Source organism: Mycobacteroides sp. H003, from assembly GCF_001440135.1.
Taxonomy (GTDB): Bacteria; Actinomycetota; Actinomycetes; order Mycobacteriales; family Mycobacteriaceae; genus Mycobacterium; species Mycobacterium gwanakae.
This window is the reverse complement of record NZ_LJYL01000024.1, coordinates 1-57,671: the sequence shown is the minus strand read 5'-3', so window position 1 is coordinate 57,671 and position 57,671 is coordinate 1. Positions and strand designations below refer to the sequence as shown.

Annotated in this window: 54 protein-coding genes and 1 pseudogene (1 of these 55 running past the window's edge); 35 read left to right on the top strand and 20 right to left on the bottom strand. The window is 63.0% G+C overall.

The window, feature by feature from the left end:
- Positions 1-781, bottom strand: partial view of an MFS transporter gene (locus tag AOT87_RS17135; protein ID WP_057968376.1) — the 5' portion only. It extends 668 nt beyond the left edge of the window; only the first 781 of its 1,449 coding nucleotides appear in the window; it begins with the start codon at positions 779-781; the stop codon falls past the left edge of the window.
- A gap of 46 nt (positions 782-827) precedes the next feature.
- Between AOT87_RS17135 and soxR the strand changes: the two genes are divergently transcribed.
- Positions 828-1,280 (top strand): redox-sensitive transcriptional activator SoxR, encoded by a 453-nt coding sequence (soxR, locus tag AOT87_RS17130; RefSeq protein WP_057968375.1) that lies wholly within the window; start codon positions 828-830, stop codon positions 1,278-1,280.
- On the opposite strand, the gene uvrB is transcribed toward soxR, so the two are convergent.
- Positions 1,281-3,440, bottom strand: a complete 2,160-nt coding sequence (gene uvrB / locus AOT87_RS17125) for an excinuclease ABC subunit UvrB (protein ID WP_057963966.1) — start codon at positions 3,438-3,440, stop codon at positions 1,281-1,283. It lies immediately after the preceding gene.
- 65 nt (positions 3,441-3,505) lie between these two features.
- Between uvrB and AOT87_RS17120 the strand changes: the two genes are divergently transcribed.
- The 4 genes from AOT87_RS17120 (at position 3,506) to AOT87_RS17105 (ending at position 6,013) form a co-directional block, all read left to right on the top strand.
- Positions 3,506-4,030, top strand: coding sequence for a DUF402 domain-containing protein (locus tag AOT87_RS17120; RefSeq protein ID WP_057968374.1), 525 nt, complete (start codon positions 3,506-3,508; stop codon positions 4,028-4,030).
- Positions 4,023-5,021: a Gfo/Idh/MocA family oxidoreductase gene (locus tag AOT87_RS17115; protein WP_057968373.1), complete on the top strand. Its 999-nt coding sequence runs from the start codon at positions 4,023-4,025 to the stop codon at positions 5,019-5,021. Before AOT87_RS17120 ends, AOT87_RS17115 begins: the two co-directional genes overlap by 8 nt.
- Positions 5,022-5,063: 42 nt before the next feature.
- Positions 5,064-5,474, top strand: coding sequence for a hypothetical protein (locus tag AOT87_RS17110; RefSeq protein ID WP_030098075.1), 411 nt, complete (start codon positions 5,064-5,066; stop codon positions 5,472-5,474).
- A gap of 62 nt (positions 5,475-5,536) precedes the next feature.
- Complete coding sequence (locus AOT87_RS17105; RefSeq protein WP_030098076.1) at positions 5,537-6,013, top strand: DUF5078 domain-containing protein; 477 nt, start codon at positions 5,537-5,539, stop codon at positions 6,011-6,013.
- Between the two features lie 134 nt (positions 6,014-6,147).
- On the opposite strand, the gene AOT87_RS17100 is transcribed toward AOT87_RS17105, so the two are convergent.
- From AOT87_RS17100 to AOT87_RS17085, 4 genes are all read right to left on the bottom strand, one after another.
- Positions 6,148-9,135 (bottom strand): MMPL family transporter, encoded by a 2,988-nt coding sequence (locus tag AOT87_RS17100; protein WP_057968372.1) that lies wholly within the window; start codon positions 9,133-9,135, stop codon positions 6,148-6,150.
- The gene (locus AOT87_RS17095) at positions 9,132-9,548 is read right to left on the bottom strand and encodes an MmpS family transport accessory protein (protein WP_075874239.1); all 417 of its coding nucleotides are present in this window, start codon (positions 9,546-9,548) and stop codon (positions 9,132-9,134) included. Before AOT87_RS17095 ends, AOT87_RS17100 begins: the two co-directional genes overlap by 4 nt.
- An 839-nt stretch (positions 9,549-10,387) precedes the next feature.
- Positions 10,388-13,312 (bottom strand): RND family transporter, encoded by a 2,925-nt coding sequence (locus tag AOT87_RS17090; protein ID WP_044105720.1) that lies wholly within the window; start codon positions 13,310-13,312, stop codon positions 10,388-10,390.
- Positions 13,309-13,704, bottom strand: a complete 396-nt coding sequence (locus tag AOT87_RS17085; RefSeq protein ID WP_232783323.1) for an MmpS family transport accessory protein — start codon at positions 13,702-13,704, stop codon at positions 13,309-13,311. The genes AOT87_RS17090 and AOT87_RS17085 overlap by 4 nt, the downstream gene beginning before the upstream one ends.
- A gap of 358 nt (positions 13,705-14,062) precedes the next feature.
- Between AOT87_RS17085 and AOT87_RS17080 the strand changes: the two genes are divergently transcribed.
- Positions 14,063-14,728, top strand: coding sequence for a TetR family transcriptional regulator (locus tag AOT87_RS17080; protein WP_057968371.1), 666 nt, complete (start codon positions 14,063-14,065; stop codon positions 14,726-14,728).
- Position 14,729: 1 nt separating this feature from the next.
- On the opposite strand, the gene coaE is transcribed toward AOT87_RS17080, so the two are convergent.
- Together coaE and rpsA are read right to left on the bottom strand one after the other, a co-directional pair.
- Entirely contained in the window at positions 14,730-15,926 is a 1,197-nt protein-coding gene (gene coaE / locus AOT87_RS17075; protein ID WP_057968370.1) for a dephospho-CoA kinase, read from the bottom strand.
- 145 nt (positions 15,927-16,071) lie between these two features.
- Positions 16,072-17,517, bottom strand: coding sequence for a 30S ribosomal protein S1 (gene rpsA / locus AOT87_RS17070; RefSeq protein ID WP_030098083.1), 1,446 nt, complete (start codon positions 17,515-17,517; stop codon positions 16,072-16,074).
- 208 nt (positions 17,518-17,725) lie between these two features.
- Here rpsA and AOT87_RS17065 point away from each other — a divergent pair, with 208 nt between their 5' ends.
- Both AOT87_RS17065 and AOT87_RS17060 read left to right on the top strand, forming a co-directional pair.
- Positions 17,726-18,889, top strand: coding sequence for a PrsW family intramembrane metalloprotease (locus AOT87_RS17065; RefSeq protein WP_057968369.1), 1,164 nt, complete (start codon positions 17,726-17,728; stop codon positions 18,887-18,889).
- A 43-nt stretch (positions 18,890-18,932) separates the two neighbouring features.
- On the top strand, positions 18,933-20,414 hold the full coding sequence (locus tag AOT87_RS17060) for an NAD(P)/FAD-dependent oxidoreductase (RefSeq protein WP_030098085.1): 1,482 nt from the start codon (positions 18,933-18,935) through the stop codon (positions 20,412-20,414).
- Here the strand turns inward: AOT87_RS17060 and AOT87_RS17055 are convergent.
- Positions 20,411-20,866 carry a MarR family winged helix-turn-helix transcriptional regulator gene (locus tag AOT87_RS17055; protein ID WP_057968408.1) on the bottom strand — a complete coding sequence of 152 codons (456 nt, stop codon included), beginning with the start codon at positions 20,864-20,866 and terminating at the stop codon, positions 20,411-20,413. The two genes, AOT87_RS17060 and AOT87_RS17055, sit on opposite strands and share 4 nt — an antisense overlap.
- Positions 20,867-20,989: 123 nt before the next feature.
- Between AOT87_RS17055 and AOT87_RS17050 the strand changes: the two genes are divergently transcribed.
- On the top strand, positions 20,990-22,192 hold the full coding sequence (locus tag AOT87_RS17050; RefSeq protein WP_057968368.1) for an FAD-dependent oxidoreductase: 1,203 nt from the start codon (positions 20,990-20,992) through the stop codon (positions 22,190-22,192).
- 9 nt (positions 22,193-22,201) lie between these two features.
- On the opposite strand, the gene AOT87_RS17045 is transcribed toward AOT87_RS17050, so the two are convergent.
- Positions 22,202-22,975 (bottom strand): DUF2127 domain-containing protein, encoded by a 774-nt coding sequence (locus tag AOT87_RS17045; protein ID WP_057968367.1) that lies wholly within the window; start codon positions 22,973-22,975, stop codon positions 22,202-22,204.
- 70 nt (positions 22,976-23,045) lie between these two features.
- Between AOT87_RS17045 and AOT87_RS17040 the strand changes: the two genes are divergently transcribed.
- The gene (locus AOT87_RS17040) at positions 23,046-23,810 is read left to right on the top strand and encodes a polysaccharide deacetylase family protein (protein WP_030098089.1); all 765 of its coding nucleotides are present in this window, start codon (positions 23,046-23,048) and stop codon (positions 23,808-23,810) included.
- On the opposite strand, the gene AOT87_RS17035 is transcribed toward AOT87_RS17040, so the two are convergent.
- Complete coding sequence (locus tag AOT87_RS17035) at positions 23,807-24,661, bottom strand: phytanoyl-CoA dioxygenase family protein (protein WP_057968366.1); 855 nt, start codon at positions 24,659-24,661, stop codon at positions 23,807-23,809. The two genes, AOT87_RS17040 and AOT87_RS17035, sit on opposite strands and share 4 nt — an antisense overlap.
- A 45-nt stretch (positions 24,662-24,706) precedes the next feature.
- Between AOT87_RS17035 and AOT87_RS17030 the strand changes: the two genes are divergently transcribed.
- The gene (locus AOT87_RS17030) at positions 24,707-25,285 is read left to right on the top strand and encodes a TetR/AcrR family transcriptional regulator (RefSeq protein WP_057968365.1); all 579 of its coding nucleotides are present in this window, start codon (positions 24,707-24,709) and stop codon (positions 25,283-25,285) included.
- A gap of 56 nt (positions 25,286-25,341) precedes the next feature.
- Positions 25,342-25,776 carry a hypothetical protein gene (locus AOT87_RS17025; protein ID WP_046253579.1) on the top strand — a complete coding sequence of 145 codons (435 nt, stop codon included), beginning with the start codon at positions 25,342-25,344 and terminating at the stop codon, positions 25,774-25,776.
- 16 nt (positions 25,777-25,792) lie between these two features.
- On the opposite strand, the gene AOT87_RS17020 is transcribed toward AOT87_RS17025, so the two are convergent.
- The gene (locus AOT87_RS17020; protein ID WP_057968364.1) at positions 25,793-26,578 is read right to left on the bottom strand and encodes an MBL fold metallo-hydrolase; all 786 of its coding nucleotides are present in this window, start codon (positions 26,576-26,578) and stop codon (positions 25,793-25,795) included.
- Positions 26,579-26,699: 121 nt separating this feature from the next.
- Between AOT87_RS17020 and AOT87_RS17015 the strand changes: the two genes are divergently transcribed.
- Positions 26,700-27,134 (top strand): PPOX class F420-dependent oxidoreductase, encoded by a 435-nt coding sequence (locus tag AOT87_RS17015; RefSeq protein WP_057968407.1) that lies wholly within the window; start codon positions 26,700-26,702, stop codon positions 27,132-27,134.
- Between the two features lie 3 nt (positions 27,135-27,137).
- Here the strand turns inward: AOT87_RS17015 and AOT87_RS17010 are convergent, their stop codons facing one another.
- A complete protein-coding gene (locus AOT87_RS17010; protein WP_057968363.1) occupies positions 27,138-27,581 on the bottom strand; it encodes a nuclear transport factor 2 family protein in 444 nt (147 codons plus the stop codon).
- Between the two features lie 94 nt (positions 27,582-27,675).
- On the opposite strand from AOT87_RS17010, the gene AOT87_RS17005 reads away from it, so the two are divergent.
- Together AOT87_RS17005 and AOT87_RS17000 are read left to right on the top strand one after the other, a co-directional pair.
- Positions 27,676-28,011: a YnfA family protein gene (locus tag AOT87_RS17005; protein ID WP_057968362.1), complete on the top strand. Its 336-nt coding sequence runs from the start codon at positions 27,676-27,678 to the stop codon at positions 28,009-28,011.
- A complete protein-coding gene (locus AOT87_RS17000) occupies positions 28,008-29,267 on the top strand; it encodes an amino acid permease (RefSeq protein ID WP_057968361.1) in 1,260 nt (419 codons plus the stop codon). The genes AOT87_RS17005 and AOT87_RS17000 overlap by 4 nt, the downstream gene beginning before the upstream one ends.
- Here AOT87_RS17000 and AOT87_RS16995 read toward each other — a convergent pair.
- The 6 genes from AOT87_RS16995 to AOT87_RS16970 are packed head-to-tail and all read right to left on the bottom strand — an operon-like array spanning position 29,242 to position 34,170.
- Complete coding sequence (locus AOT87_RS16995) at positions 29,242-30,240, bottom strand: cation diffusion facilitator family transporter (RefSeq protein WP_057968360.1); 999 nt, start codon at positions 30,238-30,240, stop codon at positions 29,242-29,244. The genes AOT87_RS17000 and AOT87_RS16995 overlap by 26 nt on opposite strands.
- Positions 30,237-30,623, bottom strand: coding sequence for a metalloregulator ArsR/SmtB family transcription factor (locus AOT87_RS16990; protein WP_046253572.1), 387 nt, complete (start codon positions 30,621-30,623; stop codon positions 30,237-30,239). The genes AOT87_RS16995 and AOT87_RS16990 overlap by 4 nt, the downstream gene beginning before the upstream one ends.
- 56 nt (positions 30,624-30,679) lie before the next feature.
- A complete protein-coding gene (locus AOT87_RS16985) occupies positions 30,680-31,348 on the bottom strand; it encodes a cation transporter (protein ID WP_057968359.1) in 669 nt (222 codons plus the stop codon).
- Positions 31,348-31,671, bottom strand: coding sequence for a winged helix-turn-helix domain-containing protein (locus AOT87_RS16980; RefSeq protein WP_057968358.1), 324 nt, complete (start codon positions 31,669-31,671; stop codon positions 31,348-31,350). The genes AOT87_RS16985 and AOT87_RS16980 overlap by 1 nt, the downstream gene beginning before the upstream one ends.
- A 43-nt stretch (positions 31,672-31,714) precedes the next feature.
- On the bottom strand, positions 31,715-33,517 hold the full coding sequence (locus AOT87_RS16975; protein ID WP_057968357.1) for an amidohydrolase family protein: 1,803 nt from the start codon (positions 33,515-33,517) through the stop codon (positions 31,715-31,717).
- Between the two features lie 23 nt (positions 33,518-33,540).
- Complete coding sequence (locus AOT87_RS16970) at positions 33,541-34,170, bottom strand: TetR/AcrR family transcriptional regulator (protein ID WP_057968356.1); 630 nt, start codon at positions 34,168-34,170, stop codon at positions 33,541-33,543.
- Positions 34,171-34,288: 118 nt separating this feature from the next.
- Between AOT87_RS16970 and AOT87_RS16965 the strand changes: the two genes are divergently transcribed.
- From AOT87_RS16965 to AOT87_RS16935, 8 genes are all read left to right on the top strand, one after another.
- A complete protein-coding gene (locus AOT87_RS16965; RefSeq protein WP_057968355.1) occupies positions 34,289-35,611 on the top strand; it encodes an NAD(P)-binding domain-containing protein in 1,323 nt (440 codons plus the stop codon).
- Entirely contained in the window at positions 35,608-36,522 is a 915-nt protein-coding gene (locus AOT87_RS16960; RefSeq protein WP_057968354.1) for an alpha/beta fold hydrolase, read from the top strand. Before AOT87_RS16965 ends, AOT87_RS16960 begins: the two co-directional genes overlap by 4 nt.
- A complete protein-coding gene (gene fadD1, locus AOT87_RS16955; RefSeq protein ID WP_057968353.1) occupies positions 36,515-38,113 on the top strand; it encodes a fatty-acid--CoA ligase FadD1 in 1,599 nt (532 codons plus the stop codon). Before AOT87_RS16960 ends, fadD1 begins: the two co-directional genes overlap by 8 nt.
- 58 nt (positions 38,114-38,171) lie before the next feature.
- Complete coding sequence (locus AOT87_RS16950; RefSeq protein WP_057968352.1) at positions 38,172-39,518, top strand: HNH endonuclease signature motif containing protein; 1,347 nt, start codon at positions 38,172-38,174, stop codon at positions 39,516-39,518.
- A 76-nt stretch (positions 39,519-39,594) separates the two neighbouring features.
- On the top strand, positions 39,595-39,822 hold the full coding sequence (locus AOT87_RS29095) for a hypothetical protein (protein ID WP_109398809.1): 228 nt from the start codon (positions 39,595-39,597) through the stop codon (positions 39,820-39,822).
- Positions 39,819-40,037 (top strand): hypothetical protein, encoded by a 219-nt coding sequence (locus AOT87_RS29090; RefSeq protein ID WP_109398808.1) that lies wholly within the window; start codon positions 39,819-39,821, stop codon positions 40,035-40,037. The genes AOT87_RS29095 and AOT87_RS29090 overlap by 4 nt, the downstream gene beginning before the upstream one ends.
- 104 nt (positions 40,038-40,141) lie before the next feature.
- Complete coding sequence (locus AOT87_RS16940) at positions 40,142-41,626, top strand: amino acid permease (protein ID WP_057968258.1); 1,485 nt, start codon at positions 40,142-40,144, stop codon at positions 41,624-41,626.
- Positions 41,627-41,694: 68 nt separating this feature from the next.
- On the top strand, positions 41,695-43,803 hold the full coding sequence (locus AOT87_RS16935; RefSeq protein ID WP_057968257.1) for a DEAD/DEAH box helicase: 2,109 nt from the start codon (positions 41,695-41,697) through the stop codon (positions 43,801-43,803).
- A gap of 11 nt (positions 43,804-43,814) precedes the next feature.
- Here the strand turns inward: AOT87_RS16935 and AOT87_RS16930 are convergent, their stop codons facing one another.
- On the bottom strand, positions 43,815-45,032 hold the full coding sequence (locus AOT87_RS16930) for an MFS transporter (protein ID WP_057968256.1): 1,218 nt from the start codon (positions 45,030-45,032) through the stop codon (positions 43,815-43,817).
- A gap of 135 nt (positions 45,033-45,167) precedes the next feature.
- Here AOT87_RS16930 and AOT87_RS16925 point away from each other — a divergent pair, with 135 nt between their 5' ends.
- From AOT87_RS16925 to AOT87_RS16870, 12 genes and pseudogenes are all read left to right on the top strand, one after another.
- Entirely contained in the window at positions 45,168-45,872 is a 705-nt protein-coding gene (locus AOT87_RS16925; protein ID WP_057968255.1) for a FadR/GntR family transcriptional regulator, read from the top strand.
- A gap of 6 nt (positions 45,873-45,878) precedes the next feature.
- Entirely contained in the window at positions 45,879-46,352 is a 474-nt protein-coding gene (locus AOT87_RS16920) for a copper chaperone PCu(A)C (RefSeq protein WP_057968254.1), read from the top strand.
- Positions 46,353-46,354: 2 nt separating this feature from the next.
- The gene (locus tag AOT87_RS16915; RefSeq protein WP_057968253.1) at positions 46,355-47,560 is read left to right on the top strand and encodes a Dyp-type peroxidase; all 1,206 of its coding nucleotides are present in this window, start codon (positions 46,355-46,357) and stop codon (positions 47,558-47,560) included.
- 62 nt (positions 47,561-47,622) lie between these two features.
- A complete protein-coding gene (locus AOT87_RS16910) occupies positions 47,623-48,246 on the top strand; it encodes a MerR family transcriptional regulator (RefSeq protein WP_046253557.1) in 624 nt (207 codons plus the stop codon).
- Between the two features lie 3 nt (positions 48,247-48,249).
- Positions 48,250-49,893 (top strand): FUSC family protein, encoded by a 1,644-nt coding sequence (locus tag AOT87_RS16905; RefSeq protein ID WP_057968252.1) that lies wholly within the window; start codon positions 48,250-48,252, stop codon positions 49,891-49,893.
- A gap of 309 nt (positions 49,894-50,202) precedes the next feature.
- Positions 50,203-50,664, top strand: coding sequence for a diaminobutyrate acetyltransferase (ectA, locus tag AOT87_RS16900; protein ID WP_057964003.1), 462 nt, complete (start codon positions 50,203-50,205; stop codon positions 50,662-50,664).
- Between the two features lie 28 nt (positions 50,665-50,692).
- Positions 50,693-51,970, top strand: coding sequence for a diaminobutyrate--2-oxoglutarate transaminase (gene ectB, locus AOT87_RS16895; protein ID WP_030098118.1), 1,278 nt, complete (start codon positions 50,693-50,695; stop codon positions 51,968-51,970).
- 39 nt (positions 51,971-52,009) lie between these two features.
- A complete protein-coding gene (locus AOT87_RS16890) occupies positions 52,010-52,402 on the top strand; it encodes an ectoine synthase (protein WP_030098119.1) in 393 nt (130 codons plus the stop codon).
- A complete protein-coding gene (thpD, locus tag AOT87_RS16885; RefSeq protein WP_030098120.1) occupies positions 52,399-53,307 on the top strand; it encodes an ectoine hydroxylase in 909 nt (302 codons plus the stop codon). The genes AOT87_RS16890 and thpD overlap by 4 nt, the downstream gene beginning before the upstream one ends.
- Before the next feature lie 74 nt (positions 53,308-53,381).
- Positions 53,382-54,677 carry an MFS transporter gene (locus AOT87_RS16880; protein ID WP_044105790.1) on the top strand — a complete coding sequence of 432 codons (1,296 nt, stop codon included), beginning with the start codon at positions 53,382-53,384 and terminating at the stop codon, positions 54,675-54,677.
- Between the two features lie 94 nt (positions 54,678-54,771).
- The gene (locus AOT87_RS16875; RefSeq protein ID WP_057968259.1) at positions 54,772-57,354 is read left to right on the top strand and encodes an ABC transporter ATP-binding protein/permease; all 2,583 of its coding nucleotides are present in this window, start codon (positions 54,772-54,774) and stop codon (positions 57,352-57,354) included.
- Positions 57,354-57,671, top strand: a pseudogene (locus AOT87_RS16870) (iron ABC transporter permease); the annotation flags it as partial. The gene AOT87_RS16875 and the pseudogene AOT87_RS16870, both read left to right, overlap by 1 nt.

Genomic DNA, 57,671 nt, shown 5'->3' with positions numbered 1-57,671 from the left:
CCGATGCGGTGGCACGACGGTCAAGTACGACGAATAGGATCACCAGAGCAGCTGCTGCGGCGATCAACCCCACCATGGCGGGCATCGAGGACTGGAGCCCGGCCACGGCCACCAAAGCGGCCGCCGCCGTGAGGATGAGCAGCGACCGCAGCGGAGCACCGCGCCCGGTAGCCGCGACATTCGCACTATCCGTCCGGGGCAATACCGAGGGCACCATCGCAGCGATGCCCAGGGTGACCAGCGTCAACGATACGAATGCCCACCGCCACAGCCCGAACTGCGCGAACAGCCCGCCGGCCGCGGGACCCACGAAGGTCCCAACACCCCACATTGCCGATGTGAGCGCCGAGGCACGCGTCCATAACCGTTGTGGCAGAGAAAGATTGATGACCGCATAGGCCAACCCTGCAAGCAGTCCGCCGGCCGCCCCCTGGATCACGCGCCCGGCGAGCATGACCTGCATTGCCGGTGCCACCGCACACACGAGGGTGCCGACCGCGAACGCGCCGAACGCCAGAAGGTACGCGCCCCGGGGGCCGGCCCGGCCAAGAAGCGGACTCACCACAGTCGCGGCACTGACCGAAGCGATCAAATACAGCGTTGTCACCCATGCGTAGAAACGTTCCCCACCGATGTCAGCGACGGCGCTCGGCAACAGACTGGTGGTGAGATACACGTTGGTGGCGTACAGCGCCACCCCACCGGCCAGCACCGTGACGATGCCGAGTTGCCGCCCGCACAACAGATCCCGCCAGCTGCCGGTCGCCTGATCGTGAGTCATGACGACACGCTATGAGCTAAAGTGCACTTGAGATCAAGGAGAGGTGATGAAGGACAAGGCCGAGCTGTTGCCGATAGGCGAGGTGGCCAGGCGCTCCGGAATCGCGGTATCCGCCGTGCGGTACTACGCCGATATCGGCCTGATTCCCGCCGAACGCACATCCGGCAACGCACGGGTGTTCCGGCGTCACGCGTTGCGCCGAATCTCGCTGATCCGGGTCGCAACCGGATTCGGCATCCCCCTATCGGAAGTCGCCGAGGTGCTGTCGAGCCTGCCTGACGACCGGGCGCCGAGTACTCGTGATTGGCAACGAATCTCGCGCCAGTGGCATTCGCATCTGGAAGAGCGCAAGAACGCCATCGCGGACATGCAGGAGAAGCTCACCGGATGCATCGGCTGCGGATGCCTGTCCATGACCAAATGCACGCTGTTCAATCCTGCCGACGTCCTCGCCGAGGACGGCTCGACCGGCGCGCTCCTGCTCGCCGATCCGGGCTGATTACTTCAGGCCCGCGGCGTCCATACCGCGTAATTCCTTCTTCAGATCGGCGATCTCGTCACGGAATCGCGCCGCCAACTCGAACTGCAGATCGCGTGCCGCCGCCATCATCTGCTCGGTCATGTCCTTGATCAGATCGGCCAACTCGGCCCGAGGCATGCTCTTGGTATCGCGCCCCTCGAACACTCCGGCACTGACCGCGCGTCCCGGCTCACCCTGCGCCCGCCTGCCGCGACTCGCGTTGCGGCCCGATCCACCTACCGCCACTTCCTCGGTGTCTTCGGCTTCGCGGTACACCTGGTCCAGGATGTCAGCGATCTTCTTGCGCAGCGGTTGTGGGTCTATCCCGTTCGCCTCGTTGTATGCGATCTGCTTGGCGCGTCGGCGATCGGTCTCATCGATGGCCTCTTTCATCGAGTCCGTCATGGTGTCCGCGTACATGTGCACCTCGCCGGATACGTTGCGCGCGGCCCGGCCGATGGTCTGAATCAGACTCCTGCTGGACCGCAGAAATCCTTCCTTGTCGGCGTCGAGAATGGCGACCAGCGACACCTCGGGCAGGTCCAGACCTTCCCGTAAGAGGTTGATACCGACGAGGACGTCATACTCGCCGAGCCGGAGCTGACGCAGCAGTTCGACGCGCCGCAGGGTGTCCACCTCCGAATGCAGGTAACGCACCCGAATACCCATCTCCAACAGATAGTCGGTGAGATCCTCGGCCATTTTCTTCGTCAACGTCGTCACGAGCACCCGCTCATCGGCTTCAGTGCGTTGACGGATTGAGGCGATCAGATCATCGATCTGGCCTTTGGTGGGTTTGACGACCACCTTCGGATCCACCAGGCCGGTCGGCCGGATCACCTGCTCCACGAACTCGCCGCCGGCGGCATTGCGCTCATAGTTCCCGGGCGTCGCAGACAGATACACGGTCTGCCCGATTCGCTCGGCAAACTCTTCCCAGGTGAGTGGCCTGTTGTCGGTAGCCGACGGCAACCGGAAGCCGAAATCCACCAAATTCCTCTTACGCGACATATCCCCCTCGTACATGGCGCCGATTTGGGGAACCGTCACATGCGACTCGTCGATGACCAGCAGGAAATCGTCGGGGAAGTAGTCGAGCAGCGTCGATGGCGGGGTGCCGGCCCCGCGCCCGTCGATATGCCGCGAGTAGTTCTCGATCCCCGAGCAGAAGCCCACGTTGCGCATCATCTCGATGTCGTAATTGGTCCGCATCCTCAGGCGCTGGGCTTCCAGCAGCTTGCCCTGGCCCTCCAACTCGGCAAGTCTTTCCTCGAGCTCCTGCTCGACACCCTCAAGGGCCTTCGTCATCCGATCCGGCCCCGCCACGTAATGCGTCGCCGGAAAGATTCTTAATGAATTAGCTTGCCGTACAACATCTCCGGTGAGCGGATGCAGATAGTAGAGCGCCTCGACCTCGTCGCCGAAGAATTCGATGCGCACCGCCAGCTCCTCATACGAGGGAATGATCTCGACAGTGTCGCCGCGGACCCGGAAGGTGCCACGGGTGAATGCCATGTCGTTGCGGTTGTACTGCATGTCGACCAGCAGTCGCAGCAGCGCGTCCCGGGGCACTTCGAGCCCCACATCCAGTTGCACAGAACGGTCCAGATACGACTGCGGGGTGCCCAGACCGTAGATGCACGACACCGAGGCCACCACCACGACGTCGCGCCGGGACAGCAGGTTGGAGGTCGCGGAGTGCCGCAGGCGCTCCACGTCGTCATTGATAGAGCTGTCCTTCTCGATGTACGTATCGGTCTGCGCGATATAGGCTTCCGGCTGGTAGTAGTCGTAGTACGAGACGAAGTACTCGACAGCGTTGTGCGGCAACATTTCCCGAAGCTCGTTGGCCAGCTGCGCGGCGAGCGTCTTGTTGGGTGCCATCACCAGCGTCGGCCGTTGCAGCCGTTCGATGAGCCAGGCGGTGGTCGCCGACTTGCCGGTACCCGTGGCACCCAGCAGCACCACGTCCTTCTCCCCCGCCCGAACTCTGCGCTCGAGCTCGGCGATGGCACCCGGCTGATCGCCCGCGGGCTCATACTGACTGACGACCTCGAATCGCCCATCGGTACGCAAGACGTCAGTGACCGGGCGGTACTCGGAATGCGCAACGATGGGGTGTTCTGTTGCGAAAGCCATGTGCCCAGAGTAAGCCGACGGTCTGACATTCACCCGAGACGACAGGAAGGCAGCAGGAAACCAGCGTGCACCCGCCCAAACGCGAGATATTCGACCTCGATGCCATGACGAACACCGATCCCAAGGGAATCGTGCGGTCGGTGGATGAGTACCGGGTGGAGCCCTGGGGATTGTTCATGGCGCGCCCAACGCCCGGTCGGGCGCAGTTCCACTACTTGGAGTCCTGGCTGCTCCCGGCGTTGGGACTGCGGGCGAACATCTTCCATTTCAATCCGGGATACGAGCGCGATCAGGATTTCTACCTCGACGTCGGCGACTTTGTCCCCGGGCCGTCGCAGTGGCTGGCCGTCGACCACTATCTTGACCTCGTGGTGCGCTGCGGACGCGAGACCGAACTAGCCGATGTGGACGAGTTGCTCGAGGCGCACAGAGCAGGGTTGCTATCTGCTGCCGCATCCGAGCTCGCGATCCGCCGGGCAGCCACTGCCATCGATGCCCTCGCCGGGCACGGTCATGATCTGAACGCGTGGTTGAGCGCCACGGGAATGCCGCTAACCTGGCACGATCCGAACGGAGACACGCATGCCTGACACCATTCGCTGGGGAATCATCGGACCGGGCCGCATCGCGGGAAACGTGGCCCGCGATTTCCCACTCACACCGGGAGCAGAGCTGATAGCCGTTGCCTCGCGGTCGGCCGAACGTGCCCGCGACTTCGCGGAGACACATCGCATTCCGCGAGCCTTCGGCTCGTACCGGGAGTTGCTCGCCGATCCCGATGTGGACGCCGTGTACATCGCCACCCCACATCCCCAACATAGACAGGCCGCCATCGCCGCACTCACCGCGGGCAAGGCAATCTTGGTCGAGAAGGCCTTCACCGCGACGGCGGCCGGAGCGCAGGAGATCATCGATATCGCAAGGGCGCGTGGCGTTTTTGCCATGGAGGCGATGTGGACCCGGTTTCAGCCGGCGATCGTTGCGGCCAAGAATCTTGTCGACGACGGGGCCATCGGCGAGGTCCGCCAGGTCCAGGCAGACCTGGGAGTGGACCGCCCGTTCGATCCCGACGACAGGCTGTTCAGTCCGACGCTGGGCGGCGGCGCGCTGTTGGATCTCGGTGTCTACGTGGTCTCGCTGGCCCAGTACTTCCTCGGCGATCCGGCCGCGGTGGTGGCACATGGTTCGTTGTTCCCCACCGGGGTTGACGCCGAGGCCGGCCTGCTCCTGCGCTATGACGACGGACGCACCGCGACGCTGCTGTGTTCACTGCTACATCACACTCCCGGCCAGGCGCGCATATTCGGCACCGAGGGCTGGATCGATATCCTCCCCCGATTCCATCACCCTCGCGAAATCGTGTTGCACCGCAAGGGATCTGACCCTGAGTCGATAGTGAAGCCGCCCGTCGGTGGCGGATACAGTCACGAGCTGGCCGAGGTCACCGGATGCCTGCTCGAGGGCAGCGCGCAGAGCACCGTGATGCCCCTCGCCGACACCTTGGCCGTACAGCGGGTGCTCAACACGGCGTGCGAACAGCTCGGGGTGCATCACCGCGAAGACCCTGCTGACCTGGACTGATCACGTTGTCGTCGCCATTCGGACGCCGGTAAGATGCCCGGTATGCGCCCCCTCCTCCGTGGGCTGTGCGTTGCCGGGGCAGCGGCGATCACCTTCGCCCTGCCGGCAGCGCCAGCCTCCGCCGCCGAGTTGCACAACATCAGTTACATCGCTCGCGTCGATGGGATAGGCCGTGGCATCTCCGTGACGTTCAAGACCGATCCGGTGGAACGTCGTACCGAGCAACCGCGTCTGGGCCCCGGCGAGAGCTGGGAAGTGAATCTCGTCATGGATGATCCCCAACAGGCGGGCATGGCCGTACGGGTGCTGCCGCCCTATGGGGTCGGACTGCACTGCGAAGTGCAGGTCGACGATGTCGTGGTCGACTCCCAGGACCTCACGGTGCCGCCCGCGCTCGGGATCTTCAACGGGCCCGTTAACGACACGGTCACCTGCGGACACTTCAACCCGTAACCACCAGTCGAATTAGTCACTTTCGTACCCCGGACCTGCACAAAAACCGCTACAATGGCGCCATGCGCCTGAACTCTATTCGTAGCAATATTCGCGGTTCTTTCCGCGCTGCCGGAATTGCGATAGTCACCGCGGGAATTGCCGCGAGCACAGTGCCCGCGATTGCCTCCGCAGACTCCACCGATGACTACCCAGTTCCCCGCCGGATGCTGAAAACCACGTGTACAGCCGAACAATATCTGGCTGCGGTTCGCGATTACGACCCGATTTACTACACGCGGTACATGATCGATAAGAACAACAAGCCCGACTATGTGCAGCAGGCGACGATCGATCGGATTCATGAGTTCTTCGCCAAGGACTACGCGGGCCGTCGTGCCGAGTCCGAGGTTTTCGCGGTGAACTACCCGCCCGAGGCCTTGACATCGCAATGGCCCAACTGGGGCAAGATCTTCTTCAATAACAAGGGTGTCGTCGCGAAGGGCACCGAGAACTGCAGCAAGTACCCATCCGATATGTCGGTGTGGGACGGCCCCTAAACAAGCGCACGGAAAACGCCCCGCGGTGATCTACACCGGCGGGGCGTTTTTCTGTCTGTACAGCCGGACTGTGCAGACACCTGGAAAGAGTTCGGCCCCCATGCCGTGAGCATGGGGGCCGAACTCTTCAACCGTTAGATCGCAGGTCGCGGGAATTCCGTGGTGACTGGCTCGTCGTGCACGGGACCCGAACCGACCGGAACAGGAGCCGGCGGCGGTGGCGCCTGCTGCTCGACCGGCACCGGAGGCGGTGGCGGATCGGTGGCGTACTTGCTCACCTTCATGGGCCACCAGAACCATCGACCCATGAGCGCGGCAATTGCCGGCGTCATGAACGCCCGGATGATGAAGGTGTCGAAGAGCAGACCAAGGCAGATGGCCGACCCTGACTGGCCGATCGCGATCAGGTCGCTGGTGATCATCGACCCCATGGTGAACGCGAACACCAGACCAGCCTGGGTTGCCACACTTCCAGATCCGCCGACGCCTCGGAGAATCGCGGTGTTCAGACCACCGTGTAGCTCTTCCTTGAATCTGGACACCAAGAGCAGGTTGTAGTCCGATCCGACCGCCAACAAGATGATGACGGTGAACGGGAGCACGAACCAGTGCAGCTGCAGACCAAGGATGTGCTCCCACAACAACACTGACAGACCGAAGGACGCACCCAGCGATATCGCGATGGTTCCGACGATCGTGAATGCCGCCACGATGCTTCGCGTGATCACCAGCATGATCACGAAGATCAGGCACAGCGATGCGATGACCGCGATCATCAGGTCGTACTTCACCATCTCGCCGATGTCGTGGTACGTCGGTGCGGTACCACCCAGATAGAGCTTGGCTTCGTCCAGCGGCGTGCCCTTGATCGCGTTCTTCGCGGCCTTGAGCTCGACCTCGGTGTTGGCCAGTGACTCATTGCTGGCGTAGTCACCCTCATGGGTGATGATGAACTGCGCGGCCTTGCCGTCCGGCGACATCATCAGCTTGACACCCTTCTTGAAGTCCTCGTTGTCGAAGGCTTCCGGCGGCAAGTAGAAGAAGTCGTCGTTCTTGGCCTCATCGAACGCTTGACCCATCACCGTTGCGGTGTCGGTCATGCGATCCATCTGGCCGATCATGCCGTTCATGGTGCTGTACATGGTCAGCATGGTGTTCCGCATGTTTTTCGTAATGGCGATCATGGGCGGAAGCTGCTCAACCATCTGCGGCATGAGCCGGTCCATATTGGTTATGTCTTTGAGCAACCCCTGCATGCTCTCGGCTAGTTTGTCGATCCCATCAATGGTGTCGAATAGCGAGCGCATGGACCAGCACATCGGAATATCGAAGCAGTGCTTATCCCAATAGAAATAGTTACGCAGCGGCCGGAATTGATCGTCGAAATTGGCGATATTGTCCCGCATCTGATTGGTGACACTGATCATATCGGGGGTGGTCACCGTCGCCATATTGTGCGTGACGCCGACCAGCTCTTTCATGATGCTGTACATGCGTTCCATGATCGCGATCATGGAACCCATATCGTCGGCCATCTTCAACATGTCCGACATGCTGTTCTTCAGATAGTTCATGTTCTCGGTCATCGATACCGATTGCATACTCACCTGGAAGGGCACCGAACTGTGGTCGATGGGGGCACCCATCGGGCGCGTCATGCTCTGCACCTTGTTGATGCCCTCCACCCGGAAGACGTTCTTGGCGATTCGGTCCAGCACCAACATGTTGGCCGGGGTCCGCAGATCCTTGTCCGCTTCGACGATCAAGATGTCCGGGTTCATTCTCGCCTTCGAGAAGTGCCGGTCGGATGCCTGGAAGCCCTGGATCGACGGCAGACTGCCCGGGATGTAGTAGCGGTCGTTGTAGTTGACCGTGTACGAGGGCAGGATCCCCAGTCCCAGCAGCGCGATGATCATCGTGACTGCCAGGATCGGCCCGGGCCAGCGCACGATGGCGGTACCGATCTTGCGCCAGGTCCGATTCTTGATGGTGCGCTTGGACTCCAACAGCCCGAACTTCGTCGCGATCAGCAGTACCGCCGGCCCGATGGTCAGCGATGCGGCCACCACGACGAGCATGCCGATCGCACATGGCACACCGAGCGACTCGAAGTACGGCAGTCGTGTGAATTTCAGGCAGAAGGTGGCACCGGCGATCGTCAGACCGGAACCCAGAATCACGTGCGAGACACTGTGATACGTCAGATAGAAGGACTCGAGTCTCTCCTTACCCTCCGCTCTCAGTTCTTGATATCGCCCGATCAGGAAGATCGCGTAGTCGGTACCGGCCGCGATGGCCAATGAGGTCAGCAGGTTGACCGCGAATGTCGATAGTCCGATGATCTCGGCGTTGCCGAGAATCGCGACGACGCCGCGGGCGGCGCCCAGTTCGACGAACACCATGAACAGGATGAGCAGCACCGTCGTAATGGATCGGTAGATGAACAACAGCATGATGGTGATGACGATGAAGGTGATGCCCGTCATCTTGAGCATGCTCTTGTCGCCGGCGTCGTTCATATCCATCGTCAGCGCGGCCTGACCGGTGACGAAGACCTTGAGGCCGTCTGGATATGTGCCGTTCTTCTTGCTCTCGTCTATGAGCTTCGCGACGAGATCCTGTACGGCCGTTACGGATTCCTTGCCTTCGGTCGTGCCCTGATCTCCTCGGAGATTCAGCTGAACGTAGGCGGCTTTCTCGTCGACACTCTGCGCACCACCGGCGGTGATGCGGTCACCCCAGAAGTCCTGGGCGTATTCCACGTGGTTGGTGTCGGCCCGTAGCCGCTTCACCATCTCGCGGTAGAAGGTGTGCGCCTTGTCATTCATGTCCGTCGAGAACTTGGTGTCGTTCTCCAACAGGACCATGACCATGCTGTCGTCTTTGAACTGCTGGAACAGCTCACCTTGGCGCTTGATGGCCTGATATGACGGAGCGTCCTTGGACGCCAACGACACCGAGTGCTCTTTGCCGACCTCTTCGAGCTGCGGCACGACCACGTTGACGATGACAGTCAAGACCAGCCAGGCCAGAATGATCGGCACCGAGAAGGTGTGGATGAACCGCGCTATGCGCGAAGGCTTTTGGGTTGCGCCGTGAGTAGGAGCGCTATGTGTGCTCATGCGGATTTCACCATGCAGAAGACTTGGGCGTTGTGGTTGGACACGGTCTGCTCGTCCTTGACCTCGCCGTTGGACAGGATGCGGCAGCCGATTTCGTCGCTATCGCCCATCGCGACGACATTGGCGAAGACGGATGTCATGGTCGTCGTGATGGTGAGCGTCCACGGCAGGGTGGTGAACTGGGCGCGCTGCGGCTGCGCCCTGTCATCGAGATAGTTGACCTCGCCCTTTGTCCCTGCGGGACCGAAGATTTCGTAGACGATGTCTTTCGGGATGATGTTCTTGGAGTCGTCCTTGATACCGGCCGCCGAATTGATGCTGGTCGAGCCGAACACTCCGTGAAGCCGGTAGACGCCGAAGCTAGCGGCCGCGAGTGCCACTATCACGACGAGCGGGATCCATACCCGCGCCAATAACTTGAAAATCGTCCGATCCCCTTCACCCGTGTGGCCCGGGGGCCAACAACTCGACTCTGCCTATCGCGTCGGGCTATGCGTATCCGCCATTCGCGCGCAAATAGTTACCAGCCAGTACGACACCGTGTTGTTTGTGCGGAGTCAGCGAGCACACGGGCTGTCCGGTCACATCGTCCGTTCATCCCACCTGGCTCCGCTCATGCCCGTTTTCTCAGTAATTCGTAAGGGATACTACATACGTTTGTCAGGGAACTGTACATGTGCCGTCGGTCACAACTCGCACATTTACGCCCCGAGACGCTCGCAATAGCCTAGTTAGCTACAAGCGGATGTCAACAACCGATGACACTGTTCTATTCCCGGCTTCTTTTCGTTGATGTTACGAAAGAGCCTGCTCGCACATCGAAGTTAGTGACTGACTTCGGGATCACACCAGCTAATGGACCTGGGCGGTGTTTGCCACTGCTATCTTTCGGCTCGCCGCCCAAGTCAACCGTGGACACCGCCGACACGCCACGCCCCCGCTGGCGTCGCGGCGGGTGAAAGTGATCAAATCCAAGCCGATCGAACGGGCGTGTCCTTCGCCACATTGAGAGACATTTGTCCATTAGCAACGCGCAGCCACGCGCTCCAAGCCGTCGGTCAGCGTGATTTCAGCAAACGATCTGGCGCATCATTCAACGCTCGAGATACGACGAATGCGATGACTCACGAGAAGATCCGGCCATTCGCAAAAGCGAATTGCCCAAGCGGCGGCACCAGCTCTGGTAACACCTGTCTACACGCGCGCGCCGGTAGACGGGTGTCGGCCGAACTGCCAGCGAACGGCCGAAGACTCAGACAGATGGCCTCGGGAACTCGGTCGTCACCGGGTCATCGCCGTGCCCGGTACCGACAGACGCCGGTTGAGGAGGTGTCTTCGGCGGTGGCAGTGGCCGGGTGCGCACATTCAGCGGCCACCAGAACCAGCGGCCGAGGATCGTCGCGATAGCCGGGGTCATGAAGGAGCGCACGATGAGCGTGTCGAACAACAGGCCCAGTGCAATGGTCGTCCCGACCTGCCCGATGATCCGCAGATCGCTGACCACCATGACGGCCATGGTGAAGGCGAAGACCAGACCGGCAGATGTCACCACGCTGCCGGTGCCACCCATTGAGCGGATGATGCCGGTCTTCAGGCCGCCGTGTAGCTCCTCCTTGAGTCGGGAGACCAAGAGCAGGTTGTAGTCCGAACCCACCGCGAGGAGCACGATGATGGCCATTTGCATGACAAGCCAATGCAATTCGATGCCAAAGATGTACTGCCAGATGATGACCGACAAACCGAACGAAGCACCGAGAGACAGCGCGACCGTACCCACGATGACCAGCGCTGCCACGAAGCTTCGCGTGATGAGCAACATGATCAGGAAGATCAGGCACAGCGCGGAGATGCCGGCGATCATCAGGTCGTAGCGCGCGCCATCGGACATGTCCTTGAACACGGCCGCGGTACCGCCCAGCTCGATCTTGGCGTCCTCGAGGGGTGTGCCCTTGACGGCCTCGATCGCGGCCTGCTTGATCGGCTCCACATGCGCGAGGCCTTCGGGCGTAGCGGGATCTCCTCGGTGCGAGATGATCATCCGGACCGCCTTGCCGTCCGGCGACAGGAACGACTTCAGACCGCGTTTGAAGTCGGCGTTGTCGAAGATTTCCGGTGGCAGGTAGAAGGAGTCGTCATTCTTGGCGGCGTCGAACGCCTTACCCATGGCGGTCGAGTTCTGACTCATCTCGTCCATTTGGTTATAGAAGCCAGACATGGTGCTGTGCTGCGTCAGCATCATCTTCTGCATGTCTTCCATGATGGGGACCATTGCCGACATGTCCGACACCATCTTGGGCATCAGCTGGTCCATCCGCTCCATGTTGACCACCATGCCGTCCATGGTTTCGGTCATTTCATCGATCTTGTCGAGGGTGTCGAAGATCGAACGCATGGCCCAGCACATGGGTATGTCGAAGCAGTGCTTCTCCCAGTACAAGTAGTTGCGAATGGGGCGGAACCAGTCATCGAAGTTCGAGATGCTGTCTCGCATCTCGTGGATGGTGCCCTGCAAGGTGTGCATGTCGCCGACGAGCGAGTGGGTGATGCCCGCCATCGTTGTCATATTGGCGAGCGTCCGCTTCATGATGACGACGTTCTCGCCCATCTTGTCGGCCTGGACCTTCATATCGGCCATGCGGTCCTTCATCAGCTTCATGTTCTGTAGCTGACCCACGCTCTGCATGCTGATGAGGAACGGGATGGAGGTGTGTTCGATCGGCGTGCCCTGTGGGCGCGTAATCGCTTGCACACGAGCGATTCCCGGAACGCGGAAGACAGCCTTGGCCACCTTGTCGATGACCAGGAAGTCCGCCGAGTTACGCATGTCGTGATCGGACTCGATCAGGAGCATTTCCGGGCTCATCCGAGCCTGCGAGAAATGCCGCCCCGCCGCTTCGAATCCAGCGTTGGCGGGGATGTCCTTGGGGATGTACTTCTTGTCGTCGTAACTGGTCCGGTATCCGGGCAGCGCCGCCAGGCCGATGATGGCAATCGCCAACGCGGCCGCGAGCACCGGCCCGGGCCAGCGCACGATCGTGGTTCCGATCTTGCGCCAGGTACGAATACGCATGGCGCGCTTGGGCTCGAACAGTCCGAAGCGGCTTCCGATGGTGATCAGCGCCGGCCCCATTGTCAGCGAGACCAAGACACCCGTGAGCAGACCCACCGAGCACGGCACGCCGAGGCTTTGGAAGTAAGGCATGCGCGTGAAGCTCAGGCAGTACATGGCGCCGGCGATCGTGAGGCCTGAGCCCAGAATGACGTGCGCCGTGCCATGGAACATCTCGTAGTAGGCAGCCTCTTTGTCGGACCCCATGGCCCGGGCTTCCTGGTAACGGCCGATCAAGAAGATGGCGTAGTCGGTACCGGCCGCGATGGAGAGCATCACCAGCAGGTTCACCGCGAATGTCGACAACCCGATGATCTGATGGTCGCCCAGGAACGCGATCACACCTCGGGCCACGCTCAACTGAACGCCCACGAACAGGAACACCATGATCACGGTGAAGATCGATCGATAGAAGAACAGCAGCATCACCACGATGACCAGGAACGTGAGCGCGGTGATGAGCTTGAGGCTGCCGTCACCCGCGTGGTTCATATCGGTCTGCAGCGCGCCGGGGCCGGTGACGTACACCGTGAGCCCGTCGGGCAGCTTGGCGCCGTCCTTGGTCCAGTTCGCCTCGACCTTTTTGACGATTTCGCGGACCGCTTCGGTGGACTCGTTGGACAGCGTCTCGCCCATGTTTCCGGCGAGGTTCACCTGTACGTAGGTGGCCTTGCCGTCGGTGCTCTGGGCTCCCGCCTCGGTGAGTGGATCACCCCAGAAGTCCTGCACGTGCTGAACGTGTTTGGCGTCAGCGCGCAGCTGCGCCACCATTTCGTCGTAGAACTTGTGCGCTCCGGGGCCCAGGCGTTCTTGCCCCTCTAGCACGATCATCGCCACGCTGTCGGAGTCAGACTCCTTGAACATCTGGCCCATGTGCTTCATCGCCTGCATGGACGGCGCACTTTGTGGGCTCAGTGAGACGGTCTGTTCTTTACCGACCGTGTCGAGCGATTTCTGCGTCCCGAAGACGACGACCAACAGCACCCAGAAGATAAGGATGGGAATCGACAGGCGCCGAATCCATTTGGCCAGGAAGGTAGGCTCCCCGCCGCCGTGTGCCCCGCTCATGCAGACTTCACAAAGCAGTAGACGTAGGCGCTCACCTCGTTGGTATACCTTTCATCTTTTTTCTCGTCATTGGCCGTGATACGGCAGCCCAACCCGTCGGCATTACGCGTCTGCGCCAGGATGTTTCCCGTCATCGACGGTGCCGTCGTGATGATCTCGATCGACCACGGCAAGACCGCGCCATTGATCTGATGCGGCTCGCCCTCTTTGTCGATGTAGTTGATGTCGGCGACGGTTCCGGGCGGGCCGAAGATCTCGTAGACCACGTGCTTGGGCTTGGAGTTGTTTTTGTCGTCGGTCATGCTGCCCGCGTAAGTGGGCAACTGATAAGAACCGAAAATGCCGCGAATGCGCCACACCGCAAAACCCGCGATGGCCAGGACCAACACCATCACCAGCGGGATCCACGCCCGCTTCAATGCGCTGAGAATCGTAAAACCCCTTCACCCGTTGGCGTTACGCAAGCCGACGCCACTCGCCCGAACCTGGCTCAACTACTGATCGGATATCCGCACCCGACCGCCCCATCGGAAGGCGGCGCAGCTATCGCCACGTGATGGTCGCTTCGAGCCTGCGGTACCCGGGCGCATCCGCCCGGACGTTTCTCGAAGTAAACCATGCCTAAGTGCGGAACAGTTGGCTCCCTTCCAGCGCGTTCATCAGGATCTTTAACGCATATCACGTGCGTAACGCACGCTACCGGGTGGTTCGCTACGTCGCAAATCACACGCCGTGCGTTATCCTCGGCACGTGGCGCAACTGACATTCCAACGCGCCCGCACGGACGAAAAGAAGCGTCAGCGGGCCGCAGCGATCGTGGAAGCCGCACGATCCCTGGCCGTGGAATCCGGTGTCACCTCGGTAACGCTGACCGCCGTCGCCAACCGCGCCGGAGTGCACTATTCCGCAGTTCGGCGCTATTTCAGCTCCCACAAGGAAGTGCTGCTGCACCTGGCTGCCGAAGGCTGGACTCGCTGGTCGGACACGGTGTGTTCGGCGCTGGCCGAGCCCGGCACCGGCTCCCCTGCCCGCGTGGCCGAGGCCCTCGTGCACGGGCTCGCGGCGGATCCCCTGTTCTGCGACCTACTCGCGAACCAGCACCTGCATCTCGAACACGAGGTCGATGTGGAGCGCGTCGCGGAAGTCAAGCAGATCAGCAATGTGGCGGTGATGGCGATCGCCGAATCAATCGAGCGAGCGCTCCCCCAGGTCGGTCGCAAGAGTTCATTGGACATCCTGGTGGCGGCCTTCTCACTGGCCGCGATGCTGTGGCAGGTCGCCCATCCACCGGAGGGCCTCGACCACGACTACAAGAACGAGCCAGGCGTTCCGCCGGACTGGAATCTTGACTTCGAGCCGGCGCTGACGAGGCTGTTGACGGCGACCTGCGTCGGCATCGTCACGCAGGCGCGCTGACTCAGCTTGTCGCTGGCGTCCAGCCGGTCTCGTCGGCCCATGCCAGTGCCCGGGGATACGCCTGCGCGAACCAGGGTTCCTTGGCCTCCACGTAGGCGGCCGTGTCCTGCGGGCTCTCCTGCGCCGTCTGCTCGGCAAGACGCTTGACTTCCAGATACTCCCCACGTACCTGCGGGTCCGCGCGCAACCAGTCCCGGAAGATCAATGCGTAACGCTGACCCGGCCAGCCGTCGACCCGCAGGTGCACATGCGCGAGTCGGCCCGGATCCGCGGACGCGTGGAAACGCTTACCCCAGCGCGCGCCATCGCCCGCGTGCGGGTTATCGCCCGTGATCCGGTCCAGCCTCGGCAGCCCGATATCGGCCAGAGATCCCGCCAAAGCGTCTGCTACTTCCAGAGATTCAACCGTCACCTGGATGTCGATGACGTCCTTGGCCTCGAGTCCCGGTACCGCGGTGGAACCGATGTGGTCGATCCGCAGAGCCTTGGACCCGCACGCCACGGCGAGACGATTGATGATGCGTTGCGCCTGCGCGGGCCAGGTGGGATCGGCGGGAGCCAACACCGGGTCGGCGCGCACGTGCTGACGAGTCCGCAGATTGATCTCATAGGGCAGCAACCGGACGGCCCACAGATCACGGACTGTTTGAGCAAGCGCATCGGTATCACCTGAATTATCAAGCCACACATCGGCGATGGCGCGACGTTGCTCGTCGCTCGCCTGCGCGGCCACCCGGGAACGGGCGTCCTGTTCATCCATGCCGCGATGCGTGATGAGCCGCGTCACGCGCGTCTCGATCTCCGCATGCACCACCAGCACCAGGTGATAGAAGGGTGCCAATGAGTTCTCGGTGAGCAACGGAATGTCTTCCACCACAATGGCATCCTCACCGGCGGCGGCCATCAGTTCAGCTCGGCGGGATCCGACCAACGGGTGCACGATCCCGTTGAGCGTGGCACGGTGCGTGTCGTCCTGGAACGCGATTGCGGCCAATGCGGGTCGATCCAACGCCCCATCGGGCCGCAGGATCGATTCACCGAAGGCCTCCACGAGCGCTGTCAGACCCGGAGTTCCCGGTTCGACCACTTCGCGCGCGATGACATCGCTGTCCACGATGAACGCACCGCATTCCGCGAGCGTCCGGGACACCGTGGACTTCCCCGCGCCAATTCCTCCGGTCAGGCCGATCCTCAACATGCCCGCAGTCTGTCACTCCCGGCGCGTTCACTATGCGTTGGGGGCGTTGCCCTCTCGGATTGCCCAGATATCGCCGCCCTGAGCTCACCGTCAACAAAAGAAGGCCCCGGTCGTGATGACCGGGGCCCTCCTTCAGAACACGTGCTTAGGCGTTACCAGCCAGCTTCTCGCGCAGTGCGGCGAGCTGCTCGTCGTTGGCGAGCGAGCCACCCTGCGAAGCCGAATCATCGGACCGCGAGGAGCCGTTCGAGGACGCGGCAGCAGCCTCCGCCTCGGCGGCAGCGGCGGACTTCTCCATCTGAATGGTGTGCATCTTGTGACGACGCTCGGCCTCGGCGTACCGGGCCTCCCACTCTTCACGCTGCTTGTCGAAGCCTTCGAGCCACTCGTTCGTCTCGGAGTCGAAACCCTCCGGGAAGATGTAGTTGCCGGCCTCGTCGTAGCTGTCCGCCATGCCGTACTTCGAGGGGTCGAACTCCTCGGTGTAGTCCTCGTTGGCCTGCTTGAGGCTCAGCGAGATGCGGCGACGCTCCAGGTCGATGTCGATGACCTTGACCATCGCGTCGTCACCGACACCCACAACCTGATCCGGCACCTCGACGTGGCGCTCGGACAGCTCGGAGATGTGCACCAGCCCCTCGATGCCCTCTTCCACGCGGACGAACGCACCGAACGGCACCAGCTTGGTGACCTTGCCGGGCACGATCTGGCCGATGGCGTGGGTACGAGCGAAGTGACGCCACGGGTCTTCCTGGGTTGCCTTGAGCGACAACGAAACCCGCTCGCGGTCCATATCGACGTCGAGCACCTCGACGGTGACCTCGTCGCCCACCTGAACCACCTCGGACGGGTGGTCGATGTGCTTCCAGGACAGCTCGGACACGTGAACCAGGCCGTCAACCCCTCCGAGATCGACGAACGCGCCGAAGTTGACGATCGAGGACACGACACCCTTGCGGATGGCACCCTTGGTGAGCTGGTTGAGGAACTCGCTGCGCACCTCGGACTGGGTCTGCTCCAGCCAGGCACGACGGCTCAGCACCACGTTGTTGCGGTTGCGGTCGAGCTCGATGATCTTGGCCTCGATCTCCTTGCCGATGTACGGCTGCAGATCGCGGACACGACGCATCTCGACCAGCGACGCGGGCAGGAAGCCGCGCAGGCCGATGTCGAGGATCAGGCCGCCCTTGACGACCTCGATGACGGTGCCCTTGACGGCCTCGTCCTTCTCCTTAAGCTCTTCGATCGTGCCCCAGGCCCGCTCGTACTGAGCGCGCTTCTTGGACAGGATCAGACGGCCTTCCTTGTCCTCCTTGGTGAGGACCAGGGCCTCGACCTCGTCGCCCACGGAAACGACCTCGTTGGGGTCGACATCGTGCTTAATCGACAGTTCGCGGGACGGGATGACACCTTCGGTCTTGTAACCGATGTCAAGAAGAACTTCGTCGCGGTCAACCTTGACGATGGTCCCCTCGACGATGTCGCCATCGTTGAAGTACTTGATCGTCTTGTCGATAGCGGCGAGAAAATCCTCGGCCGAGCCGATGTCGTTGACGGCTACTTGCGGCGAGGTCACGGTGGGACTTGGCATGTGTTGGGTTGCTCCGGACAGGTTGTGTAGTAGGGACAGTTCTGCCACAGCTAGCTTCAGCTGCGGGCGTGCTTCGACCTCCGCACGTGCGGCAGAGATGGACTTCACCTTACTCGACTGCCCTCCACCAGGACAAACCCGGTCTCCTTGGCGACCGGAGCCCCCGGGCGGATACCGCACCCGCGAGTAAGCGCGCAGCTACTCTTCGGTGGTGTCCTACGCGCCCGCTCCCGCACCTATGCCACCCATCCCGGGATTTCCCCAGCGGATCAAAAAAGTCGGCGCGCCGATCGGGGTCATCATCGCCCTGGCGCTGGTGACGGGATTGATTCTGGCCGGCCTGCTTCTCTCCAACCCGGTCGGCGCGATGATCGGATTGGTCCTGTCGAGCATCGCGATCGGGGTCGTCGTCCTCTGCTACCTCTGGCTGGACCGATGGGAACCGGAACCCTCGAGGCTCCTTGTACTGGCCTTCACCTGGGGCGCGTCCCTATCCGTCGTCGTCTCGATCATCCTCGAACTGGCCTTTGGGTCCGTTTTCGATCCCGAGGGCGGCACGACCTTCGCGGCGATAGCGATCCGTGCGCCCTTCATCGAAGAAGCTGCCAAGGGCGCCTTTCTGCTTCTGATGTTGACCGGCCGGCGCCGCCACGAACTCAACTCGCTCACCGATTGCCTCGTCTACGCGGGCATCACCGCCGCCGGATTCGCATGGCTCGAAGACATCGCCTACATCGGTAGTGGCAACACTGTTGGCGAGTCAGTAATTACCGCGATCCTGCGGCTGGGACTGGGCCCCTTCGCCCACTCCTTGTTCACCACCATGACGGGTATCGGCATCTACTACTCGCTGCGGCAACGCAGTGCCCTCGCCAAATTCCTGTGCATAGGTGCGGGGTACCTCGCGGCGGTCCTCATGCACGGCCTGTGGAATGGCTCGTCATTTCTCGGATTCCAGGGCTACCTCACGGTGTACGTGCTGTGGATGGTCCCCATTTTTGTGCTGATGATCGTGGTGGGAGTGCGCAGCCGGCGCAAGGAACAGCATGTCGTCGCCGAGAAACTGCCGGGGATGGTGGCCGCCGGGCTGGTCACCCCCAACGAGGCCACCTGGCTGGGTTCGATCAAGGATCGCAAGCACGCCATCGCCGAAGCCAGACGAATCGGCGGTGCCCCCAGTGGCGCCGCGGTGAAGAACTTCGCGGCACAGGTCGTCGAGCTGGCGTTCGTACGCGACCGCATAGAACGAGGCTCTCGCGACCCGCGCGATATCGCCCTGCAGACCGAAGAGGCGTACGCGGTCATGGCCGCCCGGGCCGCCGCTCCGGTCTTGCAAGCACTCTCGGGGTATCGCGCACCTGCCACGGGGTAGCGTGAGGATGGGTGTTGTCTAGTCAAAGGCGATCAGGAGCATCATGGCCGAGATCTCGGAGCACGACCTGCTTGACGTTCTCATTGTGGGAGCCGGAATATCCGGCATCAATGCCGCTGTCCGATTGAGCGCGGCGGGCCGCAGCTTTCATATCGTCGAGCGCCGGGAACGCATCGGCGGGACCTGGGACCTGTTCCGGTACCCCGGAATCCGATCCGACAGCGATATCTACACACTGAGCTTCGGGTACCACCCCTGGCACGAACGCAATACCATCGCCGACGGCGCCGATATCCGTGACTACCTGGAGAACGCCGCCCGCGATTACGGCATCGACGGCCAGATCACGTTCTCCGCCAAGGTTACTGGGGCCGACTTCCGTACCGATACCGACACCTGGGCGGTGCGGGTGGACACGCCGGAAGGACCGACGACCTACCGGTCCCGATTCCTCTACCTGTGCACCGGTTACTACAACTACGACGACGGCTACACCCCCCAGTTCCCGGGTATCGCCGATTTCGCAGGAAAGCTGATCCACCCCCAGCACTGGCCTGAAGACCTGGATTGCTCGGGCAAGGAGGTAACGGTTATCGGCAGCGGCGCCACGGCGGTCACGCTGGTGCCGTCATTGGCACGTGCCGGAGCAAAGGTGAGTATGTTGCAACGCTCCCCGAGCTACGTCTACCCCATCGACCGGGCAGATCGCGTCGTCGGCCTGGTTCGGAAAGTACTTCCGCCCAATCTTGTTCAGCATTTCGCCCGGATCTGGCTGGGCGGGTTCAGCTGGATCATGTACCACGTCTGCCGTAGGGCTCCGGGATTCGCCAAATGGTTCATCAGGCGCCGGATCTCCAAGCGGCTACCCGCCGACTATCCGGTCGACGTTCACTTCAAGCCGCGGTACAACCCGTGGGATCAGCGCGTATGCGCCGACACCGATGGAGATCTCTTCGAGGCCATCAGCGCTGGTGGTGTTCGCATGGTCACTGACACCATCGAGTCCTTCACGCCGTCGGGCATCCGGCTGGGATCAGGTGAGGAATTGCGTGCCGACGTCATCATCACGGCAACCGGCCTCAACCTTCAGATTTTCGGGGGCATCGCATTGAGCGTGGACGGCTCCCCCATCGATTCTCCAAATCGCTTCATCTACAAGGGATACCTGATCGAAGGGGTACCGAACGCCGCATGGAGCGTCGGTTACACCAATGCGTCATGGACGCTGCGCGCCGATTTGAGTGCGCGGGCGGTGGTACGACTTCTCGACTACATGGACCGCCGCGGTTACACCCACGCCTATCCGGACCGGCACGGCGAGGAGCTCGAAGCCCGACCGTTCTTCAACCTGTCATCGGGCTATGTAAGCCGCGGCGGTGACCACATGCCACGTTCCGGAGTGAAGGGCCCCTGGGCCATCCGGCACAACTATGTGCTGGATCTTCTTGCGTTCCATCGTGATCGAATGGACGAGAACATGCGCTTCGGTACCGCGAAGTCAAAGGCCGTGTCCTCGGCCGCCTAGCGACTGGGGCCGATCTCCGAATCATCAAGCCCCGCCAGGTGCGAGAGCACTCGAAAAAACACAACGCGATCTGCCGGGGAGACACCGGCCAGGATTCGCCTCTCGTTCTCCCGAATCGCTTTCTGCACTGCGGTAACGGTTTTACGGCCACCTGCCGTCAATGACAGCAGATTACTGCGCCGATCACTGGGATCGGGCTGCCGGTTGATCAGCTTCCGATCCTGCAGATCGTCAAGCACGGCGATGATCCGGGTGCGGTCCGCCCCTATGGAACTGGCCAGACTGGCCTGACTACTCGCTTCGTTGTCCTTGAGCGCGGTCAGCACGGCGTACGCCCACATCGACAGACCATGGGCTTCCAGCAGCGGCAGCTCCGCCCGTATCAATGATCGCCCGAGCGGAACCATCAGCGCCGCAAGGTCAGGCCGGGCATCTGGATTCTGTTGCGCCACGAACATCAGGATAGACGACGTCACAAGATCGTATACTTTGTAAAATCATAAGCATGCGTATATCAGCTACGGCATTGCACGAGTGACCCCCGCCGCAACCGGTTCGGGCGTAGCGTCCCGGGTATGACGCAAGTTCTGCAGACTCAGGTGTGCGTTGCCGGCGGCGGCCCCGCCGGACTGGTGCATGCACTCCTGCTGGCGAGGGCGGGGATCAACGTCGTCGTCCTGGAAAAGCACGCCGACTTTCTGCGTGATTTCCGCGGGGATACCGTGCACCCCACCACCATGCGCATCATCGATGATCTCGGGTTCATCGATGATTTTCTGCGGCTGCCACACCAGAAGGTCGATCACATCGCCTTCGATGGCGACGGCAGACTGCGCACCTTCGGTGACTTCCGCGCGCTCAAGTGGTTGGGATACAAACAGCCCTACATCGCATTCATGCCCCAGTGGGACTTCCTGGACTTCCTGGCCGAAAAAGCCGAGCACTACCCGGAATTCACCCTTATCCGTAACGCGGAAGTCACCGGCTTGATCATCGAGCGTGACCGCGTGGCCGGGGTACGTACACCGGAGCTGGAGGTGCACGCAGAACTGGTCATTGCCGCCGACGGACGCACCTCAGCGGTACGCGCCGCGTCGGGACTGGACACTGCCAACGAGAGTTCGCCGATGGATGTGCTGTGGTTCCGGCTGAACCGGCGACCGGGCGATCCCGATGAGACCTTCGCGGTACTACGTCGAGGCCTGTTGTTGGCCATGATCCATCGCGGTGACTACTGGCAGGTCGCCCATCTCATGCCCAAGGGGGCGGGACCGCAGAACGGCTCTCTCGACGCATTCAAGGAGCGCTTGATCACCGCACGCCCGCAGCTGCGTGAGCACGTGAACGATCTTCATTCCTGGGAGGACACCAGCCATCTGGATGTCCGGGTTGATCGACTCAAGACCTGGTGGCGTCCGGGTCTGCTGTGCATAGGCGATGCCGCGCATGCCATGTCGCCTGCCGGCGGTGTCGGCATCAATCTGGCGGTCGCCGACGCCGTGGCTGCCGCGAACATCTTTGCGGGGCCGCTACGCCGGGGGCGCGTCACCGATGAGGAACTCGCCACGGTGCAACGCCGACGTGAGCTTCCGACCAAAGCGGTGCAAGCGTTCCAGGTGTTCGTCCAGGACAACGTGATCGAACCGGTTCTCACCGGCGATCTGTCCCCGATCAAACTGCCGTTCTTCGTCGGACGGGGCCCGCTCAAGTTCATACCCCCGATCGCGGTGGGCAGGGGTTTGCGTCCGGAACGGGTGCACACCCCAGACGTGCACTAGGGGCGCGGCTCAATGCTCGTGCAGGTTCTCCGCCAGCGTGGCCCGTTCGACACTCAGCAGACTCTCGGCGCGATGTTCTTCCTCGTACGCCTTGCCGCCACCGTTGAGCCCGAATAGCCGCTTGCTCCACAGCAGCCACACCACGGCCACGATGTTGACCAATAGCGCCAAAACCCGGAGAACAGTTTGCTTTTCAATCAGCTCGTAGATCTCCAGCGGCAAGAAGATGCTTGTCGCGATGACGGCGAAATATTCGCCCCAGCGCTTCATCAGCCACAGACCGAATGCCTCGATGAACTCGATCGCGGCGTAGGCCCCCAAACCCACCGCCACCCACATCAACGTCGACGACGACAGCGCGAATGCCTCGCCGATATGACGAATGATCTTGGAATTGTCCGGGTTCCAGCCGATCTGGTTGGCCAGCGGCCGGATCAGCGGAAGGTCTCGCTCGAAAACCTGTTGAAGATGTTCGCGCGATCCGCGGACCTTCACCACACCCACCGCCAGCAAGACGAACACCAGCCCGCGGAACACACGCTCGACCGCGAGTATCCGCATCAAGGTCCGGTCGCGCAGCAGCCGTCCGCGCGGAATCTCCGGTGCGGTATCGGCCGGTCCGCGGTAGCGCGGCGCGCCCACCACAAAGGTCTCGCAGCGCAGACACCGCCACGCCTCCCCGACCGGTGTCTCGACCCGCAGCCGGTCCCGCAGCGGCTGCTCGTCCGGAGCGAATGTCGCGTGTCCTCGCAGACCGCACGAGCGCAGAGCAAAGTTGATCACGGAAGAAACGGTAGCCCGACACCATCTGCCACGCCGCACGATATACAGGTTCCGGCGCTACCCTGTCGTCGTGTTCGACCGTCGCCGGTTTCTCACACTGTTGGCCGGAGCGGCCGCAGTGGGTGCCGCTGTTCTCGAGTCCGTCTCCGCGGCTGCCGACCCCGGCACCTCAGCGGGAGCCGGCAGCGGAGGACTGACGCGGGTGCCGTTGCCCGGGGGCGGTGCCTTGACCGCACTGCCATCGCGCACCGACGGTCAGCGATTGCTCGCCTTGACCCTTGACGACGGCACCGATGCGAATGTGATCGCCGCCTATACCCAACTGGCGCGTGACACCGGAATCCGCTTGACCTACTTCGTCAATGGGGTGAACGCGGGATGGACGCAGAATGCCCAGCTGCTGCGTCCACTCGTCGACAGCGGGCAGATTCAGCTGGGCAATCACACCTGGTCTCACCCGGACCTCACGACACTGACCGCCGCGCAGATCGATGACCAGTTGACGCGCAACACCAAGTTCCTGACCAACACCTACGGGGTCAACCCGGCGCCGTTCTTCCGGCCTCCATACGGAAAGCACAACACCGCAACCGATTCGGTCACTCAGGGGCTCGGCTACGGGCCGCCGGTGCTGTGGTACGGCTCCTTGTCGGACTCTGGCGTCGTCACGCCGCAGTACATCGTGGACATGGCCCGCAAGTACTTCAACCCGCAGGCCATCGTCATCGGTCACCTCAACCACCCCCCGGTGACCACCGTTTACCACCAGTTGCTCGACGTCATCGGGGAACGGCAGCTGCGCACCGTGACACTCAACGACGTCTATCAGCACTAGAGCAAGGGGGCGCCCGGCTCCAGCAGCCGCTTGGGATGCATACCGTCGACCTGACCGATAAACGGCGGATGAATGCTGTATCCCAGCATCCGGCGAATGTCCTCCGATACGGCGCGAACGGTGTCGCGTGTCATCGACAAGGTGAACGCCTCCTGCGGGCGCAGCCACGGCTCGCAGTATTGAGCGGTCAGGGCCAGCCGTGCGGCGCCGGTTCGGTTCGCACCACCGCCATGCCAGAGCGTGCCGGGAAAGAACACGCAGGAACCCGCCTTCATCACCACGGGTTCACGCTCGGCTTCTTGTGGTCGGCGATCACCCCAAAGATGGCTGCCCGCAACAATATCGGTGGCGCCGTTGTCGGCGGTGAAATCATCGATCGCCCAGATCGTCGCGGCGCCCAAACCGGCGCGGGGACGCGGAATGGGATAGAAGCCGTCGTCGGTGTGCAGCATCTGAGCCTGCTCGCCGGGCAAGATGTTGATGACCTGCAACATCGAGAGCAGATAGTTCGGCAGGAAAAGCCGATCCAGCAGGGCCAAGACGCGCGGGTGATCCGCAATCCGGTCACACGCACGTGTCTTGTTCAGGACGCTGTACACCCGCTGAGTGGTATGTCCTTCAAAACCGTTCCGGCCATGCAGATTCAGCAGGGGCGCAACGGCATCCCGAATCTGGTCCAACTCGTCAGCGGTCAGCAGATCCGGCAAGATCACGTAGCCGTCGCGGCGCATCGCCGCCAAGTCCGCCTCCGCGACAGCAGGATCGATGCCCTGGCCGCTACTGGCGGTCCGCCGATGAGTCCCGGCCAGGTCGCCGTTCAAATCCACCAACGACGACACGTCCGCGCCCATCGCCACTCCTAAACATAAGATAATTATGTTTTGTACGATGACATAGTGGCACGCCCCTCAATCGGACGTCAACAGCTCATCGACGCCGCCCGTGACGAACTTGTCCGCGGCTACGGAGTGATGGATCTGAGCGGATTGACCCGACGAGCCGGGCTCACCACCGGCGCTCTCTACCATCACTTCGGATCAAAAAGCGGCCTGCTCGCCGTCATTTACGACGAGTTCTACGAGGGCCTCGTCCACGCGATTGCCGACGCGCATCTGGCCATGGACACCGACTGGCATGTTCATGAACTGGAGCGCACCCGTCGCTTCGTCGACTATCACGTCGCAGATCCACTGGCGCCGATCCTGCTCAACCGCGCCGCACTGGATCCCCAGCTGGCCGAGCTGGAAGCGACCTACCTGCAACGCATTAGCCACAACGCCGCCAAGAACATCCGTCGCGGTCAGAAACTGGGTCAGTTGCCCGCAGACATCGAACCCGACAGCGCGGGAGCCTTCATCATCGGCGGAATTCGGTACGGGATCGCGCAACAACTCCGCCTGACCCCACTCCCCGCACCCGGGCAGATCACCGACCGACTGTGGCGCCTCATCTCCGCAGCCCTGGGAGCCGACTGAACCGCCGCGTCGGGAAACTTCGGCCAGATCGATGACACATGGGCGATACTCCCTGCATGCGTTCGATACCTGTGGGCCGCACGGCCGCTCTCACCCTCGCCGTTCTCGGCGCGGGACTCGTCTCCTGCCCGACGGCAATGGCGGCGCCCTCCGGCGAGGTTGCCCTCTGCTTCGACGGCGACGTCCGTGTCAGCGCCTGGCAGGCGAGCCAAGCCGATGCACGTCGCGACCTGATCCCCGGCACGCTCAACATGAACGCCACGGACGGCCTGGCCGGACCCAAGCAGGCGTACTTCCAGTGGCGCAACCTGACCACTGGCGCTGTCGGCGAAGCGCACGGCGACGGGTCGGGCACCGCAGGAGCATCGATCTACAACGTCGTCACCGGCCCCGGCCAGGTAGAGATCACCACCGATTACGGTGGCCGTTCCGGCTTCTTCTGGAATGACGAAAACATCGCCCACTGCACCGGGACCGTCACCGTCGTCTAGAAACTCCGATTGGCGCTCAAACAACCTGGCGCGCAAGCCGCGCGAACGCCGAGGTGTCATGGCTGCAGAACACGGTGACGTCCCCGGCCTGCTCGGCGACCAACTCGGTGAGGCGCCGCATGTTCTGCCATTGAGCACGCGGGCGACTCGGGTGCGCGGTGATCATGTGCATGGCCCTGCTCGCGGTGGTCAACGGGCCGCTGCCGATCGCATGCGGCTCGGTATATGCATCACCGGCATGCAGTAGCCATCCGTTTCCCGTGTCGACGGCGACGCCAACGTGGCCCCTTGTATGTCCGTACAGAGGCACAACCAGAATCTCCGGCGGCAGCCCGTTGAGGTCCCGAACGGCGTCAAAACCGAACCACGGCTCGCCACCGTCAAGCTCGTTGATCTGCCAGTTGACTCCATGCCCACACAATTGGGCAGTGCGGTAACGGATTCGATCGACGAAGGTTGGCTGCCTACTGGCCCGAAGCTCGGGCCCGTGCACGTGCACGGTCGCCGACGGGAAATCCGCAAGGCCGCCGGTGTGGTCGTAATCCAAATGGGTCAGCAGTACATGCCGTACGTCAGCCGGGTCGTAACCTAACGCGGCGATCTGTCGCACCGCCGTCTCGCTCTCCCGCAGCACAGGTCCGATGGCGTGCCGCGTCCACCCGAGTAGTCGCGGATTTCGGATGCATTCGAGACCGAACCCCGTATCGACGAGCACCAGCCCGGAGTTCGGCGTCTCCACCAGCAAGCAGTGGTCTACAAAACCGAATGCCATTGTGCCGCAATTGAGATGGTGGACCTTCATACCTCACCTCATCGTTGCCGAAGCCCGTCTTCCTGCACAGTATCTTCCCGGTATCTTCCCGGTCTCGTCTTTCGGGTCGACTGCGCGGAATACCGGCCCCATGCGCCTGGTTCGTGCAGATATGAATGCCGCCCCGCAGTTCGATCCGCATGCGCTCATAGCCGACAGCCGCATCGGCGTCCTGGCGACCATCAGATCCACTGGACTCCCGCAGCTCTCCCCCGTCACTCCGTTCTATGACCGCGACAAGGGCGTCATCTACGTCTCGATGACGGACGGCCGTGCCAAGACCGTGAACCTTCGCCGTGATCCCCGCGCCGCACTGGAGGTCACCAGCTCGGACGGACGGGCCTGGGCAACGGCTGAGGGTGGCGTGACCCTGACCGGGCCCGGTACCGACCCTCACGGGCCCGAAGTCGAAGCGCTCGTCGACTACTACCGCGGAGCGGCCGGCGAACATCCTGATTGGGAGGAGTACCGCTCTGTCATGGTGTCCGACCGACGCGTCCTGATGGCGTTGAAGGTCGAGCGCGTCTACGGCGAGAAACTGCGCTGAGCCTCAGACCTTTCCTGTTGCGTCATAAATCCAGCTCATGTCCGCACTCGCGAGGTCTTCCAACCATGATGGCGGCGCCACGCTCGTCAGTGCCCCCATGTCCCAGTAGTCCTTCCAGAGCGTGATTTTCCCGTCAATCACCTTGAGCACAGACGCGAACCGCAGCAGCGCGGTTTCCCCGGTGGTCCAGATCCATGTCTCGGAGTGCTCATACATCACGTCTGCACCATTGGCGACGATTAGCCCGTCATGGTGCACATAGTCCTTCAGCGGCTCCAGGCCGATCTTCAGACGCTTGACGATGTTCTCTGGCCCGCATGCCGCAGCGGTGGGTCCGACCGGCATGTCCAAGTAAATGCAATCATCGTCAAGAAACGTGGTGACCGCGTCCCAGTTTCTCTCCGAAAGAGCTACCCACAGACCGATAACCACCGACGCTGATGACATCCCGATAGCTTTCCTTCCCCCGAAGTACAACGAGTCGAAATCCTACGAGCCGCGCACTCCCGCCGGGTCCGATCGGGGCGATTAGGCTCCCCCCATGCCTGTCACAAAGTCGATCCTCTTATTCGCCGCAGCCGCGGTCCTCGAGATCGGCGGTGCCTGGCTCGTATGGCAGGGCGTGCGCGAGCATCGCGGCTGGACATGGGCGGGATTCGGAGTGATCGCACTGGGCGCCTACGGATTCGTGGCGACCCTGCAACCGGATGCCCACTTCGGCCGCATCTTGGCGGCTTACGGCGGAGTGTTCGTCGCCGGGTCACTCTTGTGGGGCATGGTGATGGACGGGTTCCAACCCGATCGCTGGGATGTGGCAGGCGCGCTGCTCTGCGTGGCCGGCGTCGGGGTCATCATGTACATGCCGCGGAACGCATGAGCCGCGCCCCGTCCGGCCCCCTTCGACGGGAACTGGGCACATTCGACGCCGTCATGATCGGGTTGGGCTCCATGCTCGGCGCCGGAATCTTCGCCGCCTTGGGGCCCGCCGCCCAATCGGCCGGTTCAGCGCTGCTGCTGGGCCTGGGACTGGCCGCGGTGATCGCCTACTGCAATGCGACATCCTCGGCCCGGCTGGCTGCGGTGTATCCCGCCTCAGGCGGCACCTACGTGTACGGCCGCAAGCGTCTCGGCGACTTCTGGGGATATCTGGCCGGTTGGGGCTTCGTGGTCGGGAAAACCGCGTCATGCGCCGCCATGGCCCTGACCGTGGGCTTCTACGCGTGGCCTACCCACGCACACGCCGTCGCCGTAGCGGCGGTGGTGGCCCTGACCGCGATCAACTATGCGGGAGTTCAAAAGTCGGCATGGGTGACACGCGTAATCGTGGCGATCGTGCTGTCGGTGTTGGCGGCGATTGTGGTTACGGCGTTCGGATCCGACGGCATCGATGTCGCGACCCTCGACATCACCGATGTGTCGATCACCGGAGTGCTGCAGGCCGCGGGCCTGTTGTTTTTCGCGTTCGCCGGATATGCCCGCATCGCGACTCTGGGTGAGGAGGTACGCGATCCGGCACGCACCATCCCCCGCGCGATCCCCATCGCGTTGGCGATCACTCTGGTGGTGTATGCCGTTGTCGCCGTGGCGACCTTGACGACGCTGGGTCCGGAGCGAATGGCGGAATCCGCAGCTCCCCTGCTCGACACCGTCACCGCGGCGGGTGTGCGGTGGATGGAACCGGTGGTGCGGATCGGCGCCATCGTGGCGGCGACGGGCTCGTTGCTGGCACTCATCCTCGGAGTCTCACGCACCACCTTCGCGATGGCGCGTGATCGCCATCTACCTCACGTCCTGGCGGCGGTGCACCCCAAGTACGGAGTACCGTACCGCGCTGAACTTCTTGTCGGTCTTGTGGTCTCGATCCTGGCAGCCACCGCCGACCTGCGCGGCGCGATCGGGTTCTCGTCCTTCGCGGTGCTGGTGTACTACGCGGTAGCCAATGCCTCGGCGTGGACACTCGCCCCCGCCGAGGGGCGACCGCCGCGAATAGTTCCGGCGCTTGGTCTCGCCGGCTGCCTGGTGATTGCCCTCGCACTGCCACGGCCTTCGGTCGTCGCCGGCGCAGCCGTGCTGGCAGTCGGCATTTTCATCTACGCCGTCCGCCGCCTCAGTGTCCCGGGTACGCGTGAATAAGAGCGCTGTCCAGCTTTGACACCGCATGAGTCAGTTCGTGTTCGGCAACATGAGCGATCCGGTGCGCTTCAGCCAGGCTGATGTCCGGGTCGACATCGAGTTCGGCATCCGCGTGGAGGCGATGCCCGATCCATCGCAGCCGCACGCTGCGCACTGTGCGCACCCCCGGCTGAGCCACCAACGCCGTTTCCGCGGCATCGACCAATGCGGGATCCACCCCGTCCATCAACCGCCGGAATACATCTCGAACCGCGGTGCGCAGCACCACGAGAATCGCCACGGTGATCACCAATCCAATGATCGGGTCCGCCAAGGGATATCCCAATGCGACACCTCCGGCACCCAGTACCACAGCCAGTGAGGTGAACCCGTCGGTGCGCGCATGCAGGCCATCGGCGACCAGTGCCGCAGAACCGATCCGGCGGCCTACCCTGATCCGGTAGAGGGCGACGAGTTCATTTCCGATGAACCCGACCACTCCGGCGACCGCCACCCAACCCAGTTGACCGATCTGCACCGGGTTGATCAGACGCATCACAGCCTCATAGCCCGCCACCACGGCCGACAGCGCGATCATCGATACGACGAACAGGCCGGCCAGATCCTCGGCGCGTCCAAATCCGTAGGTGTATCGCCTTGTCGCGACCCGTGTTCCGAGTGCGAAGGCTATCCACAGCGGCACCGCCGTGAGCGCATCGGAGAAGTTGTGAATGGTGTCGGCGGCGAGCGCCACAGAACCGGACACCACCACGATCGCCACTTGAAACGCAGCCGTCACCAGCAGCGCGGCCAGGCTGATCTTCACGGCCCGAGTTCCGGCCGCACTGGAGCTGAGGGCATCGTCGATGCTGTCGGCGGCATCGTGACTATGCGGCGACACGATCTCGGCGAGCAGGCCCCTCAACCCTCCGGGATGCTGATGACCATGATCATGGTGATCGTGATGAGCGGGCTGGTTTCGGGTGTGACTCATTTCTTACCAACCTTTTTCACGGATCCGGCGGTATGCAGCACGGCCTCCGCGCGGTGATGCGGCGGGATTCCCGGACCCGCATGCTCGGCGTTGTGGACGGCATCGGTCACCAACTGCTCGACGTGTTCGTTTTCCAGGCTGTAGTAAACGGTGGTGCCATCGCGACGAGTCCGGACCAACCGGGCCATACGTAACTTCGCCAAGTGCTGCGACACCGAGGGCGCCGGTTTGCCAACGTGGTCGGCCAGCTCATTGACCGACAACTCGCCGCCAGTCAGTGCCCACAACACCCGAACCCGGGTGGCATCGGCAAGCATTCGAAATACTTCGACTACCAGCCCAACCTGCTCATCGCCCAATGGCGAACTGTCAGCATTCACCATTACGCCCCTCTACTGCATATCTGCATTGATACGCAGATAGTAGACCACGGAGACCGTCAGTGCTCGCAGCACCCACATCCGTCGGCGGCGGCATTCCCCGGCACCGACGTGGTCATTGGTGCGCAGCAGGATTCGCCCCTCCAGGCGTTCATGCCCTCACGCACCGCGATGGCAGCGATCACGAGCGCCGCGACCGGGTCCGCCCATGACCACCCGAAGAGGGAGTTGACGAGCAGTCCTACCAGCAAGACCGCCGACAGATATGTGCACAGCAGCGTCTGCTTGGAATCGGCCACCGCCGACGCAGATCCCAGCTCACGACCTGCCCGGCGTTGCGCCCAAGACAGCACCGGCATGACCGCGAGGCTCACCGCCGCCAGCGCGATACCGATCGTCGAATGCCGCGCCTCGCCGATCCCCGCCAGCGACCGGATCGACTCCACCGTCACATACGCGGCCAGCGCAAAGAACGAGAACGCGATGGCACGCAGCGCGGCCTTCTCCCTAGTCTGCGGATCCTCGGCACTGAATTGCCACGCCACCGCGGCGGCCGAAGACACCTCGATAACCGAATCCAAGCCGAAGCCGATCAGCGCGGTCGAGGACACCCGCGCACCTTCCGAAAGGGCGACGACGGCCTCGATGACGTTGTAGGTGATCGTGGCGGCGACGAAAAGACGCACCCTGCGATTGAGCACGTCTCGGCGCTGGGACGTGAGCACCATCAGCAGCAACCCTCATTAGCCGGGCAGCAGGACGGATCGACCGTCAGCACCAAGTCCACCAAGTCATCCAGGGCGTGGGCGATCCGCGTATCGGCCAGCTCGTAACGGGTGCGCCGACCCTCGGGAACGGCGATGACAAGTCCGCAACCGCGAAGACACGCAAGGTGATTCGAGGTGATCTGACGCGATACCCCGACCTCCTCGGCGAGCTCCGAAGGGTAACCGGGCCGCGATCGCAGGCTCAGCAGGATCGCCGAGCGCGTCGGGTCCGACAGTGCCGATCCAAATCTCGTCAGGGCATCACGATGGACCAGGGTCTCCATGACATGGATAGTACATCTTCTGCTGTATTCAGATCTAGATGTACTAACTGACGGCCGGTACGTGCCCCGCCGAAGCCGAACGTGCTTTCTGCCCGGCACGCAGAAAGACTCCCGTTCGCTCCTTTCCGAGAATTTCGGTGGGCTTGCCGTCGACCACGACGCCGTGTCCGCCGACCAGCACCGAGCAGACTGTCTCATCATTGCGATTGACCATCCGCGACAATCCCCCGTAAGCAGCAACGGACTGCTCGGCATACTCCGTCAGGGATCCATCGAGCCTCGCGGGGTCAACCACCAAAAGGTCTGCCCGGTCGCCGATTCGGAGATGACCGGCATCGATCTGGTACCAATCGGCAAGCTCACCAGTCAGTCGGTGCACGGCCTGCTCGATGGTCATGAACGGCTGTCCGGCTAGTTGCGCCTCGTGCACATGCCTCAATAGCCGCAGCCCGAAGTTGTAGAAGGCCATGTTCCGCAGGTGAGCACCGGCATCGGAGAAGCCGAGCTGGATGCCGGGATCTTGCGCGAGCTGCCTAAGCACCTCGGGGCGATGATTGGAAATAGTGGTGCGCCAGCGGATGGCGGCCCCGTGTTCTAGCACCAGATCAAGGAACGCGTCGACAGGGTGCAGGCCCCCGCGGTCCAGACCGACCTGGCCGAAAGACTTGCCGACGACCGAGGCATCAGGGCAGGCAACGATCTCGGCATCGAAAAAGTCTCTGTGCCAGACTCTTACACCAAACTTGCTCTCGTACTCCTTGCGGAACCGGCGACGGTACTTCTCGTCGCGCAGCAGATCATTGCGCTCCACTTCGTTGCGCAAGTGCAGGGCCGCGGCCCCCGCACCGAATTCTTCGAAGATCACCAGGTCGATACCGTCCGCATAGACCTCAAATGGCACGGGCAGATGCTGCCAGCGGAAATTGCCACCCAGTTTGTTGATGATGCGAGCGAGCGGCCCCATCGCCCTGATCGCATACGGGTTGGCCTTGATATCGGCCGCCGATAGCAGCGACGTCGATAGCCGCTTGCGCAGGATGCCCAGAGACTGGACTGCCTGCGACAACACGTTCAACGGATTCTCGATGTCCGGACCGGATTGCAGCGCCCGATTCCTTTGGCGAAGCTGGGATTTGAGCTTTCGCAGCTCACGCGGCTTGGCATAGGTAGACGGCAGCGTCCGAGAACGGCACACATCGCCGTCCAGCTTGTCGAAGAGCAGCTGCTGAGAGGACATTCCGACAAAACCAGCATCGAGGGCCTCGGTCAACCACCTGTCCATCTGCGACTGCTCATCGGGCGTGGGCCGTTCGTTCTTACGGGTGGCGCGATCCAAACCCATCACCGCCGCGCGCATATCCGAATGCCCCAGGAACGTGGCGATGTTCGGCCCCAGCGGAAGCGACTCCAGCGCCGCGATGTACTCGCGCGCATTCGTCCATGTCTTGTGCCGATCCATCGCCCCGATGACGTGATCGCGCGGTATCGCCTCCACCCTGCCGAAGATGTCCCCGGCATCGACGCCGTTGACATGCACCACGGACAGCGAGCAAGAACCCAGTAGCACCGTTGTCACGCCGTGCCGCACCGACTCCGACAGTGCGGGTGCGGCGAGGACTTCCACGTCGTAATGCGTGTGGACGTCCACCAACCCCGGGAGCACCCATTTTCCCGTCGCATCAATGATGTGCGGACAGTTCGTGACATCGAGGTCGCCGTGCGAGATCGCGACAATATGGCCGTCCTTGATCCCGATGTCTCGGATAGCCGATGCCGCGCCGGTTCCATCGAACCATCGCCCATTTTTGATCACCGTGTCGAACTGCACGTCGTTGTGCGAAGCCATAGTCGACTCTCCTTGTGTTACTGCTATTTCACGGGCGCTATGCGAAGCGCCGGTAGGACATATCTCCGGAAGTGGCGGCGCAGCGAGGCAGGATCATCCGGATCCATGTGGTTCCCGGGTACGCTGCCCAGGCTGATCATCACACGGGCGATCCACTCGCTTGCTTCCTCAATGTCTGTGCGCGCGTGAATTTCTCCGGCATCGCGGGCCGCCTTAAGATACGGACGCCAGAATCCGGCGAGATCGGGCACCAGCCCCTGCACGCCCGCGCCGGCGCAGGCCATGAACTCCTCGGGCTCGCGTACTCGCATCCGCATGAGCAAGGTGCCGGGATCGTCGTATGCGCGGCGTCCGATTTTCACCCCGGCCACCAACTGAGCCTCGAACCCCTCGATGTCCGCAAGCTCCGCGGCGGACTGGGCCCAGCTGGTCTCGATCAATCGGATGATCGCGGCACCCACCAGAGTCTGCTTGTCCGGGAAGTGGCGGTACAGCCAGGAACGCGATACGCCGGCTTCCTCCGCCACGTCCGTCATCGTTGTTGCCCGAATTCCCTTGTCAGCCAATATCTTCTCGGCAGCGTCGAGTAGCCGGGCGGCCACTGAATCGCTATCGGGGTCGGGTATCGAACCTCCATCGAACACCGCAGTCATGCCCTCAATCTAGACAAGCTGTAGACACATTTCAAGATCTGTGTACACTTCGGATGAACAGATTTTCGAAACTGTTCACAAGCGACCGCAATGCCGCGGCCGGACCTCAAGGAGTCTCATGACCCGACCCAACACCGCGATCATCGGTGCCGGAATCAGCGGACTGACGTCCGCGAAGATGTTGTCCGACTACGGAATTCCCTACACCTGTTTCGAAACGTCAGATCGCATTGGCGGAAACTGGGCATTCGGCAACCCCAACGGCCATAGCAGTGCGTACCGTTCCCTGCACATCGATACCTCGCGGCATCAGCTCTCCTTCCGCGACTTCCCCATGCCCGACAGCTACCCACATTTTCCTCACCACACCCTGATCAAGCAGTACCTGGAGGACTACGCGACGGCCTTTGACCTCAAGCCCCATATTGAATTTCAGAACGGCATCGTCCACGCCGAGCGCTTGTCAACCGGTGGCTGGGAACTACTGACACAGAAGGGTGAACGCCGATTGTTCGACCTTCTCGTCGTCGCCAATGGACATCACTGGGACCCCAGATATCCCGATTTCCCCGGCACCTTCACCGGCACGACGTTGCACTCTCACCACTACATCGATCCCCGCACTCCCCTGGATCTCATGGACAAACGGATCCTGGTGGTGGGCCTGGGTAACAGCGCCGCCGATATCGCGGTAGAGCTATCGTCCCGAGCTACCGGAAACACCGTCGCCCTCTCCACCCGGTCCGGCGCCTGGATCGTCCCCAAGTACGTGGCCGGCCAGCCCGCCGATAAGTACTTCCGCACCAGCCCACACATACCGATGTCATGGCAACGCAAGCTCTTTCAGATGATGCAGCCCCTCATGTCGGGACGCCCCGATCAGTTGGGGCTACCGATGCCGAACCATAAATTCGGCGAGGCACATTTCACCCAATCCGTCGAGCTCCCGCTGCGACTTGGATCCGGAGACATCGCTCCCAAGCCGAACATCGACCGACTGGACGGTGACACCGTGCATTTCGAGGACGGCACGTCCGCGGACTTCGACGTGATCATCTTCGCCACGGGTTACAACATCACCTTCCCGTTCTTCGATCCGGAATTTCTCAGTGCGCCGGACAACCGCATCGACCTGTACAAACGGATGTTCAAACCCGGGCTGGACGACCTGATCTTCGTCGGCCTGGCGCAGGCCGTTCCATCCTTGTTCCCGTTCGTCGAATGCCAGGCACGACTGGTGGGCGCCTATGCGGCAGGCAAATACCGGCTGCCCTCGATCGACGACATGCACGAGGTGATCGAGGCGGAACATCGCAAGTACACCGGGCACATGCTTGATCGCCCGCGCCACACGCAGCAGTTGGACTATTTCCTCTACGAGCATGATATGAGGACCAGAGAGATCCCCCGCGGACTCGCGCGGGCGAGGGGTGCCGCATGAACCGGCAGAACATCCGATTCAACAGCCACGGAATCGACTGTGATGCATGGCTTTACCGTTCGGAGACGGCAACGGAGCCGGCCCCCGTCGTGGTGATGGCACACGGACTGGGCGGTACCAAGGATTCGGGACTGGAAGCCTTCGCGGCGCGGCTCGCCGACGCGGGCATGCACGCCTTCGCGTTCGACTATCGCGGCTTCGGATCCTCCGACGGTTTTCCCCGGCAACAGGTTTCGTTCAGCCATCAGATCGGCGACTATCACGCTGCCGTGAACACCGCCGCCCGCCTCCCCGGTGTTGATCCCAGGCGGGTCGTCTTGTGGGGTGTGTCCCTCGCCGGTGGGCACGTACTGGCAGTCGCCGGTTCGCGAAACGATATCGCGGCCGTCGTCTCGGTGACGCCGTTGGTGGACGGCATTGCGGCCGCGCGCTCGGCGATGAGCGAACACAGCGCCCGCACCTTGGCTCGCTCGGCGCTCACCGGTATCCGCAGCCGGGTGGGACGTCACCAGCAGACCATTCCGATCGTCGGGCATGCGGGAGAGCTCGCGGCGTTGACATCAGACGGGTACTACGAGGCGCATCTGGCGATCGCGGGACCCTCTTGGCGCAACGAGATCGACGCGACGGTGGGCACTCAACTTGCCGCGTACCGTCCCACCCGCCATGCCGCGCGGATCAACTGTCCCACGCTGGTACAGGTCGCCGACTTCGATCGGGCCGCGCCACCGTACGCCGCCGCCAAGGCCGCCTTCAAGGCACGGGCCGAGGTGCGCCACTACCCCTGTGATCACTTCGGCGTCTATCAGGGCCAGGAGTGCTTCGACTCCGTCGTGTTCCACCAAATAGGCTTTCTGACAAGACATCTGGGCGTCCGGTCGGCGTCGCTGACCGAAGCAGTTCATGGCTGAGACCATTCAGCAGCTGGTGCGTGCCCGGGCCACCGATGACAACGTTGCACTCATGTATCGAGGCGCGACGTGGACCTGGCGCGAGTACGTGGCCGAGGCGGACCGTCAGGCGGCAGCACTGATTCGGCGGGCCGACCCGCACCGGCCTCTTCACGTCGGCACCCTGCTGGGCAATACCCCTGCGATGGCGATTGCGATGGCTGCGGCCGCTCAGGGCGGATACATCCTGTGCGCGATCAACAACACTCGTCGTGGCGAGGGTTTGGTGCGCGATATCCGCAAGGCGGATGTGCAGCTACTGCTTGTGGACAGCGAGCATCGCCCTCTGCTCGAATCGTTGGATCTATCTGACGTCGTTGTGATCGATGTCGACGGGACGGGCTGGCGCCGCGATGTCGAGGCGGCCGGCGCGCTGGAGCCGTATCGGACTGCCGCGGCCCTTGACCCCTTCATGATGATCTTCACCTCAGGGACCAGCGGTGACCCGAAGGCAGTTCTCGTGACACACATGATGGTGCTCGTCGCGGCTCAGTCGCTGGTATCCCGATTCTCGCTGTGCCCCAAGGATGTCTGCTATGTCTCGATGCCGTTGTTTCATTCGAATGCCGTGCTGGCCGGATGGGGTGTCGCAATGGCGGCGGGTGCCGCGCTGGCCCCGGCGAAATTCTCCGCATCGCGCTTTCTTCAGGACATCCGGGAGGTCGGCGCCACTTACATGAACTATGTCGGCAAGCCACTGGCATATCTCCTTGCCACACAAAAACAGCCCGATGATGCGGACAACCCGCTGCGGGTGGCGTTCGGGAACGAGGCCTGCGATAACGACATTGACCAGTTCGCACGACGATTCGATGTCGCGGTGTACGACGGATTCGGTTCGACGGAGAATGCCGTCATCGTCACCCGGGAGGAGGGTACGCCGACGGGTTCCATCGGCAAGGGCTTCCCCGGTGTCGCGATTTACGACTCCGACACGTTGATCGAATGCGCCGTGGCCCGGTTCGATCCGCACGGCATCCTGGTCAATCCCGATGAAGCGGTCGGTGAGTTGGTGAACACCGAAGGGGCAGGCTTTTTCTCGGGGTACTACAACGACGACGAGGCTACCGGTGAACGGATGCGCCACGGCATGTATTGGTCGGGCGACCTTGCCTACCGGGACGCAGACGGCTGGATCTACCTAGCCGGGCGGACAGCCGACTGGATGCGGATCAATGGCGAGAACCTGGCGGCGGCACCCATCGAACGGATCGTGCAGCGGCACCCAGCAGTGAGCCAGGTGGCCGTGTACGCCGTCCGCGACGCCTCCGGGGGCGACGAGGTGATGGCCGCGCTGGTGCTGCGAGAGCCGTTGACGCCGTCGGGTTTCACCGCGTTTCTAGCCGCCCAGGATGATCTGCCGCGAACCGGCTGGCCGCGATATGTGCGTTTGACGCCCGCGTTCCCGTCCACCGCGACCAACAAAGTTCTCAAGCGTGTGCTGATTTCAGAGGGCCTCGCTGTCGGGGACGATGAGCTCTGGGACCGCGACGCGCGCGGAGTCGAATACCTGCCCTGGGGGCATCCCCACCGGTCTATGTTTCCAGAGTGACTGGAGTTGTTCGCTAAAGCCATTGCGGTGCTGAGTTTTCCACACTAATATCGAACATATGTTCGATGGGTTAGCAGACGGTGGACTGATCGATGTGATCAGCTCCTCGCAGCGCGCGGAGGCACAGGCAGCCGCGCGACGACTCTCTGCCATTGGCGTGCTGGTGGATCGCCACGCGGACCCCGAGCAGCAGGATCCTCGCGACAGGTTTGCGGTGGACCGCTGGGACGAGGTTGCCGCGCAAGTGGCCGCCGCACAGGGCATCACCCACGCGTTGGCCTCACATCAGATGCGCTACGCCTATGTCCTGCGCCATCGGCTGCGTGCCGTGGCACAGCGATTCGCCGCCGGAGACATCGACTTTCGCACCGTCGCGTTGATCATCGGGCGCACCGAACTACTGGAAGACGATGCTCTAGTCGCCGCCGTCGATGCGGCGATCTGCGAAGCGCTGCCCCGCTGGGAACGCTGGTCGATTAAACGGATCACCGGCGCACTCGACGCGCTGATCTACCGCCACGACCGTGACGCGGTGCGCCGCACCAAAACTGCCACCGACGACCGCCACCTCGAGATCCGGCCCCTCGATACCGGCGACCCCCTGGCCGAGATCTGGGGTGTACTGCAGACCCCACACGCCGTGGCCCTCGACAAACGTCTCGAGCAGCTGGTCGCTACCGTCTGCCCCGCCGACCCTCGCACCAAAGCCCAACGGCGTGCCGATGCCATCGGCGCCCTCACTCAGGGCCTAGATCGGATGCGCTGCACCTGCGATGACCCCGGCTGCGCGGGGGTTGCCATTCCCGACACCCCCGTCATCGTGCACCTAGTCGCCAATCAGGACACCCTGGAAGACCCCGAAAACCTTGAGCCCGCCCAGGTATCCGGATTCGGAGTCATCAATGGCGCGCAGGCTCGCCACATTGCCACCCAGCCCGGCACCCGGATCCGGCCCCTGCACGCCAGGGACACCGACCGCTATCGGCCCACCCGCACCCTCGACACCTATATCCGGTGTCACGATCAGATGTGCCGCTTCCCTGGCTGCTCGCACCCCGCCGATACTGCAGACCTGGACCACAGCGTCGCATATGCCGACGGCGGCCGCACCTCAGTAGAGAACCTGAAGGCGTTGTGCCGCAAACACCATCTACTGAAAACCTTCTGCGGATGGCGTGAAATTCAGGAGCCGGACGGCACCGTCATCTGGAAAGCGCCCACCGGACACACCTACCCCACTACCCCTGCCGGCGGGCTACTGTTCGCCAATCTCAGCAGGTCCCGCACCCGCGCCCAGGACCGTCAACAACGCCGCACCGCCGAACGAAACCTCAACCAACGACAGCGACTACAACGCGAGCACGCACAAGCCGCACGCGCCAAGGCGAATCCGCCGCCGTTCTAACCGGCGAGATAACGCCAGGGCATTGCCTCTGGTGACAGAGCGGGTACCGTCACCGTCGTCCCTTTGAAAGGAACCTATGGCTATCGACGGCACCATTCCGCCAGCCCCCGTGCGTGTGCAGGTCGTACACACCTTCACGTCCGCCCCCGAGGTGGTGTTTGACAAGCTCGTCCAACATGAAAGTTACGAGCTGTTCGGACTGAAGGTAACCGAGGTGCGAGACGGCGAGACCGGGCGCTATGGCGTCGGGTCGGCCCGTGGGCTCAAGGTGGCCTATTACCAGAGTTCTGGGAGGCGACCATGACCGCTGATCGACCCACCTTGATCGAATACAAGATCATCAAGGGCTCGCCACTCAAGCAGCATTGGGGTCGTCAGGAATTAACCCACCTCCCCGATGGCAGAACGCAACTGAACTACACAATCCGCTTCGATATGGCCATACCGGGTGCAGCCGCGATTACGGCCAAAGCGCTGACTAGGGCGATCATCAAGGGCCTGCCGCAGCTTTGCCCCTGAGGCGCAACCCGGTCCGCCGCACCAACGCGTCACCTCTCCGTGTCGCAGCATGTTCGTAACATCGTTGTTCCACTCAGCAACTTTCCGGTCGCTACGGTCGCACGATGACGTCCCCGGCAACATATGACACATCAGCGCCCGCCCCTGAGGAACAGGGATATCACAAGGGGCTGAAGAACCGGCAAGTCCAAATGATCGGCATCGGGGGTGCCATCGGCACGGGGCTGTTCATGGGAGCCGGTGGCCGGTTACACAGCGCGGGACCGGGCTTGTTCTTGGTTTATGCGGTCTGCGGCGTGTTCGTGTTCTTCATCCTTCGTGCGCTGGGCGAGCTGATCTTGCACCGGCCGTCCTCGGGGTCCTTCGTGTCGTACGCCCGCGAATTTCTTGGTGAGAAGGCGGCATACGTCGCAGGCTGGATGTACTTCTTCAACTGGGCCGCCACCGCCATCGTCGACGTCACCGCCATCGCGCTGTACATGCACTACTGGAGCGCCTTCAAGGCCATCCCTCAGTGGTCCATCGCACTCATTGCCTTGGTCATCGTGCTGACCATGAACACCATCAGCGTCAAACTGTTCGGGGAGATGGAATTCTGGGCAGCTCTGATCAAAGTGGTTGCCATCATGGGTTTCCTGGTCATCGGGACGGTATTCCTGGCGGGCCGCTTCACGGTCGAGGGTGCCAGCACAGGACCGTCTGTGATCGCGGACAATGGCGGCCTGCTGCCCACCGGTCTGATGGCCCTGGTCATCGTCACCTCGGGAGTCGTCTTCGCGTACTCCGCAGTCGAACTGGTCGGCATCGCCGCCGGCGAGACCGAGAACCCGGAAAAGGTGATGCCCCGGGCCATCAACTCCGTCGTGTTCCGGGTCGCGGTCTTCTACGTGGGTTCGCTCATCTTGCTGGCACTGCTACTGCCCTATGGGACCTACAAAGCCGGCGAGAGCCCCTTCGTCACCTTCTTCTCCCGGATAGGCGTGCCGTACGCCGGCGATGCCATGAACTTTGTGGTGCTGACGGCCGCACTGTCCAGCCTGAACGCGGGCCTGTACAGCACGGGGCGGATTCTGCGATCCCTGGCGATGAATGGCAGTGCGCCAAAAGTGTTGTCCCGTATGACCTCTGGCGGAGTGCCCTTCATGGGCATCGCGGTCACCGGCGCCCTCACACTTGTCGGGATATTCATGAACCTGGTCATACCCGCCGAAGCCTTCGAAACCGCGCTGGATCTCGCGGCGCTCGGGATCATCTCCTCGTGGGCCACCATCGTGATCTGCCAGATCCAGCTGTACCGGTGGTCGCAGCGAGGCATCCTGCGGCGGGGCAGTTTCCGGATGCCCGGAGCCCCGTACACCGGGTACCTGACGCTGGCGTTCCTGGCGGCCGTGGTGGTGTTGATGTGTTACGAGAACGCGTGGAACCTGATCGCGATCGTGGTACTCGTCCCCGTGCTGACCGCGGGCTGGTACCTCTGCCGCGGCCGCGTCCTGCAGCTCGCGCAGGAGCGCATCGGATACACCGGCGCCTACCCGGTGATAGCGCACACTCCCATGCTCGACGACCCGCCGGGCGGCCGGGACGGGTAGCGGCAACGGTTGGAGCGGCCTTGTAGGTTGCGATCAACCGGTAGTCGGACACGAGGGGGACCTGAGGCATGGGCCAACTGAATGGGGCCAGGGCAGATCAGGCCCGAGAGGTGATCGAGGCGCTGGCCGGTCCCGGTACAGTCCTGCGGGAAGATCAAGAAACCGCAGTGACAGCACTACTGGAGCCCGCAGCTCGGGTGCTGGTGGTCCAAGCCACGGGTTGGGGCAAGTCCGCGGTGTATTGGGTCGCGACAGCGATCCGGCGTTCCGAGGGCGCCGGTCCGGCACTGATCGTCTCGCCGCTGCTGTCCCTGATGCGCGATCAAGTCGCCGCCGCCGCTCGGGCAGGGCTGCGCGCCGCGACGCTCAACTCGTCGAACTTCGACGACTGGAGTTCGATCGAAGCGCGGCTCGTGGCCGGTGACGTCGATGTGCTTCTGGTATCACCTGAGCGGCTGGCCAACCCCTCTTTCGGCCGTAGGGTGCTTTCGGCACTCGAAGGCTCCATGGGACTGCTGGTCATCGACGAGGCGCACGCGGTATCGGACTGGGGACACGATTTTCGTCCCGACTACCGCCGGGTCTCCGACGTGCTCACCCGGATGAATCCAGACACACCGGTACTGGCCACCACCGCCACCGCGAACGCGCGGGTCACCGAAGACGTGGCCACCCAGCTGGGCGACGCCACCCTTGTTCTCCGGGGACCGCTAGCCCGTCGCTCATTGCAGCTCAACGTGTTGCCACCGATGTCGCCGCTGGCACGCTATGCCTGGGTCGCTCGGCATCTCGACGAACTACCTGGGTCGGGCATCGTCTACGTGCTCACCGTCGCCGACGCGCAACGGCTCGTGAACGCCATCCATGCGGTACACCCACAGGCGAAAGTCGCTGCCTACACAGGCCAACTCGACGCGGACGCGCGAGCCCGGCTGGAGGACGCGCTACGCGAGAACCGGATCAAGGCGCTGATCGCCACGTCTGCCCTGGGGATGGGCTTCGACAAGCCCGACCTTGGATTCGTAGTCCACATCGGGTCACCGCCATCACCAGTCGGCTACTACCAGCAGGTGGGGCGCGCCGGCCGCGCCATCGACCATGCGGCGGTCGTGCTGCTTCCGTCGGAATCGGACGCCGGTATATGGGACTACTTCACCACCGCTTCGATTCCAGATCCCAAGCAGATGGACACGGTGCTCACCGCCCTGGCCGGTGAGACGCGCGATGATGAGGGATCGGTATCGGTAAACGCGCTCGAAGCCAAGACAGGTATTCGGCGCACACGAATCGAGCTCATGGTCAAACAACTCGCCGTCGACGGCGCGGTGGAGCGGGTCGACGGCGGCTGGCGATCTACCGGTAGCCCTTGGTATTTCGACACAGTGCACTACGACGGCATCATTGCTACCCGCCGCCGCGAGGCCGACATCATGAAGGCCTACACACGTGGAGAGCGCTGCCTCATGCAGCTGCTCACGGAATCGCTTGACGACCCCCAGGCGGCATCCTGCGGACAGTGTTCGGTGTGCCTCGGGCAGACACCCGATGGGCTCGGACTGCCCGCGTCCGCCGAGCTGATGCAGATGGTCGCGGCCACCCTGCGCACCGACTCCACGGTGCTTGAACCCCGAAAGATGTGGCCTGGTGGAGAGTTCGGTACCCGCGGCAAGATTCCAGCGGACCTGCTCGCCGAGCCCGGCCGCGTGCTGGTCCATGCCGATGCTCCGGAGTGGAGCGGGGTAATCGCCGCTGCGGTAACGGGCGAGCCCGAGGCGATCGAAGTCCTGACCCAGGCCGCGGTTTCCACGCTCGCTCGATGGCGCGACGAATGGGTCGCCCGCCCCGAGATCGCGGTGTCGCTGCAGCTGACCGGTACGCCCCGGCCGGTGCAGCCAGTGACCGAGCGAATTGCGACGATCGGTCGCCTACAGCAGGCGGCGATGCCAGCGGTTGTGGGTATGGCTCCGGGCCGTGATTCCTCCGGCGGCGAGGAAGCCGCCTACTGGCGTGACGCGATCAGCGCAGACGACTCACTCCGGGACATGGTCAACGGCCGATGCGTGCTGCTGGTGGCAGACTCGACGTCTACCCGGTGGCCCATCACCGTTGCCGCCGCCCATCTGCGCAAGGCCGGAGCGCGAGCGGTACTGCCACTGCTCATCCACCAACCGGCCTGATCCGGCTGGGCTCAGCGGCCCCAGGTGTCTTCCAGCATGCGCGGTTTGCACGCCTGGAAGGCGCCGACGCCCAGCACGGTGATTGCGACGAGCAGAAGGCCGAACGGCGCATACCAACCGCCGGTCACATCATGCAGCACACCAAACAGCAAGGGGCCCAAGCACGCGACGGCATAGCCGACCCCCTGGGTAAACCCGGACAACGCCGCGGAACCGGCAGGCGTGCGGGTACGCAGATTCACCAGCGTCAATCCCAACGGGAAGGTGGACGGCCCGAATCCGAGCGCGATCACCCACACGGCGGTCGCGGTCATCGGCATCCACAACAGCCCGGCAAATCCGACGAGGAAGCAGACCAGGCAGGCCACCACCAGCGGGAACGGATTACGCATACGGGCAGCCAACGGTGGGATTGTCAGCGTGCCAACGAATCCCACGGCCGAGAAGATGGCCACCATGACGCCTCCCAGCGCGGCACTGCCGCCGGCCGAGGTGAGAATCGCCGGAATCCAGGTGAACATGGAATACGTGACCAGGGACGTCATGCCGAACATACCGGCCATGCCCCATGCCAACGGTGATCGCCAAACTTGGCCCACCGCAGAAGGATCCGCATGCGGCTCGGCGGAATGGTCCTCGACATCATGGCCGCGGCGCGCGATGACGACACCGATCCACGGCAGCAGCGCCGCGACCGGAACAAGCACCCAGGCCGCCAGCGAGAATCGCCAACCGTAGGTGTCAGCCAGGGGCACAGCGGTCAATGCCGGAACCGTGGTGCCGATCTGCAACACCGTGAGATAGGAAGCGCTCATCAGCGCGACGCGATGCGAGAAGTACCGCTTGACCAATGGCGGGATCACGACGTTGCCGATGCCCATACCGAGCAGAGCCAGGCAGGACAGCACCAACAAACCGCCGGTTGAGTTCATCGCGGGCCGCGCCGCCATACCGATCACGGTGGCCACCACCGCGGCGAGTGTCGTGCGCTCCAGACCGAAACGCTCGGTGAGTGCGGGGGTCACCAGTCCCGCGACGGCGAACATGGCCGTCGGCAGCATCCCGAACACACCGATCACCGCAGACCCGAACCCGATCTCGTGTGAGATCTGCGTCAGCAGCGGCGTCAGCGAGGTGACCGCGGAACGAAGGCACAGCGCGAACAACAGGATCGCGATCAGCACCATGAGGCGACCACGGCGCAGCGCGGTCGCCGATACGGCCCGCATCGAATCGTGCGTGGCGGTTCCGGTGTCTTGCGCAGCCGTAGTCAACGTTCATCCTCCTGTAGGCCCCGGCAAATCATAGGATGAATGGATGAATGGGTTCAAGGTGATTTCCACCGCACGCTACGATGAGCCCTCATGCAGCCGGTCCGTCGCCAAACACTGATTGGCCAGGTCACCGAGCAACTCCGCGAGGAGATTCTGTCGGGACGCTGGGCCATCGGCGCGCGCATTCCGACCGAACCTGAATTGTGCGAGCTCACCGGGACCTCCCGCAACACAATTAGAGAGGCGGTCCAGGCCCTGGTACACGCCGGGATGCTGGAACGGCGCCAGGGGTCCGGCACCTACGTGCTGTCGGTGGGCGGAAGCGGCTCAGCCATCGCCGACTACTTCGCGGCCGCCAATGACCGCGATCTGATCGAACTGCGGCAGACCCTTGAGGTGACCGCCGCCGGGCTCGCCGCCCAGCGACGTGATGAGGATGACATCGAGCACCTCCGCGCCATGCTGCAACGGCGCAACGCGCTATGGGCGCCCCATCACGTCGCACCCCAGGATGTCGAGGACGCCATCTCCACCGACATCGCGGTGCACCGGGCCGTGGTGGCCGCAAGCCACAATGCCCTTTATCTGGAACTTTACGATTCGCTGCTGGGCCTGATGGACCATTACATGCGAGGAAACCCGATAGGCGCGGAGTGCTCGTTCGAGCACGAACACACGATGCTCGTCGAGGCTGTCATCGCCGGCGATATCGACGCCGCCACGACCGCCACCGAGCGGCTCTTCACCGAGCTGAGCCTGCGCCGCCGGAACTTTCCGTCACCGGCACACGACTAGCTGAACGTGAAGATCGTCATCCCGGCAGCAGTCGCGCTGTCCTTGCTCGCCGGTTGTTCGGCGCATGAGTCCACATCCGCCACCCAGGCCACGCAGGCTTCGGCAGTCACCATCACCGACCAATGGGCAAAGTCCGCTCCCGACGGCTCCATGACCTCGGTGTTCGGCACCGTGCACAACAACGGTTCCAGTGAGGCACGCATCGTGTCCGCCACCTCGCCGGCCGCCCGGTCTGTCGAGCTCCATGAGGTGACTCCCGGCGGGTTGATGCGTCCCAAGGAGGGCGGGGTCGCCATTCCCCCCAACGGCGAGCACAAGCTCTCCCCCGGCGGCGATCACGTCATGCTCATGGGACTGACCACGCCCCTGCGCCCGGGCCAAGACGTCGTCATCACACTGGCCTTCCAGGATGGCTCAACCAAGCCGCTGACCGCCCAGATCCGCGACTTCGCAGGCGGCAACGAGAACTACCAGCCCTGAGCATGACGCGTCGTTCTCTGTCCCGACGGGGACTCATTGTCGGCGGCGGCGCCGCGGCCGCCCTCACCGCGGGCGCCGGGCTCTCGGCGTGGTCGGCCCAATCCCAAGCAGCACGGCCACAGGGCGCACCTGCTGTCGAACCGTTCCACGGAGAGCATCAGGCCGGAATCACCACCGCCCCGCAGTCACACGCGTTGTTCCTCGCCCTGGATCTACTACCCGGCAGCACAGACGAACAGTCGACTCGGGAGAATCTGCGATCGGTCTTACGTCTGTGGACCACCGACGCGGCCAGATTGACCCAGGGCCTGCCCGCTCTCGCCGACACCGAGCCGGAATTGGCAACGACCACAGCACGATTGACCATCACGACAGGCTTGGGCCCGTCGGTGTTCGCCAAGGCGGGCCTGGCCAACAGATGTCCCGTCTCGGCACGCGACTTCCCGGCGTTCGCCACCGACAAACTTGACAAACGTTGGTGCGGAGGAGATCTCCTGCTGCAGATTTGTGCCGACGACATGCTGGTGGTGGCGCATGCGGCGCGGGTTCTCTTGAAGAATGTGCGCTCGCTGGCTACCGAACGCTGGCGCCAGACCGGATTCCGGACACCACGCGCGGAAGACTCCTCGGGGGGCACCATGCGCAACCTCATGGGGCAAGTCGACGGCACGGTGAACCCCACCGTGCCCGAGCTCGACACTCTGCTGTGGCACCAGGGCGAAGATCATCAATGGCTCAGGGGCGGAACGCTTTTGGTCCTTCGCAGGATCACCATGGACCTGGACGGATGGGACCAGCTAGACGTCAAGCTCCGCGACCTGGTGATGGGCCGGCGAGCAGCCAACGGTGCGCCACTGACGGGCGAGAAGGAATCCGACGAACCCGACCTGGAGATGACCCGTGGTGGCATCCCCGTAATACCGGCGACCTCACATGTCGCCCTGGCCCGCCACCGCAATCCGCACGAGAAATTCCTGCGCCGTCCGTACAACTTCGACGACGCACCGCTGCCCGGCTCTTCGTCGAACTCGGGCCTGATTTTCGCTGCCTATCAACGTGATATCGCCACGCAGTTCGTCCCGGTTCAGCGACGGTTGGCCGAACGCGACGAGTTCAATCAGTGGAACAGCGCGGTCGGATCTGCCGTCTTCGTCATACCGCCGGGCACCACTGAGGACGGATATCTCGGCCGGACACTGCTGGACTAGCGCGTCGCTCACACCCCCTTGCAAGTTAGGTTTACCTAAGTTTCAATGGTGAAGTGAGCTTGATGTCCAGACCAGCACCCACCGAACCCACCGTGAACATCGGCGAGGCGGCGGCCCTCTACGGCCTCAGCCCATCGACCCTGCGGTGGTGGGAGAAGCAGGGCGTCCTGAATTCGCCGGTACAGCACAGCGGACGCCGCACCTACACCGAGCGAGACCTGCGGCGCATCGGCATCGCATACCTGTGCTGCATCACCGGGATGATGCCGCTGCGCCAGGCGGCCGTCGTGACATCGCATTCGGCGCAACCCGATACCTGGCGTGTCGCGGTCACCGAACAGGTCGCCGAGATCTCCACGCGTATCGAACAGCTCAATCGCGCACGCGAATACCTGAACCACCTGCTGTCCTGCCAGAACGAGGACATCGTCGATTGCCCGTATCTCGATGGTGAGCTCCGCATCCGCACCCCCCGTGGCCGCGCTGCCGGCAACAACCTGGTGTCCGCGGCGCGCGGCACCTGTTACGAATCTCCTTCAGTTCGTGACGAAATACCCGCCGAGATGCACACGAGCTGCGATTTCTGCGGCTCCGAACTGATCACGCACGGGAAGGGACGGCCTGCACGCTACTGCTCCCCCGCCTGCAAACAGCGCGCCTACCGGCAACGGCACGGTATGAAATGACGTGTGACCCCGTCCGCGCCTGAATCGCCGGATCCGCTACCGCAGATCGCCCGGGCCCGTTCCATCCTGTTCTCCGCGCCGCCGGCGGGCAGGCGGTGGAGCATCGGCTTACGCGCCGGTGCCGCCGTCGCCATTCCCGGGGCGCTCGTGGTGGCCGCCGGGTATCCGAATGCGGCACTCTATGTCACCTACGGCGCCTTCGCCGTCCTCTACGGCGAGGGACGCCCGTACCGGGTACGTGCCGCCGTCGTCGCCACCGCGGGAGCGGCGCTGCTTCTCATCGCGATGCTCGGCGCCTTCGTCGGCACCCATGCCCCCGGCGGCGTCGCCAACAAGGTGGCCATCATCCTCACTCTGACGGCCGTCGCGGTCCCGGTCGTGTACACCGTGGACGCGCTTCGGCTTGGTCCGCCGGGCGCCCTGTTCTTCGTGCTGGTGTGCGGCGGCGCGCTCGGCGCAACCGAATGGGGTGTGGATCCGATCAAGATTCTTGTCTGCGCAAGCCTGGGGGCCGTTGCAGCGGTGGCCGTTTCGATGGTCGGCGCCGCGGTTGACCTTCACAAACCGGAACGTGTCGCCGTGCAGCGGGCAGTCGATGCCGTTGACGGCTACGCACAGCCAGGCAAGGCGACAGTCGACGCACGCCACGCCGCGGGACTCGCGATCTCCTCGGCTTGGACCGCCCTGCACGACGCGGGAATCTCCACCCGGTCGGATTCACCCCTGGTGGCCACGATGCTCGACACCCATCGTCGGTTCACCGAGACCGCGGTCGGCACCAAGATGGTGCTCGATCACGTCATCCCGGGCGACCACGTCCTGGTGGTCCGGCCCAGCATTTGGTACCGGCTGCGCCGCTCGGTGCGGTTCCGTTCACACGCCACCATCACCGCCGGACGCGTCGGCATCGCCTGCCTTGGCGCCGGAGTCATCAGTTCCGCTGTCGGGCTGACACGCCCGCAATGGGCGATCCTGAGCGCTCTCGTGATCGTCCATCTGGGTCCGGACCGGCTACACGGAACGGTGCGCGGACTACACCGCTTCGCGGGAACCGTGATCGGGCTCGGCCTCTTCGCAGTGCTGTACCAGCTTTCCCTCACCGGGTACGCGCTCGTCGCCGCCATCGCCACATTGCAGTTCTGCACCGAGCTTTTCCTGCCCCGCAACTACGCCGTCGCCGTCATGTTCGTGACACCCATCGCCCTGCTGTCGGCGGGCGTGGTCACCTTGCACGGGTCCGTCACCTCGATCGTGCGCGACCGCCTCGCGGAGACTCTGATCGGTGTCGCCGTCGCCATGGCGTCCATGTATCTGATCGCGCCGCGTGCCCATCGCCAGACCTTCACATTCACCGAGGCCCGGATCCGACAGGCGGCATTGGCTCTGGTCGCGAGTGCCCGCGTGCAGCCCGCCCACGACGCGGCGTACGCAGAAGCACGCGACCTCTCCTTCGAACTCGAGGGCGCTATCCGGGCCGGCGTGCACAGCGCACACAACGAGCCCGACTGGCTGCAGGCCCATTGGCCCGCACACGCAGCACTCATTCACCACGGATATGACCTGGTGGCCGCCTGCTGGGCTACCCCTCCCGGCGAGATGCTCGCCGACCCAGACCGCTGGGAGCGCTGCTTCAGCGGCAAGGACTGAATTTTGCCGGGCAATCTCGAAGCACATTCGTCAAGATCCCGTCAAGTTCTCATGGTCCCACAATAATGTGACGAGGGTCACATCAGGTGGATACCCTCGGCAAACGCCATGAGTTGACCCGCATCGCTGGTGCCGGTCCTGGCCATCCGGGTGTCAATGTGGTTACGGTCGGACAGTACGAAACCCGAGTTGATACGAAACATGTTGTGGTGATGGTGATTTTTAGTGGTCGATACTGAATTACAGAATGAAAAAGGTTGTACCCCTGTGTGGTCGATTGGCCACCCAACGCAGTCGGATGCCCGCCAGATGTGGCGCATCGCACGCGACTCTGGCGTATTGGACGTCAATTCTTCATACGCATACCTGTTGTGGTGCACCGACTTTCCTTCTACGGCCGCCGTCGCACGCGTTGACGACAAAACAATCGGATTCGTCACCGGATACCTCAGGCCGTCTGGATCACTGATGATCTGGCAGGTCGGGGTCGATGCGGCACACCGTGGAAAAGGACTCGCCGCCAGCATGCTGGCCTGGCTCGCAGACTCTCTCGCCACCCTGCAGGGTGAACCCCTGGTTATGGAAACCACTGTCACACAGTCTAATACCGCTTCGCGTGCGTTATTCGCCGGATTTGCCCGCCGGCGGGATATGGAGCTCACCGAGTCCGCAGGATTCGGCGAGGACCTCTTTCCCGATGCACATGAGGCAGAGCCACTATTGCGGCTCACTCCGCTGGAACCACATAAAACACCCAGCCACAGTGCCTAAAAACATTGGGCCGAAAGGGGATACAGAAATGACCGCCACCTTGCCCGCTCAGGAAGCTGGGCTTCCGAAGGTCATCAACGAACGCGAATCCGAGGTGCGGAGCTATTGCCGTAGCTGGCCCACCACATTCGCGTCCGCCTCCGGATCCTGGCTCACCGACACCACCGGTGAGCGTTACCTGGACTTCTTCTCAGGTGCGGGTGCGCTCAACTACGGGCATAACAACCCGGTGCTCAAGACCGCCCTCATCGACTACTTGACGACTGACGGTGTGGTGCATGGTCTGGACATGGCCACCGTGGCCAAGCAGCATTTCCTTGAGGAGTTCGAGCGCACCATCCTGGAGCCGCGCGGCATGGACTACAAGGTCCAGTTCCCCGGCCCCACCGGAACCAACGCCGTGGAAGCCGCACTCAAGCTAGCGCGGAACATCACCGGGCGCGAGTCGGTCATCAGCTTCACCAATGCCTTCCACGGAATGACACTGGGATCACTGGCCGTGACGGGAAATTCCATGAAGCGCGCCGGAGCGGGCGTGCCGCTGGTGCACTCCACACCGATGCCGTACGACAACTACTTCGGTGGCGTCACCGAAGATTTCCAATGGTTTGAGAAAGTTCTCGACGACGAAGGCGGCGGACTCAACAAGCCTGCCGCGGTGATCGTCGAAACCGTGCAGGGCGAGGGTGGAGTAAACGTAGCTCGCGCCGAATGGCTGCGTGCGCTGTCAGACCTGTGCCGCGCCCGTGAAATCTTCCTGATCATCGACGACGTCCAGATGGGTTGCGGCCGAACGGGTGCGTTCTTCTCCTTCGAAGACGCGGGCATCCGCCCGGATATCGTGACACTGTCCAAGTCGATCAGCGGATACGGACTGCCGATGGCTCTGACCCTGATCCGGCCCGATCTCGACCAGTGGGCTCCGGGTGAGCACAACGGCACCTTCCGCGGGAACAACCCGGCCTTCGTGACCGCCACCGCAACGCTGCAGAACTATTGGCGGGATAGCACATTCAGCGATGACGTGCGCCGCAAGGGGGACCGACTCCACAGCGAGCTGTCCGCACTGGTCGCCGACGACGACTCGGTAACCGTGCGTGGCCGCGGCATGGTGCAGGGCATTGCCTTTGCCGATGCCGAGCGGGGCTCTCGAGTGAGCAAGGCCGCGTTCGAGCGGAACCTGTTGGTGGAGACCTCGGGCCCCAAGGACGAGGTCGTCAAGCTGCTTCCCGCGCTGACCACCACCGACGAGCAGCTCGACATCGGCATCGCCACCTTGCGTGATGCCATCGCAGAATCCGCCTGAGTCCGTACAGAATCCAATCGATCGAGAAAGGAAACTATCGTGATCGTCCGTACTACCCAGCAGATCACGGGCACCGAACGCGATGTCAGCGGCGAAGGCTGGCATAGCAAGCGGATCGTGCTGGCAGATGACGGAGTCGGGTTCTCCTTCCACGAGACCACCATTGACGCAGGTACTGTCCACGTCTTCCATTACCAGCATCACATCGAGGCGGTGTGGCTTACCGCCGGTACCGGTACATTGACCAACCTGGAGAACGGTGAACTGTTCACACTCGGGCCGGGCAGCATGTATCTGCTCAACGGTAATGAGCGACACCAGCTTTCCGCCGATACCCAGATGCGCATGATGTGTGTGTTCAATCCTCCTGTCACCGGGCGGGAGGTCCACGACGAGTCCGGCGCATACCCTGCCGCGCCTGCGCTCTCATGAGTGCCCCAGCGATCGTCGATCGCTACCCCAGCCGTCTCGAAACCGAACAGCCTCCGATCGTCAGGACGGAACCTGTGGTGTGGGGCGCCATGGGCGAGGGGCCCCTGGCCCCGCCGGCGCTCACGCAGATGTCTGAGCAGGGATTCCTGATCAGACCGAGCACCGTCGACGACATGACGGTATCCACCCTGCGCAACGAGATCGACAGAGTGCCATCGCAATTGGGCGACGACCCACGGATCATCCGGGAGGCCGGATCGCATGAGGTGCGGTCCATCTTCGAGGCGCACGTCCTGAGCTCGGTAGTCATGGACGTCGCGTGCTCGCCGGGCGTACTTGACGTCGCCGAGCAGCTATTGGGCGGGCCGGTCTACCTGCATCAATCGCGCATCAATGCGATGCCCGCATTCAGAGGACGTGGCTTCTACTGGCACTCGGATTTCGAGACCTGGCACACCGAAGACGGACTCCCCCAGATGCGCACCGTGTCCTGCTCGATCGCATTGACCGTCAACGTCGCCTATAACGGCACGCTGCAGGTCATGCCGGGCACCCACCGGACGTTCTACCCATGCGTCGGTGCCACCCCGCACGAAAACCATCGGAAATCTCTGGTGGAGCAAGAGGTTGGCGTTCCATCCACCCACACCCTCGCCGAGGCCGCCCTTACCAGCGGTATCGAACTGTTCCTCGGGCAACCGGGCGATGCGCTGTGGTTCGACTGCAACCTGATGCACGGGTCGGGATCGAACATCAGCCCGTACCCGCGCTCGAACGTCTTCCTGGTGTTCAACTCGGTGGAGAACGCGCCAGAGCGCCCCTTCGCCGGATCGGAGCCTCGTCCGGAGTACATCGCTGCGCGGACATTCACGCCACTCACCGGTCGACCGCCGAGTATTCGCTGATGACGACCGTCGGCCCGGACTTCCAGTCACCCACGGGTCGGCGGCAGCTGCACCGGGCCATCGCGGCATCGGCCATGGGAAACGCCACGGAGTGGTACGACTACGGCGTCTATGCGGCCACAACCACCTTCCTGACTCAGGCGTTCTTCCCCACCCTGGGCACCGCGTTCACGATGCTGGGATATGCGATCTCGTTTCTGCTGCGGCCCCTCGGCGGGATGATCTGGGGCCCATTGGGTGACAGGCTGGGCCGCAAAAGCGTTATGGCCATCACCATCGTGCTGATGGCGTTGTCCACCACACTCATCGGTGTGCTGCCCAGCTGGGCGACTATCGGTGCTGCGGCGCCTGCCCTGATGATCCTGCTGCGGGTCATCCAAGGTTTCTCCACCGGCGGCGAATATGGCGGCGCGGCAACGTTTATGGCCGAGTTCGCGCCCGATAAGAAGCGCGGCAAGTACGGTTCGTTTCTCGAGTTCGGCACCTTGGGCGGTTTTGCAACGGGCGCCGCGTTCGTTCTGGTCCTCGATGCCACCCTCAGCGCGGAGGACATGCACTCCTGGGGCTGGCGCATTCCGTTCCTCATCGCGCTCCCGATGGGCCTCATCGGTTGGTATCTACGGAGCCGCCTCGATGACCCACCCTTGTTCAAGGAGATGCAGGAGCAGGAGCCGCAGGGCCAGGAGACCGCGTTTGAGCGGCTCAAGGATCTGGTGCGTGACTACAAGCGCCCCATGATCGTGATGATGCTGCTGGTCATCGCGCTGAACATCACTAATTACACCCTGCTGAGCTATCAGCCGACCTACCTGAAGACCCGGCTCGGGATGAGTGAGACCGAAGGGCAGATGGTCGTCCTCATCGGAGAAGTCGCCATGATGGCATTTCTGCCGTTCTGCGGCGCACTCTCCGACCGCGTCGGGCGCAAACCCATGTGGTTGTTCTCCCTGATCGGGCTTCTTGTCCTCGCGCTGCCCATGTTCTGGCTCATGGGGCAGGGATTCACCTGGGCAATAGTCGGTTTCGCGGTACTCGGGTTGCTGTACATACCGCAGCTGTCCACCATTACCGCGACCTTCCCCTGTATGTTTCCCACCCAGGTGCGATACGCGGGCTTTGCGATTTCCTACAACCTCTCGACCGCCGCGTTCGGTGGTACTGCGCCACTGGTGAACGACCTCATGGTCGATGCGACCGGATGGGATCTCTTCCCTGCCGCCTACCTGATGCTGGCCTGCGCCGTCGGGTTATGCGCCCTACCGTTCCTCATCGAGACGGCTGGGGCCTCGATCGCCGGAACAGATATCCCCTGTGCGGACCCCGATGAGGCCGAAACAGCCCCACCGGACGACGTCGCCGTTCGCACCTGACCCCGTCCGTACTCCTTAGGTTAGGATGGGCTAAGTACATGGCCCGGATGTGTCGGCCGGAGCCACGCAGAGCACAAACAAAGGTCACATCAGCATGGGTAGAGGTTTCCAGGGTGCGGTGCTGCGCGGGCTTGGGGCGCGTGATCACGTAGCCACTGTCGTCGGTACCAGTCAGGTTGCACCGAATTGTGTGCGGCTGACGATGTCGGCGCCCACTCTTTTCGAGGACCTGCTACACACGCCGGCCGAATGGCTGCGGTTCTGGTTCCCCGATCCCGAGGGTGGCGCCACTGAGCATCAGCGGGCGTACACCATCGTCTCCACGGATGCCCAGGCCGGCGAGTTCGCGATCGATGTGGTGATCCACGAACCCGCCGGACCCGCCTGCCGGTGGGCGGGGGCGGCACAGCCCGGAATGACCATTCCGGTAGTGGCTTTCGGCTCGGCACGTTTTGAGGTTCCCGAGGATCTTCCGGCCGGGTTCCTGCTCATCGGCGACTCGGCATCCATCCCGGCGATCAACTCCATCCTGGCCGCGCTGCCCGCCGATGTGGATGTCGAGGTCTATCTGGAACGCCACAGCCCCGACGATGAGCTCATCCCGCTAACCGAGCATCCCCGGCGGGTTCTGCACTGGGTGGACCGCACCGATGAAACCTCACTGGCGGGCGCGATCGAGGCCCGCGACTGGTCCAACTGGTACGCCTGGGCCGGACCCGAAGCGGGCTCACTGAAACATCTGCGCAAGCGCCTCAAGGAACAATTCGGATTCCCCAAGGCCGACGTGCACGCCGCGGCCTACTGGACCTTCGGCCGCGCCATGGGCAGCCGCCGCGGAGACACCGACACTCAGCAGGCACCCGTCGCAAAGCCCGCTGCTCCCAAGCCCGTCGCCGAGAATCCTGCCGCTCACTCCGAACCTGCAGTGCCCCAAGGCCGCTGGCGTTCGCAGGCTGCCGGGGAGTTGTTGGCGCCGGTCAAGAAGCAGATGATCGCCGGTGGTGTGCTGCAGGCGATCATCACCATGGTCGAGCTGGCGCCGTTCGTGGTGCTCGTGGAGCTCACCCGCCAGCTGCTGGCCGGGGCTGACGAATCCCGCCTATGGCACACCGGATTCATCTTCCTGACGCTGCTGGTACTCGGCGCCGCTCTCGGCGCTGCCCTCACCGTCTGGATGCATGTCGTCGAAATACGGTTCAGCGCCGATGTTCGGCAACGGCTCCTGTCGAAGCTTTCCCGGGTTCCGTTGGGGTGGTTCACGCAACGCGGTTCGGGATCGGTCAAGAAGCTGATTCAGGACGACACCCTGTCGCTGCACTATCTGATCACTCACGCGATCCCCGATGCGGTGGCGGCCGTCGTGGGGCCGGTGGCGGTGCTGATCTACCTCTTCCTCGTCGACTGGCACCTGGCGCTGGTGCTTCTCATCCCCATCCTGATCTACCTCGTGACGACGGCGACCATGATGTTCCAGAGCGGCCCGAAGATCATCGAGGCCTCGCGCTGGAGCGAGCGGATGAGCGGAGAATCGGCCGCCTATCTTGAAGGCCAGCCGGTGATCCGGATCTTCGGCGGCTCGGCGGCGTCCTCGTTCAAACGCAGGCTGGACGGATACCTGTCCTTCCTCAATGAATGGCAACGGCCGTTCATCGGGAAGAAGACCTTTATGGATCTTGTTACCCGGCCAACGACGTTCCTGTGGTTGATCGCCGGGGCCGGAACGCTGTTGGTCGTCGCGGGGGCCATGGAGCCCACGACCCTACTGCCATTCCTGGTGCTCGGCACCACCTTCGGCACCCGCCTACTGGGAATCGCATACGGCCTCGGCGGTATTCGTGGTGGTGTGGAGGCCGCGCGGCATATCGCGGTTGCCCTCGGCGAGACCGAATTGACCGAGCAGGCTTCCGAGGGGCATGCCGGAGAGACGTCCGTCTCGTTTGATGCGGTGACGTTTGGGTATCGGCCGGGGGTGCCGGTTATTCACGGTGTGGATCTGACGCTGCGGCCGGGCACTGTGACGGCGCTGGTGGGTCCGTCCGGCTCGGGTAAATCGACGCTGGCTTCGCTGCTGGCACGATTCCATGACGTCGACGGCGGCGCTATCTGCATCGATGGCACCGATATCCGCGCCCTGAGCGCCGATGAGCTCTACACCAAAGTCGGATTCGTATTCCAAGACGTACAACTGGTCGCCGGAACCGTCCGCGACAACATCGCACTAGCCCGCCCCGAAGCCACCGACACCGACATCCACACCGCCGCCCGCGACGCACAAATCCATGAACGAATCCTGCGGCTACCCAACGGCTATGACACCGTCCTAGACACCAACACCCAACTGTCCGGCGGCGAAAAACAACGCCTCACCATCGCCCGCGCCCTGCTGGCCGACACCCCCATCCTGATCCTGGACGAAGCCACCGCCTTCGCCGACCCCGAATCAGAATATTTAGTGCAACAAGCCCTAAGCCGGCTGATTCACAACCGCACCGTGCTCGTCATCGCCCACCGACTACACACCATCGCCGACGCCGACCAGATCGTGGTCCTCGATCAGGGCCACCTCGTAGAAACCGGCACCCACACCGAACTTTTGAACAACAACGGGCGCTACCGGCGCTTGTGGGACGCACGCCTGCAAGAACCCTCGAGCGTCCTTGCCGGAGAAAACATCTAATGCTGACCCACCTGATCCGCCTCATCCCCCCCGCACACCGCAACTCCCTCTACACCTACAGCGCACTCTCAGTGCTATCCGTGGTTTTACGCGCCGCGGGCTGCCTGCTGCTGGTGCCGCTGCTCGGCGCCCTGTTCTCCGCCACCCCCACCCACGCACTGCCCTGGCTCGCGGTGCTCACCGCGGTCACCATCGGCGGCTGGATCGTGGACACCGCGCTGGCCCGCATCGGCTACCGCATCGGATTCGCCCTACTCAACGACTCACAACACCAAGTCGCCGACCGGCTCACCCACATCCCACTGAGCTGGTTCACC

What these genes read in the sequence shown, in the direction of transcription:
- soxR (WP_057968375.1), top strand. Translation starts at nt 828, where the DNA reads ATGAAGGACAAGGCCGAGCTGTTGCCGATAGGCGAGGTGGCCAGGCGC.
- uvrB (WP_057963966.1), bottom strand. Translation starts at nt 3,440, where the DNA reads ATGGCTTTCGCAACAGAACACCCCATCGTTGCGCATTCCGAGTACCGC.
- AOT87_RS17115 (WP_057968373.1), top strand. Translation starts at nt 4,023, where the DNA reads ATGCCTGACACCATTCGCTGGGGAATCATCGGACCGGGCCGCATCGCG.
- AOT87_RS17110 (WP_030098075.1), top strand. Translation starts at nt 5,064, where the DNA reads ATGCGCCCCCTCCTCCGTGGGCTGTGCGTTGCCGGGGCAGCGGCGATC.
- AOT87_RS17105 (WP_030098076.1), top strand. Translation starts at nt 5,537, where the DNA reads ATGCGCCTGAACTCTATTCGTAGCAATATTCGCGGTTCTTTCCGCGCT.
- AOT87_RS17100 (WP_057968372.1), bottom strand. Translation starts at nt 9,135, where the DNA reads ATGAGCACACATAGCGCTCCTACTCACGGCGCAACCCAAAAGCCTTCG.
- AOT87_RS17090 (WP_044105720.1), bottom strand. Translation starts at nt 13,312, where the DNA reads ATGAGCGGGGCACACGGCGGCGGGGAGCCTACCTTCCTGGCCAAATGG.
- AOT87_RS17085 (WP_232783323.1), bottom strand. Translation starts at nt 13,704, where the DNA reads ATGGTGTTGGTCCTGGCCATCGCGGGTTTTGCGGTGTGGCGCATTCGC.
- coaE (WP_057968370.1), bottom strand. Translation starts at nt 15,926, where the DNA reads ATGTTGAGGATCGGCCTGACCGGAGGAATTGGCGCGGGGAAGTCCACG.
- rpsA (WP_030098083.1), bottom strand. Translation starts at nt 17,517, where the DNA reads ATGCCAAGTCCCACCGTGACCTCGCCGCAAGTAGCCGTCAACGACATC.
- AOT87_RS17060 (WP_030098085.1), top strand. Translation starts at nt 18,933, where the DNA reads ATGGCCGAGATCTCGGAGCACGACCTGCTTGACGTTCTCATTGTGGGA.
- AOT87_RS17050 (WP_057968368.1), top strand. Translation starts at nt 20,990, where the DNA reads ATGACGCAAGTTCTGCAGACTCAGGTGTGCGTTGCCGGCGGCGGCCCC.
- AOT87_RS17035 (WP_057968366.1), bottom strand. Translation starts at nt 24,661, where the DNA reads ATGGGCGCGGACGTGTCGTCGTTGGTGGATTTGAACGGCGACCTGGCC.
- AOT87_RS17025 (WP_046253579.1), top strand. Translation starts at nt 25,342, where the DNA reads ATGCGTTCGATACCTGTGGGCCGCACGGCCGCTCTCACCCTCGCCGTT.
- AOT87_RS17020 (WP_057968364.1), bottom strand. Translation starts at nt 26,578, where the DNA reads ATGAAGGTCCACCATCTCAATTGCGGCACAATGGCATTCGGTTTTGTA.
- AOT87_RS17015 (WP_057968407.1), top strand. Translation starts at nt 26,700, where the DNA reads ATGAATGCCGCCCCGCAGTTCGATCCGCATGCGCTCATAGCCGACAGC.
- AOT87_RS17010 (WP_057968363.1), bottom strand. Translation starts at nt 27,581, where the DNA reads ATGTCATCAGCGTCGGTGGTTATCGGTCTGTGGGTAGCTCTTTCGGAG.
- AOT87_RS17005 (WP_057968362.1), top strand. Translation starts at nt 27,676, where the DNA reads ATGCCTGTCACAAAGTCGATCCTCTTATTCGCCGCAGCCGCGGTCCTC.
- AOT87_RS17000 (WP_057968361.1), top strand. Translation starts at nt 28,008, where the DNA reads ATGAGCCGCGCCCCGTCCGGCCCCCTTCGACGGGAACTGGGCACATTC.
- AOT87_RS16995 (WP_057968360.1), bottom strand. Translation starts at nt 30,240, where the DNA reads ATGAGTCACACCCGAAACCAGCCCGCTCATCACGATCACCATGATCAT.
- AOT87_RS16990 (WP_046253572.1), bottom strand. Translation starts at nt 30,623, where the DNA reads ATGGTGAATGCTGACAGTTCGCCATTGGGCGATGAGCAGGTTGGGCTG.
- AOT87_RS16985 (WP_057968359.1), bottom strand. Translation starts at nt 31,348, where the DNA reads ATGGTGCTCACGTCCCAGCGCCGAGACGTGCTCAATCGCAGGGTGCGT.
- AOT87_RS16980 (WP_057968358.1), bottom strand. Translation starts at nt 31,671, where the DNA reads ATGGAGACCCTGGTCCATCGTGATGCCCTGACGAGATTTGGATCGGCA.
- AOT87_RS16975 (WP_057968357.1), bottom strand. Translation starts at nt 33,517, where the DNA reads ATGGCTTCGCACAACGACGTGCAGTTCGACACGGTGATCAAAAATGGG.
- AOT87_RS16970 (WP_057968356.1), bottom strand. Translation starts at nt 34,170, where the DNA reads ATGACTGCGGTGTTCGATGGAGGTTCGATACCCGACCCCGATAGCGAT.
- AOT87_RS16965 (WP_057968355.1), top strand. Translation starts at nt 34,289, where the DNA reads ATGACCCGACCCAACACCGCGATCATCGGTGCCGGAATCAGCGGACTG.
- AOT87_RS16960 (WP_057968354.1), top strand. Translation starts at nt 35,608, where the DNA reads ATGAACCGGCAGAACATCCGATTCAACAGCCACGGAATCGACTGTGAT.
- fadD1 (WP_057968353.1), top strand. Translation starts at nt 36,515, where the DNA reads ATGGCTGAGACCATTCAGCAGCTGGTGCGTGCCCGGGCCACCGATGAC.
- AOT87_RS16950 (WP_057968352.1), top strand. Translation starts at nt 38,172, where the DNA reads ATGTTCGATGGGTTAGCAGACGGTGGACTGATCGATGTGATCAGCTCC.
- AOT87_RS29095 (WP_109398809.1), top strand. Translation starts at nt 39,595, where the DNA reads ATGGCTATCGACGGCACCATTCCGCCAGCCCCCGTGCGTGTGCAGGTC.
- AOT87_RS29090 (WP_109398808.1), top strand. Translation starts at nt 39,819, where the DNA reads ATGACCGCTGATCGACCCACCTTGATCGAATACAAGATCATCAAGGGC.
- AOT87_RS16940 (WP_057968258.1), top strand. Translation starts at nt 40,142, where the DNA reads ATGACGTCCCCGGCAACATATGACACATCAGCGCCCGCCCCTGAGGAA.
- AOT87_RS16935 (WP_057968257.1), top strand. Translation starts at nt 41,695, where the DNA reads ATGGGCCAACTGAATGGGGCCAGGGCAGATCAGGCCCGAGAGGTGATC.
- AOT87_RS16930 (WP_057968256.1), bottom strand. Translation starts at nt 45,032, where the DNA reads ATGCGGGCCGTATCGGCGACCGCGCTGCGCCGTGGTCGCCTCATGGTG.
- AOT87_RS16925 (WP_057968255.1), top strand. Translation starts at nt 45,168, where the DNA reads ATGCAGCCGGTCCGTCGCCAAACACTGATTGGCCAGGTCACCGAGCAA.
- AOT87_RS16915 (WP_057968253.1), top strand. Translation starts at nt 46,355, where the DNA reads ATGACGCGTCGTTCTCTGTCCCGACGGGGACTCATTGTCGGCGGCGGC.
- AOT87_RS16910 (WP_046253557.1), top strand. Translation starts at nt 47,623, where the DNA reads ATGTCCAGACCAGCACCCACCGAACCCACCGTGAACATCGGCGAGGCG.
- ectA (WP_057964003.1), top strand. Translation starts at nt 50,203, where the DNA reads ATGTGGCGCATCGCACGCGACTCTGGCGTATTGGACGTCAATTCTTCA.
- ectB (WP_030098118.1), top strand. Translation starts at nt 50,693, where the DNA reads ATGACCGCCACCTTGCCCGCTCAGGAAGCTGGGCTTCCGAAGGTCATC.
- thpD (WP_030098120.1), top strand. Translation starts at nt 52,399, where the DNA reads ATGAGTGCCCCAGCGATCGTCGATCGCTACCCCAGCCGTCTCGAAACC.
- AOT87_RS16880 (WP_044105790.1), top strand. Translation starts at nt 53,382, where the DNA reads ATGGGAAACGCCACGGAGTGGTACGACTACGGCGTCTATGCGGCCACA.
- AOT87_RS16875 (WP_057968259.1), top strand. Translation starts at nt 54,772, where the DNA reads ATGGGTAGAGGTTTCCAGGGTGCGGTGCTGCGCGGGCTTGGGGCGCGT.